Raw genomic sequence first — 55962 nt, 5'->3', positions numbered from 1 at the left:
CGTCAAGGATTGATCTTGACGCTCGGGAAACCCGAGCGTCTCCCTCGGGATACGGCGTTTCGTTCGCAATAAGCACGGGGCCGCCTCATCACGGTCATTGCGAAAGACGAGGCGGGGCGGCGATCTGTGAAGCCCTTCAGGCACGCTACCGCCATGCCCGAATGTTTTTACATTCAGCATTTTTGCTTTGGCTGCCCCGCTGGGGACCACCTTCGCCGTGCTATTGGCCTATTCCGACACTATGCCAAAATCGTGTTTCGTCTCTGCTACCACCGCCTACTGGCTTGGGAAGCCTCGCCACCTTGGTCAAATCCTTGCGGCTGCCTGCAGCGAGCTATCGATGATGATTATCCACGCCCAGCTCGGCGCGCATGTGATCAATTTCCTCTTTCATCGCGATGTACTCCTGCTCTTTCCGGGCGAGGTAGTCGCGCGTCAGCCGCAGCTTGGCGTGGATGCCCTCGGGAGTCAGCAGGTACACGTATTTCAGTTTGTCCTCGGCGCGAAGAAAGTTGCCCGCCTTGATGTAGCCCTTGTCGAGCAGCGCCTTGAGCAGATAATTGGTCTTGCCCAGACTGGCGCCAAGACGCTCGGCGAGCTGTCGCTGGCTGATCTGTGGCGCTTCCTCGACGATCCGGAGGATACGCAGCTGGGCTTCTTCTGGCGGCGTCATATGCTCTTGTTCAACAAATGAACGCAGATACTAAGGCATGTTTCCTGACCGGGCAAGGCGACCTCGGCCGTATCCTTGCCGAGTTGCCGCAACGCGGCGACGCGTCGATAGCCGTCGAGCAGAATCGATGCGTTTCCCTCACCGGCCACCACAATACAGGGCACGAGCTGGCCATTGACCGCAATCGACCGAGCGAGACGCGTGATCGCCAGCGCAGCCGGCACGCGAAGATCTGCGTAGCGCAACTCCAAGCGGTGCAAATCGAGAGTCCGGGCGGTAGCGGCCGTGTGATCCATGCGCTTGACCTCTTATGGCATCCAGCCTAGCGAGGCGGCCGCCGCAAGGCGATCGAGTCCTCTTTTTGCAAGCCGCGGCATGGGCCTCATGGCGAAGCGCAAGCGGCTGAAATAACGGTGATTTCGACCATCCACGCGTCCATCTTTGCAACGCCGGCCGGGTCGAGGGCGCGTTCCCGGTGGCGGGCCCGATTGCGCACGACGCACTCCGGATGCTGGTCTCGATAGGCCCGCCAGTAGTCTGGGTGGCGCTCTGCCCAGGCCTTCTGCGCGCGCTTCTGGGTATCGCGATAGTCGGGATCACTCTGGCGCTTGGCGGCCTGCCTGCCAACGCCGCCGCCGTTCGCACTGGCAGGCAGCGGCCGAACAAAAGCATGGCTCGGGATTCTGCGGACGTCGTCGCCAGGAGCACCCGCCAGCTGCTACAACTGGGGTATGACATCTTGGCGGGAAGGATCGGCGATGACCATCAAGCGAGTGCTCTGTCCGGAACGGATGCGAACGATCCCACCCCAGTTCAGCTGGGTCGATCACCGCCTGGTGCGGGAACCTTACCTCGATCGCTGTGACCCCACGGCGGCAGCCCTCCATCTGTTTCTGGTCACCGTCGCCGACGCCCAGGGGCTGAGCTACTACTCGGGTGCCGTGCTCGCTCGACGGCTGTCGATCGGCCTTGCCCGGCTCAGTCAGGTGCGTGGCGACCTCATCCGCGTCGGCCTGATCGGCTATCAACGCCCGCTCTACCAGGTCCTGGCGCTGGATTCTGCCTGCTGCGCGGAAGCACGCGAACTCGCGGCGGACGAGATCGACATCCGGATCGGTCAGCTGCGTGCCGCCCCGGGACGGACGCCATGATCAGTTACGAGACCTACTGCAAGATCAAGGATCACCACGATCGGCAACAGCTGACCATTGCCCAGACCGCCCGCGCCCTCGACGCAGAAGGGACCGTTGACCTGGCCGATTGGCCCAAGTGCAAGACGCTCGGTCTGGTCGACTCCCTGCGCAAGGTCGGCGACCAAGAATCGAACTTCGAGCGACGCTATTACATCAGCTCTCGCGAGTTGACCGCCGAACAACTCGCCGTCGCCGTGCGAGGCCATTGGACCGTGGAGAATCGACTTCACGGGGTGCTCGACGTCAGCTTCGGCGAGGATGCCAACACCATCCGCAAGGACAACGCTCCCCAGAATCTTTCCCTCCTGAAGAAGATCGTTCTCAATCTGATTCGGCTGGATACCACCGACCAGAAGAAAACCAGCTTGCGCCTGAAGCGCAAGGCAGCCGCCTGGGATGACGACTTTCGGGTGAAGATCATGGGCCTCATCAGACTATGACAGCCCAGTGCCGAGGCCCTGCCGCCATATGGACCTATTGACAACGCGAAAAGCCAAACCCATGGATTGCCGCGCGTCGCTCGCAATGACGGCGAAGGTGGCTGGGGAGCGCCACGCTCGTAACGGCGACGCCAGCTGCAATCACACCCGCCGCGTCACCGCCATTGCCATCGCCCGTGCGCAGGGCCCAGCAATATGGCAGGCATTCGCCGCTCAGTCCCGATCGAAGACTTCGTCCAGCGATTTGGCATCAAGAATCTTGAGAGCCCAGCTTTCGAGCTGCTCAACTGTGGCGCTGGCCAGTCGGGCGCGGACGGCATCCGGCAAAGTGCCGAAGCGTCGGGCGAGCAGGCTCTGCAGGAGGGCCGCCTCCCCTTCCTGCCGGCCTTCCTGCCGGCCTTCCTGCCGGCCTTCCTGCCGGCCTTCCTGCCGACCTTGCAACAATCCTTTTTCGATGCCGAAGCGTTCGGCAGAGGTAACGTAGGGCATGGTGACCTTCCTTTCCAGTGTGTAGACCTCGTGCATTAGCCGCTTTTCCAGTTCGGTCGGCAGGCGCATCAGCCAGTCGATGACGCTGAACAGGTCAATGATGCGCTGTTTGTCCCACTTCCGTTCGTAGAGTAGCTTGGCTAACCGCCATTTTGCCGCATAGCGTTGCTCGGGGTCACCTTTTGTCTGGCGGGTGAACAGGTGCGCCGCGGTGACCAGGGCAAAAGGATTGGGGTCGGCCAGGAGTGCTTCGGCCTGGTCGGCGTAGTCGAGAATCTTGACCGTTGGGAAGCGGATGCCGACTTCGCAGCCAAATAGCTGGTAGCCGAAGTGGGTGGGTTTCCAGTCTTCGCCTTCGTCCGCGAGCACCGCGAGACTGGCGGCCGGGCGACGATAGCGATCATAGAGGCGGTAATTATAGGTGAACAGGCGTTCGGGAAAATTGGCATCGCGCTGGCCCTGGACTTCGACGTGGATGTAGACCCATTGTTCGCCTCCGTCCCGCGTAGCCACCTGCACGAGACGGTCCACCAGGCGTTTGCCGAGTTCGGCGTCCTGGACGATTTGGGCGAGTTCCTGGTCGAGGAAGACGTGCGCTTGCTGCCAGTCGATCTCGGCGTGGGCCGACGGGAAGTAGAAGGCCATGAACTCGGGGAAGTAGCGCGTGATCGCGTCTTTCCACGGGGTGTCGTAGTCGTCGTTGGCTGAGGTCTGGTTTTCCATGCTTGTGCCTTGTCACCTGTTCCGCGCAGAACAACGACGATACCGCGCGCGGAAGTACGGTGGGTGAAATTGACATCGTAGACTTTTGCCTTGACGCGAGGCACTCGACGCACACGGCGCCGTTGCTGGAAGGGAAGACGGTGCCGGAAGTGACTTTCGCCCAATTAATCGGACTCCTAAAGGGGGGCTGTGTGATGTTCCGGGGTGGGGGAGATGCCTTGTAGGAGCTCGATTTATCGGGCAATAACCGCTTCGTTACGCCAGCGTTACGTGCCCTACCGGCACGGCAACCGGCTTTTCGCGACCGAGCAGGCTGAGCATGACGGTGACCCGCTCTTCGGCAACGGCGGAGACGATGCCAGACATGCCTTTGAGGGGACCGGCAGCGACCTCGACGCTGTCGCCGGCCTCGAAGGGGTTCACTTTCTCCTCCACTGTCCTGGCCTGGCGTTCAGCCAGTGAGCGAATTGCAGCCAGCGTCGTATCATCCAGGGTCGCGGGGATTGCCCCAAAGCTGACCAGTCCGCTAACGCCGGGCGTGCTGCGAATCGGGCCGATGCTCTGTTCGGGGCGAGCGCAACGCACGAAGCTGTAGCGCGGGAACATCACTTGCTGCCGCTTCGTCCAACCGGCCCTGGTCTTTTCCCATTGCGTAAGCATGGGCAGGAAAACCTCATAGCCTTGTTCCTCGAGCTTGCGCACGGCCAGCGCCTCGCGGCGAGGCTTGCTGAGGCAGACGTACCACGGAGTGACTGAAGACAGGTTGGCAGGCATGGGCGACAAAGGCAGGTTGCTCGCAGCGGGCAGCAGCGACGCTGGAATATAGGAATTGCAGTCGGCCAGGCGAGTATCCCCGGATCCTGCGGGCGTCGTCAATCGTGCGAGTGACGCGAATGGTGAGATCAGACCATTCTAACCGAACCCTACTACGGAGGCGACTATGCAAACCGTGAATATGCTCGAGGCGAAGTCCAACTTGTCGCGCCTGGTGGAAGCGATCGAACAGGGGAAGGAGCGCGAAATCGTCATTGCCCGGAACGGCCGGCCGGCTGCACGCCTGGTCCCGATCGCGGAGCAACCGCCCGAGCGACGCATCGGCGTCGCCAAGGGCGCTTTCGATGTTCCGGACAATATCGACGCCAGTAATGAAGAGGTGGCTCGGCTATTTCTGCAGGGCCACGGATCTTGACCGCCCTTTAACACCTTGCTGTCATATTTCGGGTTTTTCTAGCCCGCGCCGATTTTAAGTCGTGGATTTGAAAGAGGCGGTTTCCTGAAGGGGAGATGTTGTGCGATAACAATTCCGATGTCCTGGTTTTTTCCTTGCATTTCTTGTACGATCATGCGCTTGCGTACCAATCAACTCGGCTGGGATGAAGAGCGGCTCTGGCGTACCTATACGCTGCTCACCGACCTGGAAAGTGTGTTTCGCAGTCTGAAGAGTGAACTGGGCTTGCGGCCGATCTACCATCACCAGGAAGATCGCGCCGACGGCGATCTGTTCATTACCGTGTTGGCTTACCAGTGCGTGCAGTTCCTTCGCGTCAAGCTCAAGGCGGCTGGCATTCACGACAGTTGGACGACTTTGCGCGAGACCCTCTCGATCCAGTGCCGGACGACGACTTTCCGCCAGCGCGATGGCCGCACGCTGCATGTCCGCAAGGCCACCAACGCCGAGCCAGAGCAACCGGTGATCTATCGCGCCTTGGGCATCCATTCACAACCCGGAGGCGTCCGAAAACTGATCGCCTGACAGCCCATTACGCGCTTGTTGTGCCATTAGAAATTCATTTACCCTGCAAGCAATTGATTATGCAAGAGGTTTTTTGTGGTAGGTTAAACAGGGCTCAAGGAACGAGATCTCACAGTCGAAAGCGGCGGATGATGGAACGTGGCAAGTGGCGAGGCTAAGCGTCGTCAGCAGACCACACGCAGTGACGAGCCCTGGATGTCACCCAGTGAGGAGCAAGCAATGAGACTCAAGCAATACCAGGTAGACGCCTTCGCCAGCCGCGTTTTCGAGGGTAACCCGGCAGCCGTGTGTGCGCTCGAAAGCTGGCTCGACGACGCGCTGATGCAGGCCATCGCCGAGGAGAACAATCTCGCTGAAACCGCTTTCTTCGTTGCGGCCGGCGAAGGCTTCGAACTGCGCTGGTTCACGCCGGTGGCCGAAGTCGATCTTTGCGGGCACGCGACGCTGGCTGCGGCGCATGTGCTTTTCGAACATCTCGGCTATGCGCAGCCAGTGATCACCTTCTCCACCCGTAGCGGCGATCTGCGGGTACAACGCCAGGGACCGCAATTGGCAATGGACTTTCCAGCCATCCCGGCAACCGCTTGCGCGGCTCCCGAGGCCCTGGTCGCCGGCCTCGGCCGGCAGCCGCTCGAAGTGCTGGCCGCCGATGACTACCTGGCGGTGTTCGCCAGCGAAGCCGAGGTGCGCGCGATCACGCCGAACCACGGCTGGCTGAGTCAGCTGGACTTGCGCGGCGTTATCGTCAGCGCCCCGGGCGACGCCGTCGACTTCGTCAGCCGTTTCTTTGCGCCCAAGTACGGCATCCCCGAAGACCCGGTCACCGGCTCGGCGCACTGCATTCTGACGCCCTACTGGGCCGCCAGACTCGGCAAGGATGGAGCCAAGACAAACCTGAGCGCACGGCAGGTCTCGAAACGCGGTGGCAATCTCGGCTGCACGCTGCAAGGCGAGCGCGTCGTGCTCTCGGGATCGGCGATCACGGTGATGGAATGCGAACTACGCTTCGCGACCTAGGCACTGCGCCGCTCAGCGCCGGCGCGAGTTACCGCCAAGCAACGAACCCAGCACGCCGCGAATGAGCTGATTGCCCACTTGCGAGCCAATCGCCCGCGCCGCGCTCTTGGCCGCCGTGGTGGCGACCGAATCGCCGCCGCGCGAGCGCCCGCCGCTTGAACCGCCAGTGAAGAGGTCAGCGAGACCGCCGAGCCAGCCGCCGCTCGCAGCGTCTGGCTGCGGCGCGCTGGCCGCGGGCTGCTTACCGGCAGCTTGCGGGTCGGCGTCCTGCGCCTCCCTGAGCAGCTCGTAGGCGGACTCGCGATCGACCACTGCTTCGTAGTGTCCGTAAATCGTCGAAGCCTTGATCACCGCCTGCCGCTCGTCTGCAGTCTGCGGCCCCATCCGCGATGCGGGAGGCAGGACGAAGGCGCGTTCGACGACGTTTGGCCGGCCTTGCTCGTCGAGGAAGGAGAGCAGCGCTTCACCGACGCCGAGTTCGGTGATCGCCGTCTCGGCGTCGAAACGCGGATTGGCGCGCAGCGTCTGCGCGGCCGCGCGGACGGCTTTCTGGTCGCGCGGGGTGAAAGCGCGCAGCGCGTGCTGGACGCGGTTGCCGAGCTGGCCAAGCACGCTGTCGGGAATGTCGAGCGGATTCTGGGTCACGAAATAGACGCCGACGCCTTTCGAGCGGATCAGTCGCACCACCTGTTCGATCTTTTCCAGCAAGGCTGCCGGCGCTTCGCTGAACAGCAGGTGCGCTTCGTCGAAGAAGAACACCAGTTTCGGTTTTTCGACGTCGCCGACTTCGGGCAGTTGCTCGAAAAGCTCGGCCAGCAGCCAGAGCAGGAAAGTCGAGTACAGCCGCGGCGAAGTCATCAGCTTGTCGGCAGCGAGGATGTTGACCACCCCCCTGCCCTGGTCGGTCTGCATCAGGTCGGCGATGTCGAGCATCGGCTCGCCGAAGAAAACGTCGCCGCCCTGGTCGCCAAGGTTCAGCAAGCCGCGCTGGATGGCGCCGATCGAGGCCGCCGAGACATTGCCGTATTCGCCGCTGAAGCTCTTGGCGTTCTCGCCGACATGCTGCAGCATGGCGCGCAGATCCTTGAGGTCGAGGAGCAGCAATCCATTGTCATCGGCAATCCTGAACACCAGTTGCAGGACGCCGGTCTGGGTGTCGTTGAGAGTCAGCAGACGCGCCAGCAGAACCGGCCCCATGTCCGAAATGGTCGCCCGCACGGGGTGCCCCTGCTCGCCGAAAACGTCCCAGAAAGCAACCGGGCATTTTGCCGGCGTGTGCTCCTTGACGCCCAGCGCGTCGAGGCGTGCCTGCATCTTCGGCGAGACGCTGCCCTCTGCCGCCAGACCCGAGAGATCACCTTTCACATCGGCCATGAACACCGGCACGCCGATCTCGGAAAAGCGCTCGGCGAGAACCTGCAGGGTCACGGTCTTGCCGGTACCCGTGGCGCCGGTGATCAGTCCGTGGCGGTTGGCCAGCGCCGGCAACAAGGCCAGTTCTGTGTCTTCGTGCCTGGCGATAACGAGGGGTTTGCTCATGGGCGACTCCGAAAAGTGGGGACTGGGAGGGATGACAATTCGCGAGATGCTAAAATGCCGAGCTTGATTATCAACCATTTGCGGCCCGGTTTGTTGCCCCGGCAACGCCGGCAGCAAGATCGCGATCAGTAGAGGTCAGCATGGCAGGACATTCCAAATGGGCAAACATCCAGCACCGCAAAGGTCGCCAGGATGAAAGACGCAGCGCATCCTTTTCCAAGATCGCTGCGGAAATCACGGTATCGGCCAAGATGGGCGGCGGCGATGCGGCCTTCAACCCGCGCCTGCGGGTGGCGATCGACAAGGCCAAAGGCGTCAACATGCCCAAGGACAAGATCGACAACGCGATCAAGAAAGGCACCGGCGAGCTTGAAGGCGTCGATTACGTCGAGATTCGCTATGAAGGCTACGGCATCGGCGGCGCCGCGGTCATCGTCGATTGCCTGACCGACAACAAGACGCGCACCGTCGCCGACGTCCGCCACGCCTTCAACAAATACGGCGGCAATCTCGGCACCGATGGCTGTGTCGCTTTTCAGTTCACCCACTGCGGGCAGTTGCTGTTCGCCCCCGGGACCGACGAAGCGGCACTGATGGACGCGGCCATCGAAGCTGGCGCCGACGACGTGCTCAGCAATGACGACGGCTCGATGGAAGTGATCACTGCGCCGGGAGCGTATTTTGCGGTCAAGGACGCGCTCGAAGCCGCCGGTTTCCAGTCCGAGTACGGCGGCGTGACAATGAAAGCCGAAAACGAGACGCCGCTCACCGGCGACGACGCGCAGCGCATGCAGAAACTTATTGACGCGCTCGACGTGCTCGATGACGTCCAGGAGGTCTATACCAACGTGCTCATGGACAGCGACGAGTGAGCAGGCCGGGTAGCGAGCGCACTTGCTGACGCCTCATTGCGAGGAGGGTTGGCTGGCGTGGCAGGAGAGCAGCCTACTGCAAGGCACCCGCCGTCAAGGGGCTGCCAATGGGGAGCGGTCGGGTTCCGGCGGGTAGCTTGAATTCGGCGCTGGGGGCCAGACTCCGCTCACGAACAAAGCCAGGCGACGTGGCCGTGCCACGCAAGGGCGAGTTATTCGGCAGCCGGAACGCCAGACCATCGGCGTCGATCAGCAGTGAGCGATCGATGCTGCGATTGCCCTCAAAACGACCGCGGGCTTGCGGCGCGAAAACACCCTCGCCGACGAGCAGGTTGTTGAGCGCCCAGACTTCCGTTTCGGGCGGCATCCTGTCGGTCCAGACGCGCAGGTAGTGGCCAGCGCGCAAGGAGTCGACGAGCGTATTGTGCGCCAGATAGAGCGCGTTATCCGGCCACAACTGACCTTCGGCGCCGTAGGAAACCAGCTCCGGGTTATCGGTATTGTCGCTCTGGCCGATGACGTTGCCGATCACCCACGCCAGACCGCCGTTCGGAAACTCGAGTTCGTACGAAGCACTGCCGTCGGGGCCGTCGACGAGCAGGTTGTAAAGGATGGCACTTTCACGCGCCCGCGATTTGAGCAGGTGACCGCGAAAACCCTGCTGAAAGCGACTTCCCTTGACGCTCAGTCGGGCGATCTTGCCGACGTAAAGCAGGTGGTGCAAGGCACCTGCGTGCCTTGGTGCCTCGCCGAACTCGCTGTCCTCGACTTCGAGCACGGCGTCCGCGAAATTGCTGGTCAGGATTCCCGTCTCGTTGTCGAAGAACGCACAGCGAACGACTTTCAAGTGGCCTTTTTCGAAGCGAATGCCGGCGCCGTTACCGTTGGCGACGCGCGCGCCCCTGAACTCGAGGTTCTCGATCAGCATGTTGGCGTTGCGCACCACCCACAAGGCCTTGCCCTCGGCATGATCGCCGTCGGCAATCAGCCGCGGACGCTTGCCGACACCCCGGATGGTGAGCCGGGCTTGCGTCCAGACGACCGCCTGCTGCCGGTACTCGCCGGAGCGAATTTCGATGGTGTCGCCGTCACGCGCGCTGCGCGCCGCTTCCTGGATGCTGCGCACCGACTCCTGCGGCCCAACGACGATGGTCCGGCCGCTCGTCGCTGCGGCTGACGATTTTTTCTCACTGACCTGGCTTGGCGCCACTGACTCGCGCGCAGCCGGGCTGGTCGGCGTTGCCGAGAGACCACCCGGGCCGGAGGGCGGCTTGCCGACGACTTCCAGCTGGCCTCGATCATTGCGCCGAATGTGGCCCATGTCTGTCGACTCCAGCGGCCGTGGGTCGGCCAGCGCAGCAAGCGCCGGGAACGCCAGCGCGCTCAGAGTCAGCGCTGCCAGGCAGCGTCGTGCGAAAGTCATTGCCTTCCCCTTTCTTCGATTGACCAGCCAACTGCCCCGGCATGGATTTCAACTTGTTTCGATTGAGAAAAAAAGCGCCCAAGCGCGAACATCCTGCCCTTCCGGCAGTGCTAAACTCCCGCCCCTTACAGTGCGGCATTCACATCGGCGAGGCACGACTTTGAGCGAAGAAAACAAGCGGCTGGCGCCCGCAGCGCTGGAAAAAGGACTCGCCGACGTTCATCTCGACGAGGTGCGTTCGCTGCTCTCGCTGCAAAAGCGCGTCGAGGAACTCGTCGAGCCCTTGTTGCGCGACCAGGACAGCCCGGCACTCGACGAAGCCAGCGTCGAGATCCAGCAACAGTATCGCCGCGAACTGCGCCAGAAGCTCCGGCTGATGCCGCCGAAAGAAGTCGCCTATATTCTTGAAGCGCTGGAGGCCAATGAGCGCCTGGTGGTCTGGGAAGAAGTCAAGGAGGGCGCCGATCCGATCCTGGCCATACTTTCCGACGACATCCTCGAAGAGTTGATCGACGACAGCCACTACCGCAACGAGAAAACGGTAGTCACCGCTTTCGAACTGCACGCCGGCCACCTGCGCCAGATCACGATCACCCGCCCCGAAGACCTGCAGGGCGTGCACCCGATCTGGGTGGACCTGATCGCGCCCACGAAGAAAATCCGCAGTTGGATTGGCCGCCGCTTCGAAGTCGACCTGCCCGATCCCGGCAGCCTCACCGACCTGGAAGCCAGTGCCCGTTTCTACGTCGATGAAGAAGGACATATTCACCTGCATTCGGACTTTCTGCTCGATACCAGGGAAGAGTCGCGCAACGTCCCGGTAGCCCTGATTCTGCAGAACGACATCCTGTTCACCATCCGCACCGAGGAACTGCCGGTGTTCCGCCTGCAGCGCGCGCGCGCGCGCACGCGGCCCGGCTACGTGACCGACGGCAAGGACGTCCTGCTCGACCTCTACGCCGCTGACGTGGAGTACTCGGCGAATGCGCTGGAGGATGTGTACGCGGAACTCGAACGGGTCGGCAGGCAGGTGCTGCGTTCACACGTCACCGACCAGGAAGCAACGCAGATTCTGGCGGCCATTTCCGAGGCCGAGGACATCAACGGGCGTACCCGGCGCAACGTGCTCGATACCCGCCGCGCCCTGTCGTTCCTGCTGCGCGGCCGCTTCCTTTCCGACGCGCAACTGGCCGACGGACGGGAAATCCTGCGCGACATCGAGTCGCTCGACGGCCACACCGCTTTCCTCTTCAACAAGATCAACTTCCTGATGGATGCCACCGACAGCGCGATCAACATCAACCAGAACAAGGACATCAAGCGGCTGACGATTCTCAGCGTCATCTTCATGCCGATCAACGTCCTCGCCGGCATGGGTGGCATGTCGGAATTCACGATGGTGACCGAGGGCATTCCCTGGCCGATCGCCTATTCGGCACTGCTCGTCGGCATGGTGGGTATCGGCAGCTGCATGTATTTCGGGCTGAAATATTTCGAGAAGCGCAGACTGAAGAGCAACCGCGCCGCCAACCGCAGGACCGCCTGAAGACAGGGCTGCCCTTGCCCGCGCTGCGGCAGACGGCCAAATGCCACCACCATCACCAGGCCTTGAACAGCGCTTCGGCAGCAGCGACGGTCGCCGCAATATCGGCCTCTTCATGAGCTGCCGAAACGAAACCGGCTTCGTAAGCGGCGGGAGCAAAGTAGTGGCCGGCGTCGAGCATGCCGTGGAAGAAGCGGTTGAAGGCCGGCACATCGCAACTCATCACTTCGGCGTAGTTCTGCGGACACTCGGAACGGAAGTAGAGTCCGAACATGCCGCCCACTGCCTGCGCTGAAAACGGGACGCCGTTTTTGGCTGCCGCAGCCCGCAAGCCATCGGTCAGCTGGCGGGTACGCTGCGTCAATTGCTCGTAGAAGCCGCTCGCGCGGACGCGCTTCAGAGTCGCCAGGCCGGCCGCCACAGCCACCGGATTTCCGGACAGGGTGCCCGCCTGATAGACCGGACCAAGGGGCGCCACCTGGGCCATGATTTCCCTGCGCCCGCCGAAAGCGCCCACCGGCAGGCCGCCACCGATCACTTTGCCAAGCGTGGTCAGGTCCGGCGTGATGCCGTACAGCCCCTGCGCGCACTTGAGGCCGACCCGGAAACCGGTCATCACTTCGTCGAAAATCAGCACCGCGCCGTGTTCGCTGCACAGCTTGCGCATCGTCTGCAGGAATTCCGGCCGCGGCATGACCAGGTTCATGTTGCCGGCGACCACTTCGACGATCACCGCCGCGATCTGCGCGCCGTGCTCGGCAAACGCCGCTTCGAGCCCGGCGCTATCGTTGTAGTCGAGAACCAGGGTTTGCCGGGCAAGGTCCGCAGGAACGCCTGCGGAACTCGGATTGCCGAGCGTCAACATCCCCGAACCGGCCTTGACCAGCAGACTGTCGGAATGGCCGTGGTAACAGCCTTCGAACTTGATCAGCAGGTCCCGCCCGGTATGACCGCGCGCCAGGCGGATGGCGCTCATCGTCGCCTCGGTCCCGGAGCTGACCAGGCGAACCATTTCCAGCGAAGGCAGCAACTCGCACAGCAGATCGGCCATATCGACCTCGCTTTCGGTCGGCGCACCAAAAGACAGCCCGCGCAGCGTCGCTTCCTGAACCGCCGCCAGCACGCCCGCATGCGCGTGCCCGAGAATCAACGGCCCCCAGGAGCCGACGTAGTCGATGTAGCGCTGGCCGTCGGCATCGGTGACATGGGCGCCGGAGCCGGCAACGAAGAAGCGCGGCGTCCCGCCGACCGAACGAAAAGCACGCACCGGCGAGTTCACGCCACCCGGTATGTGCTTCTGGGCACGCTCAAAGAGTTGTTGATTTTGGGAGATCAAGAGCATTTTCCTCGAATAGTTGGTGATAAGCGGCGGCGCGCGACGCCACGTCAGGCGCCTCGAAGAGGTCACTGATCACCGCCAGCAGATCGGCGCCGGCAGCCAGCAGCGGCGCGGCATTCTCGACGGTGATACCGCCGATGGCACAAGCCGGCAGCTGCAGTTCGGCCCGACAGCGCGTGATCAGCGACGGCGAGGCACGCACCGCCAGCGGCTTGCTGGACGAGGGGTGCATGGCGCCAAAGGCCAGGTAGTCCGCGCCAGCCGCCGCGGCTGCGCGGGCGCGCTCGAAGTCGTCGTAGCACGAAGCGCCGAGCAGGCGAGCGCCGCCAAGCGCCGCGCGCGCCGCCGACAGCTGACCATCGGCGGCGCCCAGGTGCAGCCCGTCGGCGCCAACCGCCAGCGCCAGCGCCAGGTCGTCGTTGATCAGCAAGCGGGCGCCGAACTGCCGGCAAAGGACGAGTAAAGCGCGCGCGGTCTCCGCCCGGCGGGCCGCGTCACCGCCCTTGTCGCGATACTGGACAAAAGCCGCGCCGCCCTGCAAGGCCTCCCGAACCCGCTCCAGCAGGACGGTCGCGGCCAGGCAGTCAGGGGTGATCGCGTAGAGGCCGCGCAGCGGCTGCCGAGGGTCCTGGTTCCGCTGCGGCATGAGCGAGAAAATCGTCTCAGACAAGGACAGCTCCGCCGCCAGCGCGCAAGCGGAAAAAGCGATCCGGCAGGTACTGGCCCATGCCGGCACGAAAACCGGCCGCCAGTGCTTGCCAGGTGTACGCCTGCGCCGCCTGCACCGCCTCGCTGACCGGCAGGCCGCTGGCGAGATGGGCGGCGATCGCCGAGGCCAGCGTACAGCCCGAACCGTGATAGCTGCCGGGCAGGCGGTCCCAGACGTCGCTGCGCAACAGGCCGCTCTCGCGACCGTAGAGACTATTGACGACGCGTGGCGTATGGTCATGCGTTCCGGTCAATAACACGTACTGGCAACCGAAGGAAAGCAGGCGCTGCGCGCAGTCTTCGAGGGCCCGCGGCGCATCCGAGCCCTCTCCTTCGTCCTCCTCGTCAGCGAGGCGGCGCGCTTCCAGCGAATTCGGCGTCAGGATCGTGGTCCGCGGCAGCAAGACCTCGCGCAGCGTGGCAATCATTTCTTCATCGGCCAGCTCGTCGCCGCGCCCGGAGGCCAGTACCGGGTCGAGAACCAGGGGCACATGCGGATAATCGGCGAGAATTTCGGCGATGACCCGCATGTTCTCGGCGCTGCCCAGCAGGCCGATCTTGAACGCCGCTACCGGCATGTCCTCCAGCAGCGTCCGCGCCTGACCTTCGACCCAGTCGGCATCGATGGCAAGAATGCTGGCGACCCCGAGGGAGTCCTGGACAGTCAGCGCCGTGATCACCGACAAAGCGTGGCAGCCGAGCGCCGAGGCAGTCATCAGGTCGGCCTGCAAGCCAGCGCCTCCAGAGGGGTCGCTGGCCGCGAAACTCAACATGATCGGTGGCGGCATGTGCACGGGATAGGTGGTCATCAATTAACAACCGCGGTAAGCGAAGATTTTCTGTCAAAAAGAAAGTCTTGGCAGCGAGAGACGGGTTTGGCTAGAATCTACGGGTTTTTCGCCGATTCTAACCGAAAACTGACGCTAGCCATGAACACAGCAAACGACCACCACTACCTCACCTGGATGTGCCTCACCTGCGGCTTCATTTATGACGAAGCGGCCGGCCTGCCCGACGAAGGCCTCGCCCCGGGCACTCGCTGGCAGGACATTCCCATCAACTGGACCTGTCCGGAGTGCGGTGCGCGCAAGGAAGACTTCGAAATGGTCGAGATTTGAAAACTATGCGTTATAGTAATGTCAGCAGGAGACGACGTCGGAACCGCGACGTCCTCAACATAAAAACCTGACGCACCCTGGAGGAGACAATTGGCTGAAGCGGCAAGCCTGCGCGGCGTCAAGGTCATGGTCATTGACGACAGCAATACCATACGCCGTAGCGCGGAAATTTTCCTGGTCCAGGCCGGCTGCCGGGTGCTGCTGGCAGAGGACGGTTTCGACGCCCTGGCAAAAATCGCGGACCATCAGCCAGAAGTCATTTTCTGTGACATCGTAATGCCGCGACTCGACGGCTACCAGACCTGTGCGCTGATCAAGAAGAACCAGCGTTTCCGCTCCACGCCAGTGATCATGCTGTCATCGAAGGACGGCTTGTTCGACCGTGCGCGCGGCCGCATGGTCGGCTCGGACCAGTATCTGACCAAGCCATTCACCAAAGACAGCCTCCTGCAAGCGGTCGCCACTTTTGCGCCGCCGTCAGCCTGAGGGAACCAAGCGCCATGACCATCAAGAAAATTCTCGTCGTTGACGATTCGCCTACCGAGCGCCATGTCATGAAAGCACTACTGACCAGCAGTGGTTACGAGGTCATTACCGCCAACAGTGGCGAAGAGGGAATCGCCAAGGCGAAAAGCGAATTGCCGGACCTGATCCTGATGGACGTGGTCATGCCAGGCCTGAATGGCTACCAGGCAACCCGCACCTTGACGCGTGACGAGGCGACGCGCAGCATTCCCGTCATCGTGTGCACCACCAAGGGACAGGAAACGGACAAAATCTGGGGCTTGCGCCAGGGCGCACAGGATTACTTGGTCAAACCCGTCAACGGCCCGGAGTTGCTGGCCAAAATTGCAGCACTCTGACCGCCAGCAAGCGCATGACTAAAAAAATCAGCCTGCACGATTTTCAGTCTTACCTGGCGGCGCGGCTCGCCGGCATGGGCAATCAGAGTTCTGCCGGCTTGTTGGGCATTCAGGCGGGTTCCGACTACTGGCTCCTGGACCTGACTGACTCCGGCGAAATCGTTCCGCTGACCCCGCTGACGAGCGTTCCCTTGACCCAGCCGTGGTTCGCCGGCGTCGCCAATATCCGCGGTAACCTGTACTCGGCAGTCGATCTGTCGGCCTTTCTTGGCAAGGAAGCGACGCCTCAGAATGCGAGTTCGCGCCTGTTGTTGATCGGCACCCGCCACGGCAGCAACGCCGCCTTGCTGGTCACGCGCATGATCGGCCTACGTAACGTCGAAGCCTTGCACCTCGAAGCGTCCGACCCGGCAGCACCGGTCTGGGCACAGGAGTCATACAGCGACAACGAAGGGCGGCACTGGAAGAAACTCAAGGTGCGGGAACTGCTGGCCGACGAGGCATTCATGGACATTGGCGTGTGAACCATTTTCACGAATAAACTCCTCGGCCACCATCAGTCACACCGTAGCCACCGTGTAACCGGAGAAGCAATATGACGTTGAAGTCCAAGCTGCCGAGTTTTTTGTCGGGTACGACAGACCCGGCAGGCGAGACCCTGGATGCTCGCACGGTGATGGATGCACAGCAGCCGACGCGCGGCGATCAAGGGAAGACCCCGTTTTCGCTGCCTGTGCTCAATCGCTACCCGGTTGCCAAACAACTGCAAATTCTTGGCGGCACGCTGCTGCTGGTGATGCTGATTATTGCCGCCGTAGTTTATCGTGACAACCGGCAGTCAACCTACGGCACCGCCTACATCGCCACTGCCCGTGACATGGGCATGCTCTCGCAGCGACTGGCCAAGGCATCCAGCCTGGCTTTGCTTGGCGATGCTGTGGCCTTCAAACAACTCAGGGATTCGCGCGACAATTTCGTGACCAGCCTCGACCGACTGATCAATGGTGGCGAACTGGGCGCCACGCTGGTGCCGGCATCGCCGCCCAGCGTGCACCCGCAGTTGCTGTTCCTGACCGAGGCCTGGAAGAAGACCGACACCAATGCCGGCCGCGTGCTGGAGATGGAGAAAAACCTGATCTCGCTCGGCAAGGACGTCGCCTCGATCAACGACAAGAACCCGCAACTGCTCGACCGCTCGGAGCAGATCGCCGCACTCAAGCTGCAGAACAGTGCCGGCATCCGCGACATCGCCGTCGCCAACCAACTGGTGATGCTTACCCAGCGGATTGCCAAGAACGCCAATGCGCTGCTCGTCGGCGACGCCATCGACGCGGAAGTCGCCTTTCTCCTGGGCAAGGACACGAACACCTTTCGTGACCACATCAATGCCTTGAGCAAAGGCAGCGAGGCACTGCGCATCAGCGCCACCACCGACGCCGATACCAAGCAAAAGCTCGGCGAACTCGATACCAGTTTCAGCGAATACCGGACTGCCGTTGGCGGCATTCTCGGCAATCTGCAGCGACTGGTAATTGCCAAACAGGCGGGTTCGCAGATCTTTCGTGACAGCGAGGAGCTGCTTCATGCCACTGAGCAGCTGGCCCAGGCTTACCAAGCCAACGTCATGAAGCGCACCGGCTACGCCTTCGCTCTCGCCGGCCTGATCGTGCTGGCCATCGGTCTGCTGTTCCTGCTCGCCAGGAGCTATCTCACGGAGAGCAAGCGACAGGCCGAGACCGCCGAAAGCAGCCGCCAGGAAACCGAGGCGGTGAACCGCCAGAATCAAGGCGCCATCCTGCGCCTGATGAACGAGCTCGGCGACCTCGCCGACGGAGACCTGACAGTCACCGCGACCGTCTCCGAGGACATCACCGGCGCCATCGCCGACTCGATCAACTACACCATTGAAGAGCTGCGCGTCCTCGTCGGCCGCATCAACGATGCCGCCAGCCGCGTCACCGACGCCACCGGAATGGCGCAACAGACCTCTGTCGAGCTGCTCGCCGCTGCCGAGCGGCAGACCGCCGAAATCAAATCGGCCGGTCAGTCGGTGCTGAGCATGTCAAGCTCGATGACCAACGTTTCCGGCGACGCCAAGCAGTCGGCCACCGTCGCCCGGCAGTCCTTGGCGGCAGCCGCCAAAGGCACCAAGGCGGTCGAAGACTCGATCAAGGGAATGAACAAGATCCGCGACCAGATTCAGGAAACCTCGAAGCGCATCAAGCGTCTCGGCGAGTCGTCCCAGGAAATCGGCGAGATCGTCGAGCTGATCTCGGACATCACCGAGCAGACCAACGTCCTGGCGCTCAACGCGGCCATCCAGGCCGCCTCCGCTGGTGAAGCCGGGCGCGGCTTCACGGTCGTTGCCGAAGAGGTGCAGCGCCTCGCCGAACGTTCGGGCGAAGCGACCAAGCAGATTGGCGCGATCGTCAGGACCATTCAGACCGACACTCAGGACACCGTCTCGGCGATGGAGGAATCGACCCGCGGCGTCGTCGACGGCGCGCGACTGTCGGACGCCGCAGGTCAGGCTCTGGCCGAGATCGGTAAAGTTTCGAGCGAGCTCACGGCCTTGATCGAAACCATCGCCGGCGCCACCCGTCAGCAATCGGAATTGGCCACCAAAGTGGCCCGCAAGATGCAGGACATCCTGCTGGTCACCGGGCAAACGACGGCCGGCACGCAAAAGACCGCGACGGCAATTGGCGAGCTGGCCGGTCTGGCGACGGAACTGAAAGGCTCGGTTGCCGGTTTCAAAGTTACTTGAACGCCCGCGGCTATAGACTGGAGTGGAGAACCCTTCCCGGATGAATGCCCAGACGGACTTCGATATCGGCCCGCTGACCTGGGTCAAGAGCGAGATCGACCTCGCGCTGGAGCGTGCCGACAAGGCACTGCAAGAGCTTGCGGCAAGCGTGGCCGTCGACAACGCCGATCTCGGCCAGGTCAGATTCTGTCGTACCCACCTGCACCAGGTGCAGGGCGCGCTGACCATCGTCGGTCTCGACGGGGTCACCCAGTTTACGGAAGCGCTGGAGGCCTTGCTCGAGGCGGTCGAACGCCAGGAGCAGCCGTGCAGCGCAGCGCACATCGAGCTGGCACGACGCGCAATGGCCAGCCTTCGTCACTACCTCGATGACCTGATCGGCGGCCAGCCAAACCAAGCCCTGCGCCTGCTGCCCGTTTATCGAGAACTGCAGGCAGCACGCGGACAAGAACGTGTTCTGGCGACCGATCTCTTCTTCCCCGACCTGCGCGTACGCCCACCACGTCGTAACGGCGGTAACCCGAAAATTGGCAGCGGCGAGTTTCACGCTCGCCTGCGGCAGCAGCGCGCTTACTTCCAGCGCGGCCTGTTGTCGTGGTTGCGTGCGCCGCAGAGCGGGGCCGGCGTGCCGGAAATGCTCAACGCCGTCAAACGCATCGATGCCCTCCAGGAACCACCGTCCGCGCGCGCTTTCTGGTGGGTGGCCACCGCCTTCCTGACCGCGCTGGCCGAACGGGCGCTGCCAGCGGATGCCGATGCCAGGCAGCTGTGCACGCGCATCGACCTGCAGATTCGGCGACTGCTCGAAGGTTCGAGCAATGTCGCCGAACGCCTGATGCGCGACGCGCTGTATCTGGTCGGCAACGCCGACAGCAAGCAGCGCGCCGTCCACCGCGTCCAGGAAGCCTACCAGTTGGCCGCGCTGCTGCCCGGTGCGGCGCCCGAAACGGCGGTCGCTGAGGAATCCGTCCGCCGTCGCTTGCGTGAAGCGATCGCCAGCACAGAAGAGTCGTGGAACAAGTTTTGTGCCGGCAGCACGCAGGCACTGCCGACTTTCCGCAGCAACACCACGGCCTTGGCAGCGGTGGTCGAAGAACTTGGCCAGGCCGACTTTTGCCGCCTGGTTCAGGCCATCGGCGAGGTGGCCGAATTCCTGCTCAAGGCGCCGATAAAGCACAGCGAAGCGCTGGCCATGGAAACGGCCACGGCCATCCTGCTGGCGCTGAATGCGCAGGGAAACATCCAGTACCTGGACAGCAGCTTCACGCACCAGGTCAATGTAATGGTCGATCGGATTCATGGCTGCCTTTCCGGAAAGCCACTGTCACCGGAATCGGAACTGCCATCACTCGACGAAATGTCACGCCAGGCGCAGGAAAAGCTGCTGATCAGCCAGGTGGCCCGGGAGATCCAGAACAACCTGACGCACATCGAACAGGTACTCGACGGTTTCTTCCGGGACGTCGACAAAGGCGCCGATCTGGAAGCCTGGAAACGCCGATGCGACAGGTCATCGGTGCGCTGACCATGATGCGCCACGAGGCGGCGGTTGCGGTTCTGAAAAAGTGCGCCGCCGACATCAAGGCTTTCTCCGCAGCGGACTATGTGCCGCTGGAGACCGACTTCGAGCAACTTGCCGAGAAACTGTCGCTGCTTGGCTTCTTCGTCGACGCCCTGCAGCACGGCGCGACGGACTTCGATGCCTTCGTCAGAAAGATGGAGTCCAGCACGGGCCGCGAGGTGCTCGTCGAGGAACCCGCAGCAACGGTCGAGAAGGAAATCGAACAGCAGAAACTCGACGCGCACGCCTTGCTGCAAGCGCTCAAGGGACAGCCAGACGATGCGCAGCTGCGCCAGCAAGTCGCCAAACATCTCGCGGCCCTGCAAAAAGACAGCGATCTGGTGGGCGACAAGGACGGCGGACCACAGATCAAGCAACTGCTGTCGGTGCTCGCCGCCGCTGGCGACGCCAGCGCACAGCTCGACGCGACGATGGCCGCGCTCAAGCCGCAAACCGCCGAGACACCACTCCCCTCGGCTGAAACGATCCAGCTCTCACAGGCTACCAGCGAGGAGGTCGACGCCGAAATCCTGGAAATTTTTCTTGCCGAGGCGGGAGAGGTACTGGCCAGCATCGACCACAACTTCCAGTTGCTGAAGACGCAGCCGCAGGAGACGGAGTTGCTGACCGCCATCCGCCGTGCGGTGCATACCCTCAAGGGCAGTGGCCGGATGGTCGGACTCAGGGATTTCGGCGAAGCGGCGTGGTCGGTCGAACAGGTTCTCAACCTGTGGCTGCGCCAGGAGCACGAAGTCACGCCAGCGATCATCGACCTGCTCGGCCAGACCTACAGCGTCTTTGTCCTCTGGGTCGAACATCTGAAGACCGGACACGTTCAGGCGCCCGATGCCACGGGAATGATGGCCCTGGCCGCGTCGCTACTGCGCGCTAGCGAGGACAGCAGCGTCGTCGAAACGCCTTTGCCGGAAGCAGCGGCAGAGCCCGACGATCGCGCCGCAGTGGCGGTAGTGGGTGAGGCAGCCGCCGAGACACCCGCCGAAGGCGCCGCCGATGAGCGTAGCCTACGCCAGCGGCTGACCATCACCTCGGCGCTCGCCGAGATCTTCAACGAAGAGGCGGGAGCTCACCTGGCAACGCTGCAGCATGAGTTCGCGGTTCTCGAAAGCGACCTCCTGGCGCCCACCACGCACGAGATGTACCGTGCCGCTCATACGCTGGCCGGCATCGCCGGAACGGTCGGTATCGAGCCAGTGAATCACCTGAGCATGGCCCTCGAACACGCCCTGTCGCGGCGCAACCAGGCGGCCAATCCGGATAGTGTCGGAGCGCTGGAAACGATCCGTCAGGCAATCGCCGGACTGGCCTTGATGCTGACGGACATCGCCGGCTTCCACGAGCCCGAAGCAGCACCGGTACTGATCGATGCGCTCGCCGCGCTGTACCTGGAGCTGTCCGTCGAAAAGCGGGCAGCGCTTGCCGAGGAGGAAGGCGACGCCGGCAGGGCAGGCAGCGAAGACAGCGAAGGCGGTGAAACCAGCGACGCAGCCCTGGATGCTGAACAACTGGAGGTCCACGAGCTGCTATCAGCAACGGCCGTGCCGCAGCTGGCGCCGATCACGGCAACGCAACCGTCAGCGGCAGCGCTGAGCGGCAGCGGACTCGCGCTCCCGGAAATGCAGGATGAGCTCGACGAGCAGCTACTGCCGCTATTTCTGGAAGAGGCGCTCGATCTCACCCAGAGCATTGCCACGCAATTGCGCGCCTGGCGCAGCAAGCCTTCCGACAGCGACGTCCTGCGGCGCCTGGCGCGCCTGTTCCATACCCTCAAGGGTAGCGCACGCATGGCCGGCGCGATGAACCTTGGCGAGCTGACGCATGCCATCGAAACGCGCATGGCGGAAGCGCAGCAGGCGGAAAATTCGCCGCTCGAACTGATCGACGACATCGATAACGCCTTCGACGTCATCGTCCAGATTGTCGAACGGCTGCAACGTGGCGAGCTCGGCGACGCCCCGGTCGACGTCCCCGACGAGGCCGCCGGAAAAATTGCCTCGGACGCCGAGTTCACGCGGACGGCTGCCGGCCACGATGTGCCGGCGGAAGCGCCCGAGCAACAGCAGGAAGGCGAAAGCGATGCGGCGAACAGCGTGCCTTGCTGCGCGTGCGCGCCGATCTGATCGATCGCCTGGTCAATGAAGCCGGCGAACTCTCGATTGCGCGCTCCCGGATTGAAGGCGAAATGCGGGCCATCAAGGGTTCCCTGCTCGACCTCACCGAAAACGTGATCCGTCTGCGCCGGCAATTGCGGGATATCGAACTGCAGGCCGAATTGCAGATGCAGTCACGCACTGCGCTGAGCGATGAACGCCGCCCGATCGATTTCGACCCGCTCGAATTCGACCGCTTCACGCGTTTTCAGGAACTGACCCGGATGATGGCCGAATCGGTCAACGACGTCGCCACCGTCCAACAGAATCTGTTGAAAAACCTCGACGACGCCAACGCGGCCATCCTCGCACAATCACGGCTGAACCGCGAACTCCAGCAAGAGCTGATGTCGGTGCGCATGGTGCCATTCAGCAGTATTGCCGATCGCCTGTACCGAATCGTTCGCCAGGCCGGCAAGGAACTCGGCAAGCGCGCCAATCTGGAAATCAGTGGTGGCCAGTTGCAGCTCGACCGCACGGTCCTCGACAAGATGCTGGCGCCACTCGAACACATGCTGCGCAACGCCATCGCCCACGGCCTTGAAAATACGCCGCAGCGTCTGGCCAAGGGCAAGCCGGAAATCGGCGAACTGTCTCTGAAGCTGACGCAGGAAGGAAACGAGGTCATTGTCGCCTTTGCCGATGACGGCGCCGGACTCGACCTGCAGCGCTTGCGCGAGCGCGGTCTGGCCGCTGGCCTGCTCAGCGAGGAGCAGGGCGCGGACGAAGCGCAGGTCGTGGAGATGATCTTTGCACCAGGCATCTCGACGGCCAGCGGCATCTCGCGCCTCGCCGGGCGCGGCATCGGCATGGATGTCTTGAAGAGCGCCGTAGTCAGCCTTGGCGGCCGTATTGAAGTCCTGTCTACGCCCGACCAGGGGACGACCTTCCGCCTTTATCTGCCACTGACGCTGGCGGTCACCAAGGCCTTGCTGGTACGCTCCGGCCAGCGCGAGTACGCGATTCCGGCGGCAATGATCGAGCAGGTGCTCGACCTCAAGGAAAAGGGGTTGACGCGTATTCGCGAAGCCAATGCCGCGTTGTGGAGCGGTAATCCCTATCCCTTCCACTATCTGCCGCACCTCCTCGGCGAGCCACAAGCTCTGCCAGAAAGACATAGCCAGTACTGGGTCCTGCTGCTGCGCAGCGGCACCCGCAGAGTGGCGCTGCAAGTCGACGAAGTGCTGGGGAATCAGGAAGTGGTAGTCAAGAATATCGGTCCACAGCTGGCGCGGGTCATCGGCGTGTCGGGAGCGACGGTGCTCGGCAATGGCCAGGTGCTGCTGATCCTGAACCCGGTTGCGCTGGCCAGTCGCCCGCGTACGGCGATTCCCGTTTCGCCGCTACCGACGCTACGCCAGGCGGCGACTACCGGCAGCGTCGCCGCCACCCTGCCAACGGTGATGATCGTTGACGACTCGCTGACCGTGCGCAAGATCAGCAGCCGCCTGCTGGCCCGTGAAGGATACCAGGTGATGACTGCCAAGGATGGCATCGATGCCCTCGAACAACTGGTGGCGATCATCCCCGATGTGCTGCTGGTGGACATCGAAATGCCACGCATGGACGGCTTCGAGTTGACGCGCAACCTGCGTGCCGACGAGCGCTTGCGGGGCGTCCCCATTGTCATGATCACCTCGCGGACGGCCGAAAAGCACCGTCACTACGCCTTCGAGCTGGGCGTCAATCACTACCTGGGCAAGCCTTATCAGGAAGAGGAGCTGCTGCGCCTGGTGGCCGCGCACGTCAAGGCGCAGCGAGGCACTTGACGACCGCGTAGCGCTGCAGGGTCAACTGCCTGGCCTGCTGATGGTCGACCAGCGGTGCCGGCGTGTCGCGTCCGATACGCACTCCGCAAGCGGCCTGCTCAGACAGGCTCATCCGCCATGGCGCGTGGATGAAGCGGTCGGGGACGGCAGCCAGTTCCGGCAGGTAGCGGCGAATGAACTTGCCGGCGGGGTCAAAGCGCTCCGACTGCAGCAGGGGATTGAAGATCCGGAAAAAGGGCTGCGCATCGCAGCCACTCGAGGCCGCCCATTGCCAGCCGCCGTTATTGGCGGCGAGATCGAAATCATTCAGCTGGGCGGCAAAATAAGCCTCACCACGCCGCCAGTCAATACCCAGATCCTTGCTCAGAAATGAAGCGGTCAGCATGCGCAGGCGATTGTGCATGTAGCCCGTGCCATTGAGCTGGCGCATCGCGGCATCGACGAGCGGGTAGCCGGTACGACCGGCGCACCAGGCGGCGAAGGCCCGCTCGGCAGGCGGCCCTTGCTCCCAGGCAATGGCCTCGTAGGCCGGTTTGAAAGCACGCTCGGCAACCTGCGGGAAGCGATCGAGAATCATGAAGTAGAAGTCGCGCCAGACAAGCTCCGAAAGCCAGGTTGCAGCGCCCTCATGGCCGGGCCGCAAGGCGCCCGCGGCGATCGCCGCGGCGACCAGCTCGCGAATCGAGAGGGTCCCGAAACGCAGATGAACCGAGAGGTAGGACACGCCTTTCACAGCCGGAAAGTCACGCTGCTGCCGGTAGCGGGAAATTCGCCGGACAAAATCGGCCAGCAATTGCCGGGCGCCCGACATCCCCGGAACAAAGCCCAAGGCGCGCAGGTCGGTGGCGGCAAAGCCGAGTTCCGCCAGCGAAGGCAGCCGCTGCGCGCTGGGCGGCATGACCAGGGTCCCGGCCCCTCCCTCGCCGGGCTGCAGGTCGTCCTCGGTCAGGCGCTTCAGCCAGGCTTTCTTGTACGGGGTAAACACCGTAAACGGTCGCCCAGCCTGGGTCAGCACTTCGTCGCCGTCAAGCACCGCCTGGTCCTTGAAAGACTCGAAGGCGATACCGCCAGCGTTCAAGGCAGCGCTTACCGCAGCATCACGGCGCTTGGCTTGCGGCTCGTAATCACGATTGGCAAAAACCGCGGCGACGCCGAGCTCGCCAGCCAGCCGGGGGATCTCCTCAGCAGGCCAGCCATGGCGTACCAGCAAGCCGCCACCGCGCCGGCGCAGAGCGGCGTCGAGCTCAAGCAAGGATTCACGAATGAACTCGACGCGTCGGTCGGCGCGCCTGACCAGGGAATCGAGAATTTCGCGATCGAAGAGAAATGCGCAATGGACGCGCCTTCCTCGCCGCAGGGCTTCGCCAAGCGCAACGTGATCGATGTCACGCAGATCGCGCCGAAACCAGACCAGAATGGAATCGAGCATGGATTATCTTTGTGTCCGCTGCCGCCGCCGATTAAAATAAGGCCATGAAAAGCATCAACCTCACCGACCATTTTCTCATTGCCATGCCGGCCATGGCAGACCCGTATTTTGCCAGGACCTTGGTCTACATTGCGGAACACAATGCGCGTGGAGCGCTGGGTGTGATCGTCAATCGACCGATCGACATGAGTCTGGGAACGCTGCTCGGCAAAATCGACGTACCGCTGGCGAGCGAAGGCTTTGCCCAGCTGCCGGTACTTTTCGGAGGGCCAGTGCAGACCGATCGTGGCTTCGTCCTGCACCGACCGCTCGGTCAATGGCAGTCGACACTGGTGATCAACGAGCAGGTCGGCCTCACCAGTTCGCGCGACATCCTGCAATCAGTCGCCGAGAAAGGCCAACCGCAGGACTTGATGGTCACCCTCGGCTACTCCGGATGGTCTGCCGGCCAACTCGAACACGAACTGGCCCAGAACGCCTGGCTGACCGTCGCTGCCGAGCTGCCGATCCTCTTCGACTTGCCCTACGAGGAACGCCTTGCCTCGGCACTGGACCTGTTGGGGGTCAGCCTTACCAACCTTGCCGACCAAGTCGGTCATGCCTGAGAGAAGCAGCCAAGCAAGCGGCGCCGTGCTCGCTTTCGACTTTGGAGAAAAACGGATTGGGGTCGCAACGGGCGAATGGCAAGTGCGGCAAGCGCACGCGCTGACCACCATTCACTGCGAGGCAAACACGCTGCGCTTCGCCGCCATCGCCATCCTGATCCAGGAATGGCAGCCGCGCTCCCTGGTCGTCGGACGACCCTTGTCCCTGGACGGCGACGAACACGCCATGACCGCTCGCTGCGAACGTTTCGCCAAGCAGCTGCGCGGCCGCTTCGGGCTCAGCGTCGACTACGCCGACGAACGGCTTTCATCGGTCGCCGCCCAGGAACGCCTACGTTCGGCCGGGCACAACTCGCGCAAGGCCAGCAAGCATCTTGATGCCGTCGCCGCCCAGTTGATCTTGCAGGACTATTTCGACAGCCGCAGCGACAGCAGCGACGACAGCGCTGCGCGCCCCTGATACAGCACAGGTCTCCATAGGCGCCAAAACACGCCCTTCCCTGCACACCTACACGCCTTCACCAGCCCCTGACGAGCAAACAGATGCCAGCCATTGAACTCCCCGACGCCGACGTGCAATGCCGAGAACTCGCTGAACTCATCCGCCCCCGGCTGCGACCGGACACGGTCCTGGTCGGCATTCACAGCGGCGGCGTGTGGGTTGCCCGGCGGCTGCGTGATCTGCTCGAACTGAACAACGAGATCGGCCTGATCGATGTCTCCTTCTACCGCGATGATTACGGCGAGAAAGGCCTGCATCCACGCGTCCGGCCAACGTCGATCCCCTTTGATGTCGAAGGTCGGCCGCTGATCCTGGTCGACGACGTGCTGTACACGGGACGCACGACACGGGCGGCAATCAACGAACTGTTTGACTACGGTCGACCGGCGAGCATACAGCTCGCCGTATTGGCCGATCGCGGCCAGCGCCAGCTACCTATTTGCGCCGACTTCTGCACCTGGCAGGTCGATCTCGACCCGACGCAGGAACTGCTGCTCTCTGCGGACGCCGACGCTCAGCTGCAGTGGAGTCTTGCCGGCAATGCATAACCCACAACTCAACGCCAATGGCGAGCTGACGCACCTGCTCTCAATCGAGGGTTTACCGCGCGAACTGATTCATCAGATCCTCGATACTGCGTCGAGCTTCATCGAAGTCTCGGATCGTGACGTCAAGAAAGTACCCTTGTTGCGTGGCAAGAGCGTCTTCAACGTCTTTTTCGAGAATTCCACGCGCACGCGGACCACTTTCGAAATTGCCGCCAAGCGCCTCTCCGCGGACGTCATCAACCTCGACGTGACGCGCTCGTCGACCGCCAAGGGTGAAACCCTGCTCGACACCGTCGACAACCTCATCGCCATGCATGCTGACATGTTCGTCGTACGCCATGCGGCCAGCGGCGCCCCGCACCTGATCACCGAGCATCTGCGTCGCCTCGGACGAAACGACGTGCACGTGGTCAACGCCGGCGACGGACGACACGCCCACCCGACGCAGGGTCTGCTCGACATGTACACCATCCGCCACTACAAAAAGGATTTCAGCAATCTGGTAGTCGCGGTGGTCGGCGACATCCTGCACTCCAGGGTCGCACGCTCGGACATCACCGCGCTGACCACGCTCGGCGCCGCGGAAGTGCGTGCCGTTGGACCGAAAACCTTGTTGCCCGTCGCGATCGAAAGAATGGGTGTGCGCGTCTGCCATGACCTGCGTGAAGGGGTACGCGATTGTGATGTGGTAATCATGCTGCGTCTTCAAAACGAACGCATGAACGGTGCGCTGCTGCCTTCGGCCCGCGAGTACTTCAGCTGTTACGGACTGACGCCCGCGATCCTCGCCCTTGCCAAACCGGACGCCATCGTCATGCACCCGGGGCCGATGAACCGGGGCGTGGAAATCGACTCCGACGTCGCCGATGGACCACAGGCGGTGATCCTGCCGCAGGTGACCTTCGGAATCGCCGTGCGCATGGCGGTAATGGGCATTCTGGCAGGGAACTGAACGATGAACAGGCAAAACCTCCACATCCGGAATGCGCGGCTGATCGATCCCCGGAACGGCCTTGATGAGCCGCGCGACCTGTTCGTCAGTGACGCACGCATTGCGGCCATCGGCCAGCCGCCCGCCGGCTTCTCGGCCGACCGCAGCATCGATGCCAGCGGACTGATCGTCTGCCCGGGCCTGGTCGATCTGTCGACCCGGCTGGGCGGCATCGAACCCGAACTCGCCGCCGCCGTCGCTGGCGGCGTCACTTCGCTGGCCTGCCCGCCGGACAGCAAGCCACCGCTCGACGAGCCGGGGCTCGTCGAACGCCTGGTACGGCGCAGCGAAACGCTTGGTTTAGCGCGCGTCTATCCGATCGGCGCTCTGACGCAGGCCTTGGCAGGCCAGCGGCTTGCAGAAATGAACGGCCTCGCGCGTGCCGGCTGCATTGGCTTCTCGCAGGCCAACCAGCCGATTGACACGCAGTTGCTGCTGCGTGCGATGCAGTACGCGGCCACTTTTTCGTACGCGCTGCGCCTGCGACCGCAAGACCAGTTTCTCGCCCGTGATGGCGTTGCCCACGATGGCGAAGTCGCGTCACGGCTGGGGCTGACCGGGATACCCGTGTCGGCGGAAACCGTGGCCATCGCCACGGCGCTGCAACTGGCTTCCGAAACCGGGGTCCGCCTGCATCTGTCGCGACTGTCCTCGGCTGCCGGCGTCGCACTGGTCCGGGCAGCAAAGCGTTCGCAGCTGCCGGTCAGCTGCGACGTGGCGATCCACCACCTGCACCTTTCGGAAATGGACATCGGCTACTTCGACAGCAACGCTCGCTTCGACCCGCCGCTGCGTGCCCACAGCGACCGTGACGCGCTCCGCGCCGCCGTTCGGGAGGGCCTCGCAGCCATCTGTTCGGACCACACCCCGGTCGATGCAGATGGCAAGCAACTGCCGTTCGCCGAGGCTACCCCCGGGGCCACCGGCCTGGAGCTCTTGCTGCCACTGACGCTGCTTTGGGCGCAACAGGTGCAACTCCCGCTGGCTGAGGCGCTGGCCCGCATCACCTGCGATCCGGCCGAAATCCTCGGCATCGACGGCGGTTCGCTGAACGTCGGCAGTCGCGCCGACATCTGCATCTTCGACCCTGACGAAGCCTGGCGCGTTAGCCCGGAGGCCTTGCGCAGCCAGGGCAAGAACACCCCCTACCTGGGTTACGAAATGAGCGGCAGGGTGCGCATGACGCTGGTCGGCGGACGCATCGTTTTCGAGGCTTGAGCGTCGCTCACTGTCCGAGAAGGCGCCGTAGCGTGTCCGCCGACACGCCGCGCAAGGTCAAGACCTTGCGCCGCGAGTTGTGGCCGCTCTTCAGCTCGACCAGCGACTTGGCCAGCCCCAGCCGCTGCGCCAGAAATTCGAGCAGCGCGGCATTCGCGCGACCATCGATCGCAGGCGCCGCCAGGCGGACTTTCAACGCGTCCCCGTGCAGGCCGACGATTTCGCTGCGCTTTGCTGCCGGCTGAACATGGATGCTCAGGGTGAGCGCAGCGCCGCTCTCGCGTAGCCAGTCGACCACCGTTAATGTGAAAGTCGCGCACGCGACTCACGAATCTCCCTTCGCCCCCCCGCGGGAGAAGGGGCTGGGGAAGAGGGGGCGGTCATGACTTCCATGACCCTGGTTCTCTCGACTGTCATGACCGTCAAAGAAACATCAGCACTAGCTGCGCCAGGACGATGGCGATCAATGGCGACAGGTCGACCATCCCGATGCGTGGAACGAAACGCTGGATGGGAGCCAGAAAAGGCCGGGTCAGCTGCCCGACAGGCTGGCTCAGAGGCGAATACGGACTGACCCACGACAATACGGCCTGTACCAGCAGAGCACCAATCAGCAGATAGATACTCATGCGCAGGGTAGCCAGCACGCCCTGCCAGAGCAGAACCGGCAACAGGTTCAGCGCTGACCAGGCTTCGCTATCGCTTTGCAGTGAAACCACGGCAACGACAAAAACAAGCTGCAGCAGATACGCCGGCAAGAGGCTCGCCAGATCGAGTCCCCACAGGCCGGGCAGCGCTTTGCGCAGCGGCTTGACCAGCCAGTTGGTCAGGTCGACAACAAAAGTGCCGACCTGATTGTTGAACGACACCCGAAAAGCCTGCATGTAAAAGCGCAACAGCAGCGCAACGCTCAGCACCCCGGTGACCACCTGCAACAGAAACAAAACCGCTTGCCCCGCCATCAACTATCCTTTCCGAGCAGCGCGCCCAGTTCACGACTGCGCGCGTTGGCCGCTTGCACGCCAGCGATGAAGCCTTCCCTGACGCCGCGTTCTTCCATCACTTGCAGGGCGGCTTCGGTCGTTCCGCCTTTCGAGGTGACACGCTCACGCAGCACGGCGGCGGCTTCATCTGACTGCACCGCCAGCTTGGCGGCACCGAGTACCGTTTCGATGGCCAACTGGCGCGCCTGGATTGGCGTCAGACCGAGCTCCGTCGCGGCTTGCTGCAAGGTCTCTATGAACAGGAAGACGTACGCCGGACCGCTGCCAGAAACCGCGGTAACGGCGTCCATTTGCTCCTCATCGGCCACCCACAACGTACTACCCACGGCCTGCAGGATGCGCTCGGCACCCAGCCGCTCGGCCATCGAGACGGCCGGCAGCGCGCACAGACCGGTAATGCCGGCACCGATCAGTGCCGGGGTATTGGGCATTGCGCGCACGATCTTGCTGTAGCCGCCGAGCCAGCGGGCAATGTCTGCCAGGCGCAAGCCGGCAGCAATGCTGATGATCAGTTGCTGCTTGAGGCGCTTGGGGAGCGACGCACAGGCATCATGCATTTGCTGCGGCTTCACCGATAGCAGCAGCGCATCGCAGTCGAGCGCAGCGGCGGTCGGCGCCTCGTAACAACGTATCCCGTACATCAGGCGCAGCTTGGCCCGCCCCTGCGCACCGACCTCGATCACGGCGATGTCGGCGGCCGAGAATCCGGTTTTCACCAAGCCACCGATCAAGGCGTTGGCCATATTGCCGCCACCCAGGAAAGTAATTCTCATGCTTCGTGTCTCTCACCAAAAATCGCGGTACCCACACGCACCACGCTTGCTCCCTCGGCGATCGCCGCTTCCAGATCGTGCGACATACCCATCGAAAGCGTATCCAGCGCCAGCCCGTCGGCTTGCAGTTGTTCGGACAGTTGACGCAGCATGCGGAACGGGCGGCGCTGTTCCAGAAAGACGTCACTGCGCGCAGGAACGGTCATCAGGCCACGCAAGCGCAAGTTTGGCAGCACGGCAACCGCCTGCGCCAAGGCCAAGGCTGCGGCAGGCGAAACCCCGCCCTTGCTGGCCTCGCCGCTGACATTCACCTGCAGACAGACCGACAGCGGCGGCAGTGACGCGGGCCTTTGTTCGGAAAGCCGTTCGGCAATTCGCAAGCGGTCCACAGAATGCACCCAGTTGAAATTCTCGGCAAGCAAACGGGTCTTGTTACTCTGCACGGCACCGATAAAATGCCAGTCCAGCCGCAGTGAAGCTAGTGCCTCTACTTTATCCAGTCCTTCCCGGACAAAGCTCTCACCAAAAGCAGCCTGCCCGGCAAGCGCCACCTCACGAACGCATGCGGCAGGCCAGGTCTTGCTGACCGCGAGCAGGCGAACATCGCCAGGGTCACGTCCGTACTGCCGCGCAGCGCTGGCGATTCGCGCGAGAACGGCTTGCAGCTTGGCGGAGAGTAAGGTCATAATCGGGAGCTACGCAGGTTACCGCGAGTATAGCACCGCGCCCTGCCCACCGCCCGAGGACCGAACCGGATGGACATCACCGAACTACTGGCCTTCAGTGTCAAGAACAAGGCTTCCGACCTGCACCTGTCATCGGGCCTGCCGCCAATGATCCGGGTCAATGGCGATGTGCGCCGCATCAACCTGCCGGCGATGGAGCACAAGGACGTGCACGCCAGGGTGTACGACATCATGAGCGACGGCCAGCGCAAACAGTACGAAGAGACGCTGGAATGCGACTTTTCCTTCGAAATCCCGAATCTGGCACGTTTTCGCGTCAACGCCTTCGTACAGAACCGCGGCGCCAGTGCCGTCTTCCGGACGATTCCGTCGAAAGTGCTGACCCTCGAAGAACTCAACTGTCCAAAAATCTTCCAGAGCATCTCCGAGTTTCCGCGTGGCATCGTGCTGGTCACCGGCCCTACCGGCTCAGGCAAATCAACTACCTTGGCGGCGATGGTCAACCACGTCAATGAGAACATGTACGGCCACATCCTGACCGTCGAGGATCCCATCGAGTTCGTTCACCAGTCGAAGAAGTGTCTGATCAACCAGCGCGAAGTCGGACCGCATACGCTGTCATTTCAGAATGCGCTGCGCTCGGCGCTGCGCGAGGACCCGGACGTCATTCTGGTTGGCGAAATGCGTGATCTGGAAACCATCCGTCTGGCACTCTCCGGCGCCGAAACCGGACACCTGGTATTCGCCACCCTGCACACGTCGAGCGCGGCCAAGACCATCGACCGCATCGTCGACGTGTTCCCGGCTGCCGAGAAGGAAATGGTTCGCTCGATGCTCTCCGAGTCGCTGCGTGCGGTGATTTCGCAAACGCTGCTCAAGAGCAAGGATGGCCTGGGACGGGTCGCTGCGCACGAGATCATGCTCGGCACGCCGGCAATCCGCAACCTGATCCGCGAGAACAAGGTGGCGCAGATGTACTCGGCACTGCAAACCGGTCAGCAACATGGTATGCAAACCCTTGACCAGAACCTGGTCGAACTCGTCCGGCGCAATATCGTTTCGGCAGCGGAAGCCAAGAGCAAGGCCGCCAACAAAGACACCTTCGCCAACGTCTAGACCCGCTTCGCGAGCAGGAGAGAAAGCATGGAGCACGACCAAGCGCTGAAGTTCATGCACGAACTGCTGCGGCTGATGACGCAGAAGAACGGTTCCGATCTGTTCATCACCGCCCATTTCCCGCCGGCGATCAAGATCGACGGCAAGGTCATGCCGGTATCGAACCAGCCGCTACTGCCGCAGCACTCTGCCGAGCTTGCACGCTCGATCATGAACGACCGTCAAGCGACCGAGTTTGAAGAAAAAAAGGAATGCAACTTTGCCATTTCACCGTCAGGCATCGGTCGCTTTCGTGTCAATGCGCTGGTGCAACAGGGGCGCGTCGCGGTGGTCTGTCGGACAATCAACCTGGTGGTGCCAACCCTGGACGAACTGGCCTTGCCAGCAGTCCTCAAGGACATCTCACTGACCAGCCGCGGCCTGGTCATCTTCATCGGTGGCACCGGCACGGGAAAAACCACGTCACTGGCCGCGCTACTTGATCACCGTAACTGCAATAGCTATGGCCATATCATCACCATAGAAGACCCTATCGAGTTTGTGCATGAGCACAAAAAGTGCATCGTCACGCAACGCGAAATCGGCGTCGACACGGACTCCTGGGAAGCGGCGCTGAAGAACACCCTGCGGCAGGCACCGAACGTGATCATGATGGGCGAAATCAGAGACCGGGAGACCATGAACTACGCCGTTGCTTTCGCTGAGACCGGGCACCTGTGCCTGGCCACGCTGCATGCCAACAGCAGCAATCAGGCGCTCGACCGGATCATCAACTTTTTCCCCGAAGAGCGCCGCCACCAGTTGTTGATGGACCTTTCCCTGAATCTGCGTGCGCTGATCTCGCAGCGCCTGCTGCCGAAGAAGGACGGTAAGGGGCGAGTACCAGCAATCGAAGTGCTGCTCAACTCACCGTTGATCTCCGACCTGATCTTCAAGGGACAGGTACACGAGATCAAGGAGGTCATGAAGCGCTCGCGCGAACTGGGCATGCAGACCTTCGACCAGGCGCTGTTCGATCTCTACGAAGGCGGTCAGATCAACTACCAGGACGCCTTGCGCAACGCGGACTCGCTCAACGATCTACGCCTGCAGATCAAGCTGCACGGCAAGGAGTCGCAAGACCGCGACCTCACCGCCGGCATCGGCCACCTCGATATCGTCTAAGGTGGCAGGCTGCACGTGCGCCCAATCACTACACGGCTTTCGCCCCGGCCTTGCCGCGGTTGCTGCCGGCGACCATTTTGAATTCGTACAGGCGGCAGTCGAGCGCACCGTTGAACAAGGGCGTCTTCTTGCTCGGAGTCAAGCGCATCATCTTCGGCAAACGGGTGTCGGCGCTGATCAGATAACAGGTCCAGCCGGCGAAGCCTTGCTTGAGCGCCTGGCCCAGCAAGGGGTAGAACGCTGCCAGTTCGTCATCACTGGAGACGCGCTCGCCGTAAGGCGGATTGCTGACCATTATTCCGCTGCCAGCAGGCGCCTCGATGTCAAGCAAATCCCCCGAACGCAGGCTGACCGCGGGTAGCAGCCCGGCACGGTCGAGGTTGGCCAGCGCAGCGCGCACCGCCACCGGCGAAATGTCACTGCCAAAAATTCCGGCATTGGCAAGCGGTTTTTCGCCGGCGCGCGCCGCGTCATAGAGCGTTTTCCAGGCCGCGGAATCAAAATTGTGCAGCTTCTGGAAAGCAAAATCCCGCCTGGCGCCCGCTGCCACGCCAAGCGCTATCTGGGCGGCTTCGATCAGGAAAGTGCCACTGCCACACATCGGGTCGAGCAGAGGGATGCCCGGTTGCCAGCCGCTGAGGCGCAAAATGCCGGCGGCGAGGTTTTCGCGCAACGGCGCTTCGACGCTCTTCTGGCGAAAGCCGCGCTGATAGAGCGGCGCCCCCGAGGTATCGAGATAAAGCGTGCACTCGTCGCTGCTGATGAAGCCCTGAATGCGCACGTCCGGTTGCCGCGTGTCCACGCTTGGACGGCGGCCGAAGTCCCGGCGAAAACGATCACAAACCGCGTCCTTGATCCGCAGCGTCACAAACTCAATGCTCTTCAGGGGGCTTTTAACCGCATTGACATCGACCCGAATCGTTTGCTCCGGAACGAACCATTTTGGCCATGCCGTCTCGAGCGCCAACTGGTAGATGTCTTCCTCCTTCGCATAGCGGCCGTGCGCCACCCGGCACAGGATGCGAGTGGCAATCCGCGAGTGAAGATTGGCGCGGTAGCAGGCCGGCCAGTCGGCGAGGAAATGCACCCCACCGGAGATCTGTTTCAAATCACGCCCACCAGCCGTCAGCAAATCGTCGGCGAGCAGGGTCTCGAGACCACGCGGGCAGCTTGCAAAGAAGGTTTCCACGATTGTCTCCGATCGCTACGAACTAAAAAGGCTTGAAGACGGCGAGATAAATCGCCGCCAGCAGCAAAAGCACTGGCACTTCATTGAACCAGCGGAACCAGACATCACTACGCTGGATGCGGTCATCCTTGAAGCCTTGCAACAGGCGACCACAATATGCGTGATAGGCAATCAGCAACGCCACCAGCGCGGTTTTGGCGTGCAACCAGCCACCCGAAAAACCGTAGCCGAACCACAACCAGAGACCAAAAGCAACCGCCAGAAAGCCGATCGGCGTCATGAAGCGGTAGAGCTTTTCAGCCATCGTCAACAGGCGCTTGCGCTCTTTGTCGCTACCGCGCTCGACCATCGCCAGATTGACAAAAATACGCGGCAGGTAGAACAGGCCGGCGAACCAGCTGACCACCATCCACAGATGCAGAACCTTGGCTAGCAGCACGGACGCTTCCATTCCTTAATGTGAAAGTCATGGCCGTCTGCGGCTGCGGCCACACCGTCCTCGACATGCGGATAGAGCAGCCTGACCCGAAGCTCTTTCTTGACGCGCTGGTTGAGCAGCCGACGTGATTCACTCATGAACGACAGTTGCAGGGCCGAGAGCTGCTCTTGCGCCTCGTCACGCGACAGACGTGGCACTCTGGGCAAAGCAAAACGATCGGCAACGAGATCAAAGTAGTCGCCCATCCTGATCTCTGAATCATCCGTCGCGTTGTAGGCGCGGTTACTGCGGCCGTAGCGCAGCGCGGCACAGGTCATCATTGCCAGGTCATCGGCATGAATGTGATTGGTATAGACATCGTCGGCCTTGCGCAGCGCCGCGACGCCGCGCCGCAGACGTTCGATCGGCAAACGGTCAGCGGCGTAGATCCCGGGCACCCGCAGGATGTTGACGACGACGCCGCGCCGGCCGAAAGCTCGCAGCTGGCGCTCGGCGTCAACGCGGCGGTGGGCGCGGGCGGTGCCTGGGCAGAGTACTCGCGTCTCGTCCACCCGTTCGCCGGAGCAGTCGCCATAGACCCCGGACGTACTTATATACACGATGCGCTGTGGTAGACTCATCCCACTTGCAAGTGCGGCAAGTAGCCAGCGAGTGCGGGTATCGCGCCGATCGCTCGCCCCACCTGTCGGCTTGTACGTCGCGGGCGGCGCCAGATGGATGATGATCTGCGCCAGGCCGGCAATACGTCGCAGGCTGTCGGGTCGATCAAGATCGGCGAGCACGGGTCTGGCGCCCTTGTCGCGCCAGAAAGCGACTTGTTCCGCGTCGCGGACAAGGGCGAAAACGCGGTAGTGGCCAAGCAGCCGGGGCAGGAGACGGCGGGCAATATCTCCACAACCGACGATCAATAGTTTTTGCACCGCGCAATTTTACCGGATTCGTACAGCAGCGGAGAGGCAATGAGTTTTCAGGTCAGCGTTCAGCCAAGCCAGCACAGTTTTCATGCACAGCCAGAGGAGACGATTCTCGATGCCGCACTGCGCCAGGGTTTGTGCCTTCCCTACGGCTGTCGCGATGGCGTTTGCGGCTCTTGTCGGGGCAAAGTGCTGAGCGGTCAGGTAGCGCATGGCAAGGCAGCGCTCGATGTCCTCAGCGAGGCCGACCGCCATGCCGGCGACGCCCTCTTCTGCTGCGCCATGGCGCGCAGCGACCTGGTCATCGAAAGCCGGGAGATCCGCTCCCTCGATGACATTCCCATCCGAACCCTGCCCGCACGAGTGCATAGCCTGACCCGAGCGGCCCCGGATGTAATGATCGTCGAACTCAAGCTGCCGGCCAGCGAGCGCCTGCAGTTTCTCGCCGGACAATACGTGGACATCCTGCTCAAGGAAGGCAAGCGGCGGGCTTTTTCCATTGCCAACGCGCCGCACGAAGACGCTTTTCTGCAATTGCATGTCCGCCACATACCCGGGGGAAAGTTCACCGAGCACGTATTCGAGACCCTGAAGGAGCGCGATTTGCTGCGCCTGCGTGGGCCGCAGGGTAGCTTTTTCCTGCGCTCCGACTCGCACAAGCCGATCCTACTGGTCGCCGGCGGTACCGGCTTCGCGCCGATCAAGGCCATCGTTCAACAAGCGATTGCGGAAAAGAACGAGCGCCAGATGGTCATTTATTGGGGTGGCCGGCAGCCAGCAGACCTCTACCTCTTGGCGCTCGCCGAACAGTGGCCGGCGCAGCATCCACAGTTGCGCTTCATCCCGGTACTCTCTGACGCGCCCGCGGACGAGTGCTGGAACGGCCGCCGTGGCCTCGTTCATCAAGCCGCGATGGCAGACTATCCCGACCTGTCCGGCTATCAGGCCTACGTTTGCGGCTCCCCGGCGATGGTCGCCGCCGCCAGGCAGGATTTCCAGACGCTCTGCCACTTGCCGGCGGAGGAGTTCTTCGCCGACTCTTTCGACTTTGCGTCCGACACCCTCGCGGCGATCGATACCATCAATCCTACGGACCAAAAGGTCGGCCAATATGAATAAGGTCTTCATGTCCCGCCAGCCGCTGCTCAATCGTCAGAGCAGGGTCATCGCCAGCCGTTGGACACTCCACCTAGGCAAGCACGCGCACATGCAGGATGCCGCGAATGCTCTTGGTGCCCTGGACGACATCTGGACGCGAAGCGAGAAAACGGTGTTCATCAGCTGCGGCGACAGCAAATGCGACGCCGGCTTGCTGGACTGGTCGGCCCCCGACAACGCGGCCATGGAACTACCCGCCGCAGCACTGCTCGGTGCCGACGGACCTGACCTGATTGCTGCCCTGCAAACCTGGCAGCCGACCGCCTGTCTGCTTTTTGATGCGCAGGCCACGAAAGCGCTAGCGGTCGATGTGCCGTTTCGCTTCATCGCTTTTGACGCCAGGCAGTTCACGCTCGCGCAGCTGAAACTGCTGGCGGCGCGCACCAAAAACTACGGCATTGGGATCGCTTTGAATATCGAGACCAGTGAGGATTTCCGGGCCTGCATGGATGGCGGCATGACCGCTGCCGCCGGATGGTTCTTCACCAGGCCGACCAGCCAGCTCGCCAAGACGCTCAGTCCGGCGCAGACGAACATCGTACGGGTACTCAATCTGGTCCGCCAGAATGCTGATATTCGGGAAATCGAGGCCGCGCTCAAGCACGACGTAGCGATGTCTTACAAGCTGCTGCGCTACATCAACTCGGCCGGCTTTGGCCTGTCCTGCGAAATCCAGTCCTTCAGGCACGCCGTCAACATGCTCGGCTACGACAAGCTCAATCGCTGGTTGTCACTGCTGCTGGCGACCGCCAGCAAGGACCCGATGGCACCGGCGCTGATGTACACCGCCCTGCTGCGAGGCCGGCTGATGGAATTGCTCTCAGCCGGACTGGTCGACAAAGCGGAGTACGACAACCTCTTCATTACCGGGGCTTTCTCCTTGCTCGACGTGTTGCTCGGCGTCGGCATGGAGCAGGCACTCGATGCCATGCGCCTACCCGACGCGATCTGCGATGCGCTGCTCGGGCATGGCGGCCGCTATCTGCCCTTCCTCGAACTGGCACTGTCCAGCGAAGGCGATCAGGGCGAGCTGATTGCCGAACAGGCGGCGATGCTCGGCCTGACGGCAGACCAGTTCAATCGCGCGCAACTGCAGGCACAGGCATTCGCCGAAGCGGTGGAGTTCTAGCAGGCAGGTGGCGACTGTTCGGCTGTCGCCGCAAGCGACAGCAATAGCGTCGCGATTAGCGCGGCTCTGCGACTCTGCGGCACTACTCGCCGAGGTAGGCGGCGCGTACCTTCGGGTCGGCGAGTAGTTTCTTCGACTCGTCGGTGATGGTAATTTCGCCGCTCTCCATGACGTAACCACGCTGACTGACCTCCAATGCCAGCTTGGCGTTCTGCTCGACGAGCAAAATGGTCATACCCTCCAGTGACACCGTACGAATAACCTCAAAAATCTTCTGCACCATGATCGGCGCGAGACCCATCGAAGGTTCGTCGAGCAGCATCAGCCTGGGTTTGCTCATCAGTGCGCGACCGATGGCCAGCATCTGCTGCTCACCACCGGAAAGGGTCCCGGCGATCTGTTGGGCGCGCTCCTTGAGGCGCGGAAAGTGCGCCAGAACGTGCTCGAGATCGCGTTCGATTTCGGCCTTGTCAGTGCGGGGATAGGCGCCCATGCGCAAGTTTTCGAGGCTGCTCATGCGCGGAAAAACACCGCGGCCTTCGGGCACCAGCGCGATCCCTTCGCCGACCAGCTGATACGGCGGCAGGGAGACAAGTTCCTTGCCACGATAGCGAATACTGCCACCGACAGGATCGAGCAATCGTGCCAAGGCGCGCAGGGTACTGCTCTTGCCGGCGCCGTTGGCACCGATCAGAGCGACCATCTCGCCCTCATTGACGTGAAACGTGATGCCGCGAACGGCCTGGATCCCACCGTAGGAAACGCGTAGTCCGGTAACTTCAAGCATTATTCTTCTTTTCCTTCAGGCGACCGAACCACCGAGGTAGGCCTCGACGACGCGAGGATCCTTCTGCACCACTGCGGGCACGTCCTCACAGATCTTTTCGCCGTAGTCGAGTACTGCCACCCGTCCGCACAAGCCCATCACCAGCTTGACGTCGTGCTCGATCAGCAAGACCGTCACGCCATCCCGGCAAATGCCTTCGACAAGGATCCGCAAGGCTTCCGTTTCGGTGCCGTTCATCCCCGCAGCAGGTTCGTCGAGCGCCAGCAATTTGGGTTCGGTGGCCAGGGCGCGGGCAATCTCGAGCCGGCGCTGGTCGCCGTAGGAAAGGTTCTTGGCCAGATCGTGCGCCCGTTCGTGAATACCGACGTAGTGCAAAAGCTCCTCGGCGCGACGAGTAATCGCCGCCTCTTCGGCCATCGTCGCCCGATTGCGAATGATCGCACCAAGCACGCCCGCATGCGTACGCAGATGCCGTCCGACCATCACGTTCTCGATCGCCGACATGTTCCCGAACAGGCGAATGTTCTGAAACGTGCGGGCAATCCCGACTTCGGCCGCCTTGTGCGGAGCATCGGCGGCCAGCTTCTCGCCGTCGAAGACGAAATGGCCGCTCTCGTTCTTGTAGAGACCAGTCAGGCAGTTGAAAAAGGTCGTCTTGCCGGCCCCATTGGGGCCGATCAGGCCGTAGATCTCACCTCGCCGAATGGTCAGCGAAACGTCGTGCAAAGCTTTGACGCCGCCAAAATGCTTGGCAACATCGTGGGCTTCGAGAAGAATCTGTGGTTCGCTCATGGTCAACGCGTGCTTTCGGCAAGTTCGCGACGGCGTTGTGGCGAAGGCCACAGACCTGCCGGCCGGAAGCGCATCACGAGCACCATCGACAGGCCGAAGATGAGCATTCGCAAGCTTTCCGGATCAATGATCATGCGCCCGAAAAGCGCATCCTGCAGCGGCTCGATGCCATAGCGCAAGACCTCGGGAAGCGCGGTCAGCAGGATCGCCCCGAGAATGACACCGGGGATATGGCCCATGCCGCCGAGAACGACCATCGCCAGGATGGTGATCGACTCCATCAGCGAGAAACTCTCGGGGCTGACGAAGCCCTGCATTGCCGAAAACACGCCGCCGGCGATGCCCCCGAAGGAGGCCCCCATGGCGAAAGCCAGCAGCTTGATGTTGCGGGTGTTGATTCCGCAGGCTTTAGCGGCCACCTCATCCTCGCGAATCGCCTGCCAGGCACGACCGACCCGAGAATTCTGCAAGCGGACATTGACGATGATCACCATGATCGCCAGCGCCACCAGCAGGTAGTAGTATTTCTGGGGCCCCGAGATTTGCAGGCCAAAGATGGTCGTTGTGTCGGCAAACGAGAAATCACCGATCCTGATCGGGTCGATCAGGGTAATCCCTTGCGCACCATTGGTGACGTTGATTGGCGCATTCAGATTGTTCAGGAAGATGCGCACGATCTCGCCGAAGCCGAGCGTGACGATGGCCAGGTAGTCACCCCGCAACTTCAGCGTCGGCGCACCGAGCAGCATCCCGAAGAGACAGGCGACGCCGGCACCCAGCGGTAAAATGACCCAGAATGGCAAGTGCAGCCCGAAGTGTGGCGATGCCAGCAAAGCATAGACGTAGGCGCCGACCGCGTAAAAGGCAACGTAACCGAGGTCCAGCAGGCCGGCGTAGCCGACGACGATATTCAGGCCGAGCGCCAGGAAAATATAAAGAATCGCGAAATTCGCGATGCGTACCCAGGCCTGGCCACCCAGTGCGGCAACGAAAGGCACGGCCAGCAGGACCACGGTGATCAGCACCACAGCCAGCCAATGCCGCTGCCAGGGAACAGATGTCTTCACTTGGCCGTTCATGCGCGATCTCCCGTACGTTCGCCAAAGAGACCCGAGGGACGAAACATGAGAACCACGATCAGGACCACGAAGGCGAAGATATCCTGGTAGTGGCTACCCAGAAAATCACCCGTCAGTTGCCCGATGTAGCCCGCGCCGAGGGCCTCGATCACGCCCAGCAGAATACCGCCGGCCATGGCCCCGGCGAGGTTGCCGATACCGCCCAGAACGGCTGCCGTAAAGGCCTTCAGACCGAGCATGAAGCCCATCTGGTAATGCGCGATTTCGTAATACGAACCGACCATACAGCCAGCAACGGCACCCAGCGCCGAGCCGATGATGAAAGCCATGGCAATGACGCGATTGATATCGACGCCCATCAGGGAGGCCACCTGCGGGTTCTGCGCCGTTGCGCGCATGGCCATGCCGAGGCGTGTACGGTGCACCAGATAGATCAGGCCGGACATCACCAGCGCGGCGATGGTAACAATGGCGACCTGCACGTTGGTGAAAGTCGCACCGCCGATATGGAAAATGTGCTTCTCGATCATCGGCGGAAAGGTAATGTAGTTCCGGCCCCAGATGATCATGGCCACGTTCTGCAAGACCATCGACATACCAATCGCGGTGATCAGCGGCGTCAGCCGCGGCGCACCACGCAGTGGGCGATAGGCCACCCGTTCCAGGAACCAGCCGAGCACCATGCACACCAACACCGAAATCAGCAGGCCAATGCCGAGAATGAGTAGCGGCGGCATGCCGGAACCGGCAAGCGAAACAATGACCGTGAAAGCGACCATCGTGCCGATCATCACCACTTCACCGTGCGCGAAGTTGATCAGGCCGATAATGCCATAGACCATCGTGTATCCGAGAGCGACAAGCGCGTAGACCGCGCCGAGAGTAAGGCCGTTGATCAGTTGCTGGAGGAGAGTGTCCATGGTCGAGCTTTCCGCAACAATGTGCGTGGGGCGAACCGCAGGTTCCGACTCAGGGCGCCAGGAATCGGGCGTGCGGGCGCAAGGCCCGGCTCATGCTGAGCGGATGCAGGTAAGCGCGGGGACGGCAGCAAAGCTGTCGTCCCCGTGGTGCCGGTTGCCAGGTTTACTGCTTGGCTTCCGTGGCGGGAGCAGCCGCGGGAGCAGCCGCAGGCGCAGCCGCAGGCGCAGCCGCAGCTGCCGGCGCAGCGGCAGCCATGGCGCCGCCTTCACTCTTCAGAGTGACCAGCTTGCCATCCTTGATCTCGAAAACGGTGATTGCGCCGTTCTTGATGTCGCCTTTTTCATCGAACTCGACTTTGCCGGTCACCCCCTCGTACGAGGTCTTGCCGACTTCCGGCAGATACTTGACGGGATCGACCGAATTGGCGCGCTTCATGGCGTCGATCAGGACCATCACGGCGTCGTAGCTGTACGGCGAGTAGATCTGAATCTGCCCATATTTGCTGGTGAAGTCGGCGAGGAATTTCTGACCATTCGGGAGTTTATCGGCGGGCAAACCGGCCTGCGTACAGATGACGCCTTCGGACGCCACACCGGCAAGCTTGATCAGCTCGGGCGAGCAACCGCCGTCACCGGTGGTGAACTGTGCGTTGATGCCCAGCTCCTTCATCTGCTTGAGCATCGGGCCGCCGACCGCGTCCATGCCGCCGAGGAAGATCACGTCGGGATTGGTTGCCTTGATCTTGGTGAGAATGGCCTTGAAGTCGATGGCCTTGTCGTTGGTAAACTCACGCGCGACGACTGTCGCGCCGTTGGCCTTGGCAGCCTTCTCGACTTCGTCCGCCAGACCCTGCCCGTAGGCCGTACGGTCATCAATGATGGCGATGGTCTTGGCACCCAGGTCCTTGGCGGCGTAGGTACCGACCACCGAGCCCTGTTGAACATCATTGGCCATCACCCGGAAGGCAGTATTGAAGCCCTGCTGGGTGTACTTCGGATTGGTCGCCGATGGCGAGATCTGCGGCAGGCCAGCCTGGTTATAGATGGAAGAAGCAGGGATGGTGGTCCCCGAATTCAAGTGACCGACGACGCCGACGACCTTGGCGTCAACAAGTTTCTGGGCAACGACCGTGCCAGTCTTCGGGTCGGCCTGGTCATCCTCACCGAGGAGTTCGAACTTGACCAGTTTGCCGTCGATGGTGATTTTTTGTGCATTGGCATCGTCGACCGCCATGCGAGCACCGTTCTCGTTATCCTTGCCGAGGTGGGCAATCGGGCCGGTCAGCGGCGCAACGTGGCCGATTTTGACAATCATTTCCGCCGGCGCCGGCGCCGCCGCAGTGGCTGCCGCAGGTGCCGCCGCCTTGGGTTCTTCCTTCTTGCCACAACCAATCAGCGCCACAGACGCGGCCAGAGCGATCAGAACGCCAGGCATATGTACTTGATTCATAGGTGTCATCTCCAATATTGTGTTTTTAATGGGGTAGCGAACGCGCGATTGTCCAAGCACATCATGAGCTTGTCAACATGCATATCTGTTGTCGAGATGCATGGCGCTTGCTCGGCTGCTCCAAAAAAAGGAAACCGGCCCTGGGCCGGTTTTTCTTCATGCAGTGATCACTTCAGGCTGAGGATCCACTTGGCCAGGGTGTTGGCCTCTTCGGGCGTCACCTTGTTCGGCGGCATAGGCACCGGGCCCCAGGTACCCTTGCCACCCGAAATAATCTTCGCGGCGAGCATGGGCTCGTCCTTGGCGGTGTACTTGTTCGCCACGTCCTTGTACGACGGACCGACGACCTTCTTGTCCACCTGGTGGCAGGTCATGCAGTTCTTGGACTTGGCCAGGGCCGCTGCGTCTTCAGCCTGGACGGCACCGGCAGACATTACGCCGGCAGCAGCCAGCAGGCTCACGTAGATCGCTTTCATACTCTTACTCCGTTCAGAAAGATGGTTTGGTACGCCGCGATATTATTTCAGTTTGGCCCGCTTGCAAAGCCCGTTGATTCGCGTTACCGGTGGCGCAAACGTAAGCGCACATAACGCATTGGCAACACGGAGCGTTGACATCCCCCGGCAGTCGCTGCCCGCCTCGCGGCCGCCACGGCCAAGTGTCAATGCCTGCTCGAAGCGCCGAGGAGGATTCCTGCGGTGATGAAAAAGCCACCGAAAAGACGATTCTGGGTCCTCAATGCGCGCGCGTCGCGCAGCCAGCGGCGCAGTCGCGACACCAGCAGCGCATAGCCGGACATGACGAGGATGTCGACCGCACACATGGTGATCCCGATGAGCAGGAACTGCGGCCACTGCGGGCTTCCCGCGTCGACAAACTGCGGCACCAGCGCGGCGATGAAGAGAATGGCCTTCGGATTGCTCAGATTGACCAGCAAGCCTTGCCAGAAAAGGCCGTTGGCAGGTGCCGGCGCAACACCTGCCTGATCGATCCCCGCTATCGGCGCCCGCCATTTCTCGATGCCCAGCCAGATCAGATAGGCTGCACCAGCGAGCTTGACCAGATCGAAGACGAACGCCGAAGTCGCCACCAACACGCCGAGCCCGGCAGCGACGACCATCAGCTGTATCAACAAAGCGGCCTGCAGACCGAGGATTGCGCGCAAAGCCAGCCAGTAGCCGTAGTTTAGTCCGGCACTCATGCTGGTCACCGCTCCCGGGCCGGGAGTGATCGAGATCACTAGCGACGCCAGCAGAAAACCGAGCCAGAGGTCAAGGGCCATTGGCGCTCCCAGATCAGCGCTTCTTCAGCTGTTCCAGATCACGCACGGCGCCGGTCGCCGCCGATGTCGCCATCAGCGCATACGCCTGCAAGGCTTTTGAAACCACCCGCTGACGCGTGCTTGCCGGCTGCCAGGCAGTTTCGCCGCGGGCGTCCATGTCGGCACGACGCCTGGCCATTTCGGCTTCCGTTATGGCCAGGTGAACGCGGCGACCAGGAATGTCGATTTCGATCACATCCCCCTCTTCGACCAGGCCGATCGCTCCGCCTTCAGCGGCCTCGGGTGAAGCGTGCCCAATCGACAGACCGGAAGTGCCGCCGGAAAAACGGCCGTCCGTGAGCAGGGCGCAGGCTTTTCCCAGTCCCTTGGATTTCAGGTAGGAAGTCGGATAAAGCATTTCCTGCATGCCCGGACCGCCTTTCGGCCCTTCGTAGCGGATGACCACCACCTCACCCGCCTTGACCTGATCAGACAGAATCGCTTGCACGGCATCGTCCTGACTTTCGAACACCCGCGCCTTGCCGGTGAATACCCAGATGCTTTCGTCAACGCCCGCAGTCTTCACGATGCAACCGTCGGTCGCCAGATTGCCATACAGCACGGCCAGGCCACCATCCTGCGAGTAGGCATGCTCACGGTTGCGAATGCAACCGTTGGCGCGATCCACGTCGAGCTCCGGATAGCGCCTGTTTTGCGAAAAAGCCGTCTGCGTCGGAATGCCGCCGGGTGCCGCCCGGAAAAACTCGATCAGCGCCGGGTCCTGGTTGCGAATCACGTCCCAGCGGTCGATCGCCTCGCCAAGCGTTGTCGCGTGCACCGTCGGCTGCTGGCGATGAATCAGGCCGGCGCGGTCGAGCTCGCCGAGAATCGAGAAAATTCCGCCGGCACGGTGCACATCCTCGATATGGTAATCACGTGTCGCCGGCGCCACCTTGGCCAGGCACGGCACCTGGCGCGAAATGCGGTCGATGTCGTCCATGGTGAAGTTCACCCCGCCCTCCTGTGCCGCCGCCAGAATATGCAACACGGTGTTGGTCGAGCCGCCCATCGATACGTCGAGCGTCATGGCGTTCTCGAAGGCCTCGAAACTGCCGATCGAACGCGGCAGCACCGAGGCATCCTCTTGCTCATAGTAGCGACGACACAGTGCGACGATCTGCCGGCCGGCCTCCAGAAAAAGCCCCTTGCGATCGGCGTGCGTGGCGAGAACGGTACCGTTGCCGGGGAGCGAGAAGCCGAGCGCCTCGGTCAGACAGTTCATCGAGTTGGCCGTAAACATACCGGAACAGGAACCGCAGGTCGGACAGGCCGAGCGCTCGAAGCTGTCGACTTCGTCGTCGGAACAATTGCTGTCGCCGCCCTTGACCATGGCATCAACCAGGTCTATGGCAATGACTTTGCCACCCCAGTCAACCTTGCCGGCTTCCATCGGGCCGCCGGAGACGAAGATCGTCGGGATGTTCACCCGCATTGCCGCCATCAGCATCCCCGGCGTGATCTTGTCGCAGTTCGAGATGCAGACCATGGCGTCGGCACAATGGCCATTGACCATGTATTCGACCGAGTCGGCGATCAAGTCACGCGAAGGCAGCGAATAGAGCATGCCGTCGTGGCCCATGGCGATACCATCATCGATGGCGATGGTGTTGAATTCCTTGGCGATCCCGCCAGCGGCCTCGATCTCGCGCGCCACCAGTTGCCCCATGTCCTTGAGGTGCACGTGACCCGGAACGAACTGGGTAAAGGAATTGACGACGGCGATGATCGGCTTGCCGAAGTCGCCATCCTTCATGCCGGTTGCGCGCCACAGGGCGCGGGCGCCAGCCATGTTGCGACCGTGGGTCGAGGTGCGGGAACGATAGTCAGGCATTGCCAATCTCCAATCCGGAACGCGCCTGAGGGTGGCGCGATATAATGCGAATTCTATCCGAAAGCCTCCGAGTCCTCGCGCCGTGTTGATCCATCCCCAGTTCGACCCCGTCGCGCTTGCGCTCGGCCCACTGAAAGTGCACTGGTACGGACTGATGTACCTGGCCGCCTTCCTGCAGTTCTGGTGGCTGGGTCGGCAGCGCATCCTGACTCATCCACAGCTTGCGAACAGCGGCTGGACGGTGCGCCAGCTCGACGACCTGCTCTTCTATGGCGTTCTCGGCGTCATTGTCGGCGGCCGTCTGGGCGAGATTCTCTTCTATCAGCCGGACTACTACCTGCAACACCCACTCGAGATTCTCGCCATTTGGCGGGGAGGCATGTCGTTTCATGGCGGCTTCCTCGGCGTCCTCGTGGCGATGGCCTTGTACGCCCGCAAGATCGGCAGGACCTGGTTCGAAATCACTGATTTCATTGCCCCGCTGGTGCCGCTCGGTCTCGCCGCCGGACGCATCGGAAACTTCATCAACGGCGAGTTGTGGGGCCGCGTGGCGGACCCTGCGCTGCCGTGGGCGATGGTTTTTCCCTGGGTAGACAACTTGCCGCGCCATCCTTCGCAGCTCTATCAAGCGGGCCTCGAAGGGCTGGCCCTGTTCGTTCTGCTCTGGTGGTACTCGGCGCGAGCGCGACCGCGCGGTGCCGTTTCAGGTGTCTTTCTCATCGGCTACGGCAGCCTGCGCTGGCTCGCCGAGTATTTCCGATCTCCTGATGATGGTATCCTTGGCCTGTCATTTACCGTCAGCATGGGGCAGTGGTTGTCCCTGCCGATGATTCTTTGTGGTCTGCTTTTGCTCGTCCTCGCCCATCGCCAACGCATCTAAGCTGGACGCGCGGCTTGCCGCGGGACGGAGGAGAAAAGGATGTCAGAGGGCTTTGTTGTCCGGGGGCTGCGCCGGGTGCGCAAACTGCTCGAGAGTCCCGGCCCGCTCGAGCTGGAAGGAAAACCCCTCGGTCGCGTTCGCGATCTTTTGCGCGAGTGCGCCAGTGGCGTCGGCGGTGAAGTCTCGGTCCGCCAACGCGCCGCCGTGCTGGCTGAAACCTATCAGCACCTCAATGATGATGGCCGTGCCACTTTCCTGAGCACCATCGCCAATGACTTTGGTCCCGACCCGCAGTCGGTCGCCAGGGCCCACGCCGACTATCAGGCGGCCATCGGTAGCGATCAGCAGTGGACAGCCGAATCGGCCCTGCGTAACGCCATGCGCTCGTCGCGACTGCGCATCCTCACGCAATTCAACGCCCTGCCGCAGGGCGTCAAGTTTCTCGTTGATCTACGCGCCGATCTGCTGCGCTTTCTGGACAAGGATCCCGCCCTGCGTTCGCTCGACCGCGAGCTCGAGTCCCGCCTGAGCGCCTGGTTCGATGTCGGCTTCCTCGAACTGCAGCGCATCACCTGGAACTCGCCGGCAGCGCTGCTGGAAAAACTGATCCAGTACGAAGCGGTGCACGAAATCCGCTCCTGGAGCGACCTCAAGAATCGACTCGATTCCGATCGCCGCTGCTACGCTTTCTTTCATCCGCGCATGCCGATGGAGCCGCTTATTTTCGTCGAGGTCGCCTTGACCGAGCACCTGGCCGACAACGTTCAGGCCCTTCTCGACGAGCACGCGCCGGTATTCGATGCGCAGCGTGCCAGCACGGCGATCTTCTATTCGATCTCCAACACCCAACCGGGCCTGCGTGGCGTCTCGTTTGGCAATTTCCTGCTCAAGCGGGTGGTCGACGACCTGAAGCGGGATTACCCGAAACTGACCAGCTTTGCCACGCTTTCGCCGCTGCCCACTTTCAGGCGCTGGGCCGAGAGCCAGCCCGAAGCCTGGCCAAAAGCATTCACCGACGCCGACCTGGCCAAGATCAAGCGGCGGCTGCCGCCGGAGATGGCGCCAGTTGTTGGCGCGTCCGATCTTGCAGCGCTGTTTTCTGCACAGAACTGGGCCGCGGACGAGCAGCTGGCCGCCAGCCTGCAGCACGGGCTGACACGCCTCGCCGCACGTTACCTGCTCACAGCCCGCAAGGGTGAGCACCCGTACGACCCGGTCGCCCGTTTTCACCTCGGCAACGGCGCACGCATCGAACGCCTCAATTATCTGGCCGACACCTCCTCGCGCGGCGGCCAGCAGTCGTACGGACTGATGGTGAACTATGTCTACGACCCTGATACCATTGAAGAGAATGTCGAAGCGTTTTCCCGCAGTGGTGAAATTGCAGCCGCCACCGCCATACGTCGTTCCGCTCGCGACTGAGGTCGCGCAGCGAGCGCTTTTTTTCCTTCCGCCACAGAGAAAGAACTCCTATGAGCCAACGCCCCTTCAAAGTCCTAGGTATCCAGCAAATCGCCATCGGCGCCCCTGACAAGATGAAACTGCGCAAGTTATGGATCGACATGCTTGGCCTCGAAATCACCGGCAACTTCGTCAGCGAACGCGAGAACGTCGACGAAGACATCGCCGCGATCGGTTCCGGCCCGTTCAAGGTCGAAGTCGATCTGATGCAACCGGTCGACCCGGAAAAGAAACCGGCCGTGCATGTCACGCCACTCAACCACATCGGCCTGTGGATCGACGATTTGCCGAAGGCAGTCGAGTGGCTTTCGGCCAACGGCGTGCGCTTCGCACCGGGCGGAATCCGCAAGGGTGCGGCCGGCTTCGACATCACTTTCATGCATCCGAAAGCCAATGACGAATTCCCGATCGGTGGCGAAGGCGTCCTGATCGAAATGGTCCAGGCCCCCCCCGCAGTCATCGAAGCGTTCGCCAAACTGGCCTGAGAGCCAGGCTTCACCCAAAGCCACTTTTCCCGCAAATTGTTCGCCGACAGCAGCTACACCGGCCGACGGCTGGCGCAGAGAAAGCGAGCCTGAGCACAGCTTCCACCTGCTCTCCGAACCCCGCGAAAAGATCGACGAGCGCCAGCCCAGCTGGCGCTCGTTTTATTTTGCCTCTCTGTCGAACACCCCGCCAGGACGACGATCGGTGACAACTGACGTCGAACTTTTTTGTAGTTGCAAAGACCAATTGCACGTTTCGTGCGCCACAATGTTCATCTCTGCGGAAAAATGCATGATAATTGCCGGCCATGGTCGTTCAGGCGCAACCATGAAAAGAAGCATGCCAGCAATTGAAAGTCGCATTGATCTATCTTTTCCGAGGCAGCGAAACCGCTGCCGTCGCTTGGCGCTGCAGTTCGCGGTTTTCCGGTTGCCGCGGTATCGGCAAGGGAACAGCACATCCCCATAAACTGCAGCACCCGTGCCAAGGACACGCTTTCATCTCCAATCCGCTTTTCAGCCACACCAAGGAGGCATCAATGAGTGAAGTCAATACCGAGCAAACAGAGGCCGTACCAGCAAGCGATCAAGCCACCACCGAAAGCGTGACCGTGGACCAGGCCGCGCCTCCGGCCAGCGCTCCAGCCAAGGCCACAACTGCTAAACCGGCAGCGAAAGTGGCCGCAGAAGAACCGAAGAAAGCGCCGGTAAAGGCCAAGGAGGAGAAAGCCGTGAAGACAGCTAAAGCGAAGCCGGCAGCAGAAAAACCGGCAGCAGAAAAGCCGGCAGCCGCGGCGGCAAAGGAAGTGGAAAGCGTCAAGAGCACGCGCAAGACGCCGCTGAAGACGAAGAACTACGAGAAAGCACTGGGGAAACTGCAGGTCGAACTCGTCAAGCTGCAGGAGTGGATCAAGTTCAAGAAACTGAAAGTCGTCGTCCTCTTCGAAGGACGCGACGCCGCCGGCAAGGGCGGAACGATCAAGCGCATCACCGAAAGCCTCAGCCCGCGAGTCACGCGCGTCGCCGCCCTGCCGGCGCCCACCGACCGGGAAACCGGGCAGTGGTATTTCCAGCGTTACGTGCAGCACCTTCCCGCCGGCGGCGAAATGGTGCTCTTCGATCGCAGCTGGTATAACCGGGCCGGCGTCGAACGGGTGATGGGTTTTTGCACCGACGAGGAATACCGCGAGTTTCTGCGCAGCTGCCCGGAGTTCGAACGTATGCTCGTACGCAGCGGCATCATCCTCATCAAGTACTGGTTCTCGGTCAGCAACGAGGAGCAGGAGCGCCGTTTCCAGAAACGCATTTTCCATCCGGAAAAGCACTGGAAGCTCAGCCCGATGGACCTGCAATCGCGCGCGCGCTGGGTCGAGTACTCGCGGGCCAAGGACAACATGTTTGCCCATACCGACATCAAGCAAGCGCCCTGGTACGTCGTCGACGGCGACGACAAGAAGCGCGCCCGCCTGAACGTGATCACCCATCTGCTGAACATGATCGACTACGAAGATCTGACGCCCGAGCCCATCGTCCTGCCGCCCCGGCAGGAGGAAATCGGTTACGTGCGGCCGCCAATGTCGGACCAGACTTTCATTCCGGAAGTGTACTGAGCGACTGAGCGACCGAGCGACGGCGCTGCGGGCGTGCTTCCTGAGGAAGCCAGTCAGCATCGCCCGCACAAGCCAGCTTGCTGCCGGAACGCTGCAGGCCACGCAAAAAGAACCCCGCCGTAGCGGGGTTCTTTTTGCGTCACGCCAATCACGGCCTGACGCCAGTGGCACGCGATCTCGTGAGCCCGACGGCAGGAACTCTACTTGTAATAGCCGACCGCGCAGACCTGGTCGCCGACCTTGGTGACGTACACCACCTTGTTCACCGGATCGGTCTGTCCGGGACGCGGCCACATGTAGGAGACTTCGACGATCACTCCATCCTTGGCAGCCGCGTAAACCTCGACACCGAGCGGTTTGCCGGCCTTGTCCTTGAGATCCTTCAGGCTCTTGCCGACCAGTGACGGATGGGCAGTGAAATTGCCGTCAGGCCCACCGCAATAGGGATACAGGTCGCGGTCCTTGAAACCGCCCTCGCCCTTGGTAAACATCGCCAGGGCCTGGGCCTTGTCGGCGTTCACCGCGGCGACCGCTTTCTGGAGCATGGCTTTGGCTTCGGCCGGCGTACCGTACTCGCCTGCCCAAGCGCTACCTGCTGCTAAAACCGCGAATGCTGAACCTATGGCTAATTGACGTAGCATCGAAACTCTCCTTGAAAAATTAGGGGATAACGACAAGCAACTGCGACAGTCCTGCAGGTGAGGGAGAACACCCCTCAATGGACATGGTAGCTCAAAACACCCTCCCGGTGACTGGCGTCGTGCAGCAAACCCTATACTGCACGCAACGATCTCGGGCGGGTGCCGGTGATCGCCGTCGAGACCGCCTGTGGCGCCAGCCTGGCGTTGGCCTGGCGTTGGCCTGCGAAGGCTCACGGGCGCTCGCCGGCTTTTCTCGAGTGCTGTTCAACGTCTGCGGCGGCGCCACGGCGACCATCGATCAGATTCGCGAATGGTCGACGACGGCAGCGGCGGGCCGGGAGGACCTATAATCGCCGGCCTGAGCAGCTACCTCTCATACGAAAAGGTCGACACATGAATTCTCTGGATCCAAGCACCACCGAAACCGACAAGGACCTTCCCCTGCGCGAGGACGTTCGGCTGCTGGGCCGGATTCTCGGCGACACCGTCAGTCAGCAGGAGGGTAGCGAGGTCTTCGACGTCGTCGAAAGTATCCGCCAGAATTCGGTGCGCTTCGATCGTGATTTCGACGAGCACGCCCGCGCCGAGCTGGAGAGAATCCTCGCCGAGCTGCCACGCGACACGATGCTGGCGGTCATCCGCTCCTTCACCTATTTCCTGCATCTGGCCAATATCGCCGAGGACGAGCACCACGTCCGTCGCCGGCGAGCGCACGAAATGATCGGCTCGCCCGCACGCGACGGAAGCCTGGAGCTGGCGCTGACACGCCTGCAAGCCGCCGGCATCGACGCCGAAGGCCTGCGCGCATGCCTCGAACAGGCGCTGATCTCGCCAGTGCTGACCGCCCATCCGACCGAGGTCAGTCGCAAGAGCATTCTCTTCTGCCAACACGAAGTCAGGGGCTTGCTCGACGACCGCGATCGGCTGCGCCTGACGCCGAGCGAACTCGCCGACAACGAGGTCGCGTTGCGCCGTGCGGTGCTGACGCTGTGGCGGACACGCATGGTGCGTTCGACGCGTCTGGCCGTGATCGACGAGGTCAAGAACGGCATCAGCTACTTCGACGAGACTTTCTTCGTCGAACTGCCGCGCCTCTACTGCCAGTTCGAAGACCAGCTTCGGCAGGCCTTTCCTGGCCAGAAGTGGGCACTGCCCAACTTTTTCCGGGTCGGCTCGTGGATCGGTGGCGACCGCGACGGCAATCCCTTCGTCACCGCCGAGGTGCTGCGTGAAAGCATGCGCCGGCAGTCGATTGCCGCTTTCGACTTTTATCTGGGCGAGATCCACGCGCTCGGTCGCGAGCTGCCGCTGTCACACACCCTGGTCGAAGTTTCCGACGCCCTCGCAGCACTCGCCGAAGCTTCGCCGGACAGCGCGCCACAGCGCCTCGACGAGCCCTACCGGCGGGCACTGACCGGCATCTACGCGCGCCTCGCAGCGACCTCCAGCGCGCTCGACCAGCACGAGTCGCCGGAACACGCCGTTGGCATCGCCGAAGCCTACGCCACTCCCGAACAAATCGTCGCCGACTTGCAGGTATTGGTCGATTCGCTGATCGCCAACGGCGCCGAGCTGATCGCCGCTGGCCGCCTGCGCAGCCTGATCCGTGCGATCGGTGTTTTCGGCTTCCATCTGGCGCCGATCGATCTGCGCCAGAATTCCGAGGTGCACGCCCGTACGGTCAGCGAACTGCTTTTGCGGGCCAAGTGCTGCGCCAACTACGCCGATCTCGACGAGGCGGCACGGATTGCCTTGTTGAGCGAGGAAATCACCAGCCCGCGACCACTCTACTCGCCGTACATCGACTATTCACCCGAAACGCGTGGCGAACTGGCGATTTTTTTCGCCGCCCACGAGCTGCGTCAGCGCTACGCTGCCAGCGCCTTGCCAAACTGCATCATCTCGAAAACCGACGGCGTCTCCGATCTCCTTGAAGTAGCCCTGCTGCTCAAGGAAGGCGGTATGCTGGTGCCCGGCGAAACGCCACGACTGGCGCTCAACATCATCCCCCTGTTCGAAACCATCGATGACTTGCAGCGCGCGCCGGCGGTAATGCAGCAGCTCTTCACGCTCCCCGCCTACCGCGCCCTGGTCGCCGCGCGCGGCGACGAACACGAAGTCATGCTCGGCTATTCGGACAGCAACAAGGACGGCGGTTTCCTGACCTCGGGCTGGGAGCTGTACAAGGCCGAAATCGGCTTGACGCAGGTATTTGCCGAGCACGGCATCCGCCTGCGCCTGTTCCACGGCCGCGGCGGCAGCGTCGGCCGTGGCGGCGGACCCAGCTACGACGCCATCCTGGCGCAGCCGCCGGGAGCCGTGGCCGGCCAGATCCGGATCACCGAGCAAGGCGAAGTAATCGCCTCGAAGTACGCCAATCCCGAAGTCGGCCGCCGTAACCTCGAAATACTCGCCGCCGCAACGCTCGAAGAAAGCCTGCTCGGCGTCGACCGCGACGATCTGCCGACCGCGGCTTTCCATCAGGCAATGGAAGAGCTGTCGACGCTGGCTTTCCAGACCTACCGCCAGCTGGTCTACGAAACCCCCGGGTTTACCCGCTACTTCCGTGAATCGACGCCGATCCTCGAAATCGCGACACTGAACATCGGTAGCCGGCCAGCCGCGCGCACCGCCTCCGAACGGATCGAAGACCTGCGGGCGATCCCCTGGGTTTTCTCCTGGGCACAATGCCGGCTGATGCTCCCCGGCTGGTACGGCTTCGGCAGCGCCGTCAAGCGCTGGCGTGCAGAACGGCCCGACGGTCTGCTACTGCTCCAGGAAATGTACCGCCATTGGCCGTTCTTCCGGACGCTGTTGTCGAACATGGACATGGTGCTCGCCAAGTCCGACCTGGCGATCGCCTCGCGCTATGCCGAACTGGTTAGCGACGCCGAATTGCGGAGCAGCATCTTCGCGCGCATCAGCGAAGAATGGCATGCCACGCGCGAAGCGCTGCTGGCGATCAACGGTCAGGACGAGCTGCTCGCCGACAACCCGCTGCTACAGCGTTCGATGCGCAACCGTTTCCCCTACATCGACCTGCTCAACCACCTGCAGGTCGAACTGCTGCACCGCCTGCGCGCCGGCGACGACGACATCCGCCTCAAGCGCGGCAGCCTGATCACCATCAACGGCATCGCCGCCGGGCTGCGCAACAGCGGCTGAGCAATGGCGCGGGAGGGCGGGGCAGCGGTACCCGTAGCAGCCTCGCTCTCCCGCTCTCCCGCTCTCCCCGCTCCCCCCCCACTCACCTGCAGATCACGGAGTTCCTTCAACGCCACGTCTTTACCTGTCTTTGCAAACCACGACGGCGGTTAACCCGCCAGTGGCAATAATGTCGGCTTGGTCTCCAGAAACGCGATTGATGATTGATGGCTCAGCCACTGCTCGACCCGGCCAGCCGCCATTGCGCAAAGGCCGAAGCCGGCGGCGAGAACCCTTGCCGCGGCACGCGGCCTTTGCCAGACATGCGAACACACCCGCCCAACGCCCGTCTCACTGAAATCCGATGCCCTCCTCTTCTCCCTCCAGAACTCGCCTGACCACCATCCTCAGCGTCGCCGTACTCGTGCTCGGCGCGGCCTTCGCTGCCTTTTATTTTGCCTCTGAGCGCAGCCACAGCGGCAGCGGCAACGCCAAGGCCGCTAGCGCAACGCCGACTTCTCCTGCCAAGCGCACGGCGCTGGCGGTGAGCACCGTACAAGCGCAACAGACCACCTGGTCGCAGCAACTGAGCGTCAGTGGTGGCGTCTTCCCGTGGCAGGAGGCGGTGATCGCCGCCGAGACCAGTGGTCTGCGCGTGGTCGAGGTCGCCGTCGACGTCGGCAGCGTCGTGCGCCGTGGTCAGTTGCTCGCCGAGCTCGCGCGCGACAGTGTCGACGC

55 protein-coding genes and 2 pseudogenes (1 of these 57 only partly in view) are annotated in these 55962 nt (G+C 62.3%); 31 read left to right on the top strand and 26 right to left on the bottom strand.

Annotated features, from left to right (window positions below; all coding sequences use genetic code 11):
- Positions 1–334: 334 nt before the first annotated feature.
- A complete protein-coding gene (locus tag V5B40_RS09685) occupies positions 335–673 on the bottom strand; it encodes a MarR family EPS-associated transcriptional regulator (RefSeq protein WP_332354312.1) in 339 nt (112 codons plus the stop codon).
- Entirely contained in the window at positions 670–969 is a 300-nt protein-coding gene (locus V5B40_RS09680) for a ParB/Srx family N-terminal domain-containing protein (RefSeq protein ID WP_332354311.1), read from the bottom strand. The genes V5B40_RS09685 and V5B40_RS09680 overlap by 4 nt, the downstream gene beginning before the upstream one ends.
- Positions 970–1431: 462 nt before the next feature.
- On the opposite strand from V5B40_RS09680, the gene V5B40_RS09675 reads away from it, so the two are divergent.
- Positions 1432–1824, top strand: a complete 393-nt coding sequence (locus V5B40_RS09675; protein WP_332354310.1) for a hypothetical protein — start codon at positions 1432–1434, stop codon at positions 1822–1824.
- Between the two features lie 2 nt (positions 1825–1826).
- A pseudogene (locus V5B40_RS09670) lies at positions 1827–2306 on the top strand (ISAs1 family transposase); the annotation flags it as partial.
- A gap of 213 nt (positions 2307–2519) precedes the next feature.
- Here the strand turns inward: V5B40_RS09670 and V5B40_RS09665 are convergent.
- Positions 2520–3518 carry a DUF4351 domain-containing protein gene (locus V5B40_RS09665; protein WP_332354309.1) on the bottom strand — a complete coding sequence of 333 codons (999 nt, stop codon included), beginning with the start codon at positions 3516–3518 and terminating at the stop codon, positions 2520–2522.
- A 255-nt stretch (positions 3519–3773) separates the two neighbouring features.
- The gene (gene nusG, locus V5B40_RS09660; protein ID WP_332354308.1) at positions 3774–4292 is read right to left on the bottom strand and encodes a transcription termination/antitermination protein NusG; all 519 of its coding nucleotides are present in this window, start codon (positions 4290–4292) and stop codon (positions 3774–3776) included.
- A 166-nt stretch (positions 4293–4458) separates the two neighbouring features.
- Between nusG and V5B40_RS09655 the strand changes: the two genes are divergently transcribed.
- The 3 genes and pseudogenes from V5B40_RS09655 (at position 4459) to V5B40_RS09645 (ending at position 6288) form a co-directional block, all read left to right on the top strand.
- Positions 4459–4707 (top strand): type II toxin-antitoxin system Phd/YefM family antitoxin, encoded by a 249-nt coding sequence (locus tag V5B40_RS09655; protein ID WP_332354307.1) that lies wholly within the window; start codon positions 4459–4461, stop codon positions 4705–4707.
- A gap of 159 nt (positions 4708–4866) precedes the next feature.
- A pseudogene (locus V5B40_RS09650) lies at positions 4867–5271 on the top strand (IS1634 family transposase); the annotation flags it as partial.
- Positions 5272–5490: 219 nt separating this feature from the next.
- Positions 5491–6288, top strand: a complete 798-nt coding sequence (locus V5B40_RS09645) for a PhzF family phenazine biosynthesis protein (RefSeq protein WP_332354305.1) — start codon at positions 5491–5493, stop codon at positions 6286–6288.
- Positions 6289–6300: 12 nt separating this feature from the next.
- Here the strand turns inward: V5B40_RS09645 and V5B40_RS09640 are convergent, their stop codons facing one another.
- Positions 6301–7827 carry a helicase HerA-like domain-containing protein gene (locus V5B40_RS09640; RefSeq protein WP_332354304.1) on the bottom strand — a complete coding sequence of 509 codons (1527 nt, stop codon included), beginning with the start codon at positions 7825–7827 and terminating at the stop codon, positions 6301–6303.
- Between the two features lie 140 nt (positions 7828–7967).
- Here V5B40_RS09640 and V5B40_RS09635 point away from each other — a divergent pair, with 140 nt between their 5' ends.
- Positions 7968–8699, top strand: a complete 732-nt coding sequence (locus V5B40_RS09635) for a YebC/PmpR family DNA-binding transcriptional regulator (RefSeq protein ID WP_332354303.1) — start codon at positions 7968–7970, stop codon at positions 8697–8699.
- A gap of 73 nt (positions 8700–8772) precedes the next feature.
- Here the strand turns inward: V5B40_RS09635 and V5B40_RS09630 are convergent, their stop codons facing one another.
- Positions 8773–10122: a hypothetical protein gene (locus V5B40_RS09630; protein ID WP_332354302.1), complete on the bottom strand. Its 1350-nt coding sequence runs from the start codon at positions 10120–10122 to the stop codon at positions 8773–8775.
- A 160-nt stretch (positions 10123–10282) separates the two neighbouring features.
- Between V5B40_RS09630 and V5B40_RS09625 the strand changes: the two genes are divergently transcribed.
- Entirely contained in the window at positions 10283–11668 is a 1386-nt protein-coding gene (locus tag V5B40_RS09625; protein WP_332354301.1) for a CorA family divalent cation transporter, read from the top strand.
- A gap of 52 nt (positions 11669–11720) precedes the next feature.
- Here the strand turns inward: V5B40_RS09625 and hemL are convergent, their stop codons facing one another.
- The 3 genes from hemL to thiD are packed head-to-tail and all read right to left on the bottom strand — an operon-like array spanning position 11721 to position 14521.
- Complete coding sequence (gene hemL / locus V5B40_RS09620; protein WP_434735862.1) at positions 11721–13007, bottom strand: glutamate-1-semialdehyde 2,1-aminomutase; 1287 nt, start codon at positions 13005–13007, stop codon at positions 11721–11723.
- On the bottom strand, positions 12973–13650 hold the full coding sequence (gene thiE, locus V5B40_RS09615; RefSeq protein WP_332354544.1) for a thiamine phosphate synthase: 678 nt from the start codon (positions 13648–13650) through the stop codon (positions 12973–12975). The genes hemL and thiE overlap by 35 nt, the downstream gene beginning before the upstream one ends.
- A 16-nt stretch (positions 13651–13666) precedes the next feature.
- On the bottom strand, positions 13667–14521 hold the full coding sequence (gene thiD, locus V5B40_RS09610; RefSeq protein WP_332354299.1) for a bifunctional hydroxymethylpyrimidine kinase/phosphomethylpyrimidine kinase: 855 nt from the start codon (positions 14519–14521) through the stop codon (positions 13667–13669).
- Between the two features lie 120 nt (positions 14522–14641).
- On the opposite strand from thiD, the gene V5B40_RS09605 reads away from it, so the two are divergent.
- The 8 genes from V5B40_RS09605 to V5B40_RS09570 all read left to right on the top strand — a co-directional run bounded on the left by V5B40_RS09605 (position 14642) and on the right by V5B40_RS09570 (position 23958).
- On the top strand, positions 14642–14830 hold the full coding sequence (locus V5B40_RS09605) for a rubredoxin (protein ID WP_332354298.1): 189 nt from the start codon (positions 14642–14644) through the stop codon (positions 14828–14830).
- A 126-nt stretch (positions 14831–14956) separates the two neighbouring features.
- A complete protein-coding gene (locus V5B40_RS09600; RefSeq protein ID WP_211203784.1) occupies positions 14957–15316 on the top strand; it encodes a response regulator in 360 nt (119 codons plus the stop codon).
- Between the two features lie 14 nt (positions 15317–15330).
- Entirely contained in the window at positions 15331–15693 is a 363-nt protein-coding gene (locus tag V5B40_RS09595) for a response regulator transcription factor (protein ID WP_332354297.1), read from the top strand.
- A gap of 14 nt (positions 15694–15707) precedes the next feature.
- Positions 15708–16217, top strand: coding sequence for a chemotaxis protein CheW (locus tag V5B40_RS09590; protein WP_332354296.1), 510 nt, complete (start codon positions 15708–15710; stop codon positions 16215–16217).
- 71 nt (positions 16218–16288) lie between these two features.
- Positions 16289–18460 (top strand): methyl-accepting chemotaxis protein, encoded by a 2172-nt coding sequence (locus V5B40_RS09585; RefSeq protein ID WP_332354295.1) that lies wholly within the window; start codon positions 16289–16291, stop codon positions 18458–18460.
- 40 nt (positions 18461–18500) lie between these two features.
- Positions 18501–19985, top strand: a complete 1485-nt coding sequence (locus tag V5B40_RS09580) for an Hpt domain-containing protein (protein ID WP_332354294.1) — start codon at positions 18501–18503, stop codon at positions 19983–19985.
- Positions 19961–22159, top strand: coding sequence for an Hpt domain-containing protein (locus V5B40_RS09575; protein WP_332354293.1), 2199 nt, complete (start codon positions 19961–19963; stop codon positions 22157–22159). Before V5B40_RS09580 ends, V5B40_RS09575 begins: the two co-directional genes overlap by 25 nt.
- A complete protein-coding gene (locus tag V5B40_RS09570) occupies positions 22144–23958 on the top strand; it encodes a hybrid sensor histidine kinase/response regulator (RefSeq protein WP_332354543.1) in 1815 nt (604 codons plus the stop codon). The genes V5B40_RS09575 and V5B40_RS09570 overlap by 16 nt, the downstream gene beginning before the upstream one ends.
- Here the strand turns inward: V5B40_RS09570 and V5B40_RS09565 are convergent.
- Positions 23936–25387, bottom strand: a complete 1452-nt coding sequence (locus V5B40_RS09565) for a cryptochrome/photolyase family protein (RefSeq protein ID WP_332354292.1) — start codon at positions 25385–25387, stop codon at positions 23936–23938. The two genes, V5B40_RS09570 and V5B40_RS09565, sit on opposite strands and share 23 nt — an antisense overlap.
- A gap of 44 nt (positions 25388–25431) precedes the next feature.
- Between V5B40_RS09565 and V5B40_RS09560 the strand changes: the two genes are divergently transcribed.
- The 5 genes from V5B40_RS09560 (at position 25432) to V5B40_RS09540 (ending at position 29251) form a co-directional block, all read left to right on the top strand.
- The gene (locus tag V5B40_RS09560) at positions 25432–25992 is read left to right on the top strand and encodes a YqgE/AlgH family protein (RefSeq protein ID WP_169067432.1); all 561 of its coding nucleotides are present in this window, start codon (positions 25432–25434) and stop codon (positions 25990–25992) included.
- Positions 25985–26452, top strand: a complete 468-nt coding sequence (gene ruvX, locus V5B40_RS09555) for a Holliday junction resolvase RuvX (RefSeq protein WP_332354291.1) — start codon at positions 25985–25987, stop codon at positions 26450–26452. Before V5B40_RS09560 ends, ruvX begins: the two co-directional genes overlap by 8 nt.
- 83 nt (positions 26453–26535) lie before the next feature.
- Positions 26536–27042 (top strand): bifunctional pyr operon transcriptional regulator/uracil phosphoribosyltransferase PyrR, encoded by a 507-nt coding sequence (gene pyrR, locus V5B40_RS09550; protein WP_211203779.1) that lies wholly within the window; start codon positions 26536–26538, stop codon positions 27040–27042.
- Positions 27035–27994, top strand: coding sequence for an aspartate carbamoyltransferase catalytic subunit (locus V5B40_RS09545; protein ID WP_332354290.1), 960 nt, complete (start codon positions 27035–27037; stop codon positions 27992–27994). Before pyrR ends, V5B40_RS09545 begins: the two co-directional genes overlap by 8 nt.
- 3 nt (positions 27995–27997) lie before the next feature.
- Positions 27998–29251 carry a dihydroorotase gene (locus V5B40_RS09540; protein ID WP_332354289.1) on the top strand — a complete coding sequence of 418 codons (1254 nt, stop codon included), beginning with the start codon at positions 27998–28000 and terminating at the stop codon, positions 29249–29251.
- 7 nt (positions 29252–29258) lie between these two features.
- On the opposite strand, the gene V5B40_RS09535 is transcribed toward V5B40_RS09540, so the two are convergent.
- From V5B40_RS09535 to V5B40_RS09520, 4 genes are all read right to left on the bottom strand, one after another.
- Positions 29259–29549: a DUF167 domain-containing protein gene (locus V5B40_RS09535; RefSeq protein ID WP_332354288.1), complete on the bottom strand. Its 291-nt coding sequence runs from the start codon at positions 29547–29549 to the stop codon at positions 29259–29261.
- Positions 29550–29673: 124 nt separating this feature from the next.
- Complete coding sequence (locus V5B40_RS09530; RefSeq protein ID WP_332354287.1) at positions 29674–30213, bottom strand: YggT family protein; 540 nt, start codon at positions 30211–30213, stop codon at positions 29674–29676.
- Complete coding sequence (gene proC / locus V5B40_RS09525; protein WP_332354286.1) at positions 30213–31028, bottom strand: pyrroline-5-carboxylate reductase; 816 nt, start codon at positions 31026–31028, stop codon at positions 30213–30215. The genes V5B40_RS09530 and proC overlap by 1 nt, the downstream gene beginning before the upstream one ends.
- Complete coding sequence (locus V5B40_RS09520) at positions 31025–31714, bottom strand: YggS family pyridoxal phosphate-dependent enzyme (protein WP_332354285.1); 690 nt, start codon at positions 31712–31714, stop codon at positions 31025–31027. The genes proC and V5B40_RS09520 overlap by 4 nt, the downstream gene beginning before the upstream one ends.
- A 69-nt stretch (positions 31715–31783) precedes the next feature.
- Here V5B40_RS09520 and V5B40_RS09515 point away from each other — a divergent pair, with 69 nt between their 5' ends.
- Entirely contained in the window at positions 31784–32830 is a 1047-nt protein-coding gene (locus V5B40_RS09515; protein ID WP_332354284.1) for a type IV pilus twitching motility protein PilT, read from the top strand.
- A gap of 27 nt (positions 32831–32857) precedes the next feature.
- On the top strand, positions 32858–33994 hold the full coding sequence (locus V5B40_RS09510; protein ID WP_332354283.1) for a PilT/PilU family type 4a pilus ATPase: 1137 nt from the start codon (positions 32858–32860) through the stop codon (positions 33992–33994).
- 28 nt (positions 33995–34022) lie between these two features.
- Here the strand turns inward: V5B40_RS09510 and V5B40_RS09505 are convergent, their stop codons facing one another.
- Genes V5B40_RS09505 through V5B40_RS09495 form a run of 3 tightly spaced genes read right to left on the bottom strand, consistent with a single transcriptional unit; the run spans position 34023 to position 36542 of the window.
- Positions 34023–35186, bottom strand: coding sequence for a THUMP domain-containing class I SAM-dependent RNA methyltransferase (locus V5B40_RS09505; RefSeq protein ID WP_332354542.1), 1164 nt, complete (start codon positions 35184–35186; stop codon positions 34023–34025).
- 19 nt (positions 35187–35205) lie between these two features.
- Entirely contained in the window at positions 35206–35622 is a 417-nt protein-coding gene (locus V5B40_RS09500) for a CopD family protein (protein WP_434735861.1), read from the bottom strand.
- Positions 35613–36542, bottom strand: coding sequence for an NAD-dependent epimerase/dehydratase family protein (locus V5B40_RS09495; RefSeq protein ID WP_332354281.1), 930 nt, complete (start codon positions 36540–36542; stop codon positions 35613–35615). The genes V5B40_RS09500 and V5B40_RS09495 overlap by 10 nt, the downstream gene beginning before the upstream one ends.
- A 39-nt stretch (positions 36543–36581) precedes the next feature.
- Between V5B40_RS09495 and V5B40_RS09490 the strand changes: the two genes are divergently transcribed.
- Together V5B40_RS09490 and V5B40_RS09485 are read left to right on the top strand one after the other, a co-directional pair.
- A complete protein-coding gene (locus V5B40_RS09490) occupies positions 36582–37655 on the top strand; it encodes a CDP-6-deoxy-delta-3,4-glucoseen reductase (RefSeq protein ID WP_332354280.1) in 1074 nt (357 codons plus the stop codon).
- The gene (locus V5B40_RS09485; protein ID WP_332354279.1) at positions 37648–38823 is read left to right on the top strand and encodes an EAL and HDOD domain-containing protein; all 1176 of its coding nucleotides are present in this window, start codon (positions 37648–37650) and stop codon (positions 38821–38823) included. The genes V5B40_RS09490 and V5B40_RS09485 overlap by 8 nt, the downstream gene beginning before the upstream one ends.
- Positions 38824–38905: 82 nt before the next feature.
- Here the strand turns inward: V5B40_RS09485 and V5B40_RS09480 are convergent, their stop codons facing one another.
- The 8 genes from V5B40_RS09480 to ilvD form a co-directional block, all read right to left on the bottom strand.
- Positions 38906–39610: an ABC transporter ATP-binding protein gene (locus V5B40_RS09480; protein ID WP_332354278.1), complete on the bottom strand. Its 705-nt coding sequence runs from the start codon at positions 39608–39610 to the stop codon at positions 38906–38908.
- A 15-nt stretch (positions 39611–39625) separates the two neighbouring features.
- Complete coding sequence (locus V5B40_RS09475; RefSeq protein WP_332354277.1) at positions 39626–40402, bottom strand: ABC transporter ATP-binding protein; 777 nt, start codon at positions 40400–40402, stop codon at positions 39626–39628.
- A 2-nt stretch (positions 40403–40404) separates the two neighbouring features.
- Entirely contained in the window at positions 40405–41481 is a 1077-nt protein-coding gene (locus V5B40_RS09470) for an ABC transporter permease subunit (protein ID WP_291997448.1), read from the bottom strand.
- Entirely contained in the window at positions 41478–42401 is a 924-nt protein-coding gene (locus tag V5B40_RS09465; protein ID WP_332354276.1) for a branched-chain amino acid ABC transporter permease, read from the bottom strand. Before V5B40_RS09465 ends, V5B40_RS09470 begins: the two co-directional genes overlap by 4 nt.
- Before the next feature lie 163 nt (positions 42402–42564).
- Entirely contained in the window at positions 42565–43851 is a 1287-nt protein-coding gene (locus V5B40_RS09460; RefSeq protein ID WP_332354275.1) for a branched-chain amino acid ABC transporter substrate-binding protein, read from the bottom strand.
- 167 nt (positions 43852–44018) lie between these two features.
- Positions 44019–44327, bottom strand: coding sequence for a c-type cytochrome (locus V5B40_RS09455; RefSeq protein WP_332354274.1), 309 nt, complete (start codon positions 44325–44327; stop codon positions 44019–44021).
- A 185-nt stretch (positions 44328–44512) separates the two neighbouring features.
- Positions 44513–45133 carry a homoserine/homoserine lactone efflux protein gene (gene rhtB, locus V5B40_RS09450; protein ID WP_332354273.1) on the bottom strand — a complete coding sequence of 207 codons (621 nt, stop codon included), beginning with the start codon at positions 45131–45133 and terminating at the stop codon, positions 44513–44515.
- A gap of 13 nt (positions 45134–45146) precedes the next feature.
- The gene (gene ilvD / locus V5B40_RS09445; RefSeq protein ID WP_332354272.1) at positions 45147–47003 is read right to left on the bottom strand and encodes a dihydroxy-acid dehydratase; all 1857 of its coding nucleotides are present in this window, start codon (positions 47001–47003) and stop codon (positions 45147–45149) included.
- A gap of 82 nt (positions 47004–47085) precedes the next feature.
- Here ilvD and lgt point away from each other — a divergent pair, with 82 nt between their 5' ends.
- From lgt to ppk2, 4 genes are all read left to right on the top strand, one after another.
- On the top strand, positions 47086–47883 hold the full coding sequence (gene lgt / locus V5B40_RS09440; protein WP_332354271.1) for a prolipoprotein diacylglyceryl transferase: 798 nt from the start codon (positions 47086–47088) through the stop codon (positions 47881–47883).
- A gap of 39 nt (positions 47884–47922) precedes the next feature.
- Complete coding sequence (locus tag V5B40_RS09435; RefSeq protein WP_332354270.1) at positions 47923–49305, top strand: malonyl-CoA decarboxylase; 1383 nt, start codon at positions 47923–47925, stop codon at positions 49303–49305.
- A 50-nt stretch (positions 49306–49355) separates the two neighbouring features.
- Positions 49356–49829: a VOC family protein gene (locus V5B40_RS09430; RefSeq protein WP_332354269.1), complete on the top strand. Its 474-nt coding sequence runs from the start codon at positions 49356–49358 to the stop codon at positions 49827–49829.
- 806 nt (positions 49830–50635) lie between these two features.
- Positions 50636–51439 carry a polyphosphate kinase 2 gene (gene ppk2, locus V5B40_RS09425; RefSeq protein WP_332354541.1) on the top strand — a complete coding sequence of 268 codons (804 nt, stop codon included), beginning with the start codon at positions 50636–50638 and terminating at the stop codon, positions 51437–51439.
- A gap of 200 nt (positions 51440–51639) precedes the next feature.
- Here ppk2 and V5B40_RS09420 read toward each other — a convergent pair whose 3' ends face one another.
- Positions 51640–52080: a cache domain-containing protein gene (locus V5B40_RS09420; protein WP_332354268.1), complete on the bottom strand. Its 441-nt coding sequence runs from the start codon at positions 52078–52080 to the stop codon at positions 51640–51642.
- A 77-nt stretch (positions 52081–52157) separates the two neighbouring features.
- Here V5B40_RS09420 and V5B40_RS09415 point away from each other — a divergent pair, with 77 nt between their 5' ends.
- From V5B40_RS09415 to V5B40_RS09405, 3 genes are all read left to right on the top strand, one after another.
- Positions 52158–52430, top strand: coding sequence for a hypothetical protein (locus tag V5B40_RS09415; protein ID WP_332354267.1), 273 nt, complete (start codon positions 52158–52160; stop codon positions 52428–52430).
- 43 nt (positions 52431–52473) lie between these two features.
- On the top strand, positions 52474–55245 hold the full coding sequence (gene ppc, locus V5B40_RS09410) for a phosphoenolpyruvate carboxylase (RefSeq protein ID WP_332354266.1): 2772 nt from the start codon (positions 52474–52476) through the stop codon (positions 55243–55245).
- Between the two features lie 343 nt (positions 55246–55588).
- Positions 55589–55962, top strand: the 5' end (the start) of a protein-coding gene (locus V5B40_RS09405; protein ID WP_332354265.1) for an efflux RND transporter periplasmic adaptor subunit. It continues 877 nt past the right edge of the window; 374 of the gene's 1251 nt are visible here — the first part of the coding sequence; it begins with the start codon at positions 55589–55591; its stop codon lies off the right edge, out of view.

Source organism: Candidatus Accumulibacter meliphilus, assembly GCF_036625345.1.
Classification (GTDB): Bacteria; Pseudomonadota; Gammaproteobacteria; order Burkholderiales; family Rhodocyclaceae; genus Accumulibacter; species Accumulibacter meliphilus.
Note: the sequence above shows the minus strand (reverse complement) of the source record. Positions and strands in the feature narration are given on the sequence as shown.

What these genes read in the sequence shown, in the direction of transcription:
- V5B40_RS09685 (WP_332354312.1), bottom strand. Translation starts at nt 673, where the DNA reads ATGACGCCGCCAGAAGAAGCCCAGCTGCGTATCCTCCGGATCGTCGAG.
- V5B40_RS09680 (WP_332354311.1), bottom strand. Translation starts at nt 969, where the DNA reads ATGGATCACACGGCCGCTACCGCCCGGACTCTCGATTTGCACCGCTTG.
- V5B40_RS09675 (WP_332354310.1), top strand. Translation starts at nt 1,432, where the DNA reads ATGACCATCAAGCGAGTGCTCTGTCCGGAACGGATGCGAACGATCCCA.
- V5B40_RS09665 (WP_332354309.1), bottom strand. Translation starts at nt 3,518, where the DNA reads ATGGAAAACCAGACCTCAGCCAACGACGACTACGACACCCCGTGGAAA.
- nusG (WP_332354308.1), bottom strand. Translation starts at nt 4,292, where the DNA reads ATGCCTGCCAACCTGTCTTCAGTCACTCCGTGGTACGTCTGCCTCAGC.
- V5B40_RS09655 (WP_332354307.1), top strand. Translation starts at nt 4,459, where the DNA reads ATGCAAACCGTGAATATGCTCGAGGCGAAGTCCAACTTGTCGCGCCTG.
- V5B40_RS09645 (WP_332354305.1), top strand. Translation starts at nt 5,491, where the DNA reads ATGAGACTCAAGCAATACCAGGTAGACGCCTTCGCCAGCCGCGTTTTC.
- V5B40_RS09640 (WP_332354304.1), bottom strand. Translation starts at nt 7,827, where the DNA reads ATGAGCAAACCCCTCGTTATCGCCAGGCACGAAGACACAGAACTGGCC.
- V5B40_RS09635 (WP_332354303.1), top strand. Translation starts at nt 7,968, where the DNA reads ATGGCAGGACATTCCAAATGGGCAAACATCCAGCACCGCAAAGGTCGC.
- V5B40_RS09630 (WP_332354302.1), bottom strand. Translation starts at nt 10,122, where the DNA reads ATGACTTTCGCACGACGCTGCCTGGCAGCGCTGACTCTGAGCGCGCTG.
- hemL (WP_434735862.1), bottom strand. Translation starts at nt 13,007, where the DNA reads ATGCTCTTGATCTCCCAAAATCAACAACTCTTTGAGCGTGCCCAGAAG.
- thiE (WP_332354544.1), bottom strand. Translation starts at nt 13,650, where the DNA reads ATGCCGCAGCGGAACCAGGACCCTCGGCAGCCGCTGCGCGGCCTCTAC.
- thiD (WP_332354299.1), bottom strand. Translation starts at nt 14,521, where the DNA reads ATGACCACCTATCCCGTGCACATGCCGCCACCGATCATGTTGAGTTTC.
- V5B40_RS09605 (WP_332354298.1), top strand. Translation starts at nt 14,642, where the DNA reads ATGAACACAGCAAACGACCACCACTACCTCACCTGGATGTGCCTCACC.
- V5B40_RS09600 (WP_211203784.1), top strand. Translation starts at nt 14,957, where the DNA reads ATGGTCATTGACGACAGCAATACCATACGCCGTAGCGCGGAAATTTTC.
- V5B40_RS09595 (WP_332354297.1), top strand. Translation starts at nt 15,331, where the DNA reads ATGACCATCAAGAAAATTCTCGTCGTTGACGATTCGCCTACCGAGCGC.
- V5B40_RS09590 (WP_332354296.1), top strand. Translation starts at nt 15,708, where the DNA reads ATGACTAAAAAAATCAGCCTGCACGATTTTCAGTCTTACCTGGCGGCG.
- V5B40_RS09585 (WP_332354295.1), top strand. Translation starts at nt 16,289, where the DNA reads ATGACGTTGAAGTCCAAGCTGCCGAGTTTTTTGTCGGGTACGACAGAC.
- V5B40_RS09580 (WP_332354294.1), top strand. Translation starts at nt 18,501, where the DNA reads ATGAATGCCCAGACGGACTTCGATATCGGCCCGCTGACCTGGGTCAAG.
- V5B40_RS09575 (WP_332354293.1), top strand. Translation starts at nt 19,961, where the DNA reads ATGCGACAGGTCATCGGTGCGCTGACCATGATGCGCCACGAGGCGGCG.
- V5B40_RS09565 (WP_332354292.1), bottom strand. Translation starts at nt 25,387, where the DNA reads ATGCTCGATTCCATTCTGGTCTGGTTTCGGCGCGATCTGCGTGACATC.
- V5B40_RS09560 (WP_169067432.1), top strand. Translation starts at nt 25,432, where the DNA reads ATGAAAAGCATCAACCTCACCGACCATTTTCTCATTGCCATGCCGGCC.
- ruvX (WP_332354291.1), top strand. Translation starts at nt 25,985, where the DNA reads ATGCCTGAGAGAAGCAGCCAAGCAAGCGGCGCCGTGCTCGCTTTCGAC.
- pyrR (WP_211203779.1), top strand. Translation starts at nt 26,536, where the DNA reads ATGCCAGCCATTGAACTCCCCGACGCCGACGTGCAATGCCGAGAACTC.
- V5B40_RS09545 (WP_332354290.1), top strand. Translation starts at nt 27,035, where the DNA reads ATGCATAACCCACAACTCAACGCCAATGGCGAGCTGACGCACCTGCTC.
- V5B40_RS09540 (WP_332354289.1), top strand. Translation starts at nt 27,998, where the DNA reads ATGAACAGGCAAAACCTCCACATCCGGAATGCGCGGCTGATCGATCCC.
- V5B40_RS09530 (WP_332354287.1), bottom strand. Translation starts at nt 30,213, where the DNA reads ATGGCGGGGCAAGCGGTTTTGTTTCTGTTGCAGGTGGTCACCGGGGTG.
- proC (WP_332354286.1), bottom strand. Translation starts at nt 31,028, where the DNA reads ATGAGAATTACTTTCCTGGGTGGCGGCAATATGGCCAACGCCTTGATC.
- V5B40_RS09520 (WP_332354285.1), bottom strand. Translation starts at nt 31,714, where the DNA reads ATGACCTTACTCTCCGCCAAGCTGCAAGCCGTTCTCGCGCGAATCGCC.
- V5B40_RS09515 (WP_332354284.1), top strand. Translation starts at nt 31,784, where the DNA reads ATGGACATCACCGAACTACTGGCCTTCAGTGTCAAGAACAAGGCTTCC.
- V5B40_RS09510 (WP_332354283.1), top strand. Translation starts at nt 32,858, where the DNA reads ATGGAGCACGACCAAGCGCTGAAGTTCATGCACGAACTGCTGCGGCTG.
- V5B40_RS09490 (WP_332354280.1), top strand. Translation starts at nt 36,582, where the DNA reads ATGAGTTTTCAGGTCAGCGTTCAGCCAAGCCAGCACAGTTTTCATGCA.
- V5B40_RS09485 (WP_332354279.1), top strand. Translation starts at nt 37,648, where the DNA reads ATGAATAAGGTCTTCATGTCCCGCCAGCCGCTGCTCAATCGTCAGAGC.
- V5B40_RS09480 (WP_332354278.1), bottom strand. Translation starts at nt 39,610, where the DNA reads ATGCTTGAAGTTACCGGACTACGCGTTTCCTACGGTGGGATCCAGGCC.
- V5B40_RS09475 (WP_332354277.1), bottom strand. Translation starts at nt 40,402, where the DNA reads ATGAGCGAACCACAGATTCTTCTCGAAGCCCACGATGTTGCCAAGCAT.
- V5B40_RS09470 (WP_291997448.1), bottom strand. Translation starts at nt 41,481, where the DNA reads ATGAACGGCCAAGTGAAGACATCTGTTCCCTGGCAGCGGCATTGGCTG.
- V5B40_RS09465 (WP_332354276.1), bottom strand. Translation starts at nt 42,401, where the DNA reads ATGGACACTCTCCTCCAGCAACTGATCAACGGCCTTACTCTCGGCGCG.
- V5B40_RS09460 (WP_332354275.1), bottom strand. Translation starts at nt 43,851, where the DNA reads ATGAATCAAGTACATATGCCTGGCGTTCTGATCGCTCTGGCCGCGTCT.
- V5B40_RS09455 (WP_332354274.1), bottom strand. Translation starts at nt 44,327, where the DNA reads ATGAAAGCGATCTACGTGAGCCTGCTGGCTGCTGCCGGCGTAATGTCT.
- rhtB (WP_332354273.1), bottom strand. Translation starts at nt 45,133, where the DNA reads ATGGCCCTTGACCTCTGGCTCGGTTTTCTGCTGGCGTCGCTAGTGATC.
- ilvD (WP_332354272.1), bottom strand. Translation starts at nt 47,003, where the DNA reads ATGCCTGACTATCGTTCCCGCACCTCGACCCACGGTCGCAACATGGCT.
- V5B40_RS09435 (WP_332354270.1), top strand. Translation starts at nt 47,923, where the DNA reads ATGTCAGAGGGCTTTGTTGTCCGGGGGCTGCGCCGGGTGCGCAAACTG.
- V5B40_RS09430 (WP_332354269.1), top strand. Translation starts at nt 49,356, where the DNA reads ATGAGCCAACGCCCCTTCAAAGTCCTAGGTATCCAGCAAATCGCCATC.
- V5B40_RS09420 (WP_332354268.1), bottom strand. Translation starts at nt 52,080, where the DNA reads ATGCTACGTCAATTAGCCATAGGTTCAGCATTCGCGGTTTTAGCAGCA.
- V5B40_RS09415 (WP_332354267.1), top strand. Translation starts at nt 52,158, where the DNA reads ATGGACATGGTAGCTCAAAACACCCTCCCGGTGACTGGCGTCGTGCAG.
- ppc (WP_332354266.1), top strand. Translation starts at nt 52,474, where the DNA reads ATGAATTCTCTGGATCCAAGCACCACCGAAACCGACAAGGACCTTCCC.